This window comes from uncultured Polaribacter sp. (assembly GCF_947497695.1).
Lineage (GTDB): Bacteria > Bacteroidota > Bacteroidia > Flavobacteriales > Flavobacteriaceae > Polaribacter.
On the sequence record NZ_CANMHM010000003.1, the window covers coordinates 1 to 57671 of the forward strand.

The 57671-nt window shown below is 28.9% G+C and carries 53 protein-coding genes (1 of these 53 running past the window's edge); 14 read left to right on the plus strand and 39 right to left on the minus strand.

Features of this window, described 5'->3' with window-relative positions; translation table 11 throughout:
- The first annotated feature begins 174 nt into the window (after positions 1 to 174).
- From Q0731_RS04305 to ettA, 6 genes are all read left to right on the plus strand, one after another.
- On the plus strand, positions 175 to 612 hold the full coding sequence (locus Q0731_RS04305) for a MarR family transcriptional regulator (protein ID WP_299060381.1): 438 nt from the start codon (positions 175 to 177) through the stop codon (positions 610 to 612).
- A 1-nt stretch (position 613) separates the two neighbouring features.
- Complete coding sequence (locus Q0731_RS04310; protein ID WP_299060383.1) at positions 614 to 1330, plus strand: pirin family protein; 717 nt, start codon at positions 614 to 616, stop codon at positions 1328 to 1330.
- Positions 1331 to 1556: 226 nt separating this feature from the next.
- Positions 1557 to 3584: an NADPH-dependent 2,4-dienoyl-CoA reductase gene (locus Q0731_RS04315; protein ID WP_299060384.1), complete on the plus strand. Its 2028-nt coding sequence runs from the start codon at positions 1557 to 1559 to the stop codon at positions 3582 to 3584.
- A gap of 77 nt (positions 3585 to 3661) precedes the next feature.
- Positions 3662 to 4648: a UDP-3-O-(3-hydroxymyristoyl)glucosamine N-acyltransferase gene (gene lpxD / locus Q0731_RS04320; RefSeq protein WP_299060386.1), complete on the plus strand. Its 987-nt coding sequence runs from the start codon at positions 3662 to 3664 to the stop codon at positions 4646 to 4648.
- 122 nt (positions 4649 to 4770) lie between these two features.
- Positions 4771 to 4953, plus strand: a complete 183-nt coding sequence (locus Q0731_RS04325) for a CAL67264 family membrane protein (protein WP_299061321.1) — start codon at positions 4771 to 4773, stop codon at positions 4951 to 4953.
- Between the two features lie 73 nt (positions 4954 to 5026).
- Positions 5027 to 6718 (plus strand): energy-dependent translational throttle protein EttA, encoded by a 1692-nt coding sequence (gene ettA, locus Q0731_RS04330; RefSeq protein ID WP_299060389.1) that lies wholly within the window; start codon positions 5027 to 5029, stop codon positions 6716 to 6718.
- Between the two features lie 101 nt (positions 6719 to 6819).
- On the opposite strand, the gene Q0731_RS04335 is transcribed toward ettA, so the two are convergent.
- The 5 genes from Q0731_RS04335 to pyrR are packed head-to-tail and all read right to left on the minus strand — an operon-like array spanning position 6820 to position 9871.
- Positions 6820 to 7734: a ribonuclease Z gene (locus Q0731_RS04335; RefSeq protein WP_299060392.1), complete on the minus strand. Its 915-nt coding sequence runs from the start codon at positions 7732 to 7734 to the stop codon at positions 6820 to 6822.
- Positions 7731 to 8051 carry a T9SS type A sorting domain-containing protein gene (locus Q0731_RS04340; protein WP_299060394.1) on the minus strand — a complete coding sequence of 107 codons (321 nt, stop codon included), beginning with the start codon at positions 8049 to 8051 and terminating at the stop codon, positions 7731 to 7733. Before Q0731_RS04340 ends, Q0731_RS04335 begins: the two co-directional genes overlap by 4 nt.
- A gap of 12 nt (positions 8052 to 8063) precedes the next feature.
- Positions 8064 to 8396, minus strand: coding sequence for a hypothetical protein (locus Q0731_RS04345; protein WP_299060396.1), 333 nt, complete (start codon positions 8394 to 8396; stop codon positions 8064 to 8066).
- A gap of 3 nt (positions 8397 to 8399) precedes the next feature.
- A complete protein-coding gene (locus Q0731_RS04350; protein WP_299060398.1) occupies positions 8400 to 9329 on the minus strand; it encodes an aspartate carbamoyltransferase catalytic subunit in 930 nt (309 codons plus the stop codon).
- 2 nt (positions 9330 to 9331) lie between these two features.
- Entirely contained in the window at positions 9332 to 9871 is a 540-nt protein-coding gene (pyrR, locus tag Q0731_RS04355; RefSeq protein WP_299060400.1) for a bifunctional pyr operon transcriptional regulator/uracil phosphoribosyltransferase PyrR, read from the minus strand.
- Between the two features lie 270 nt (positions 9872 to 10141).
- On the opposite strand from pyrR, the gene Q0731_RS04360 reads away from it, so the two are divergent.
- Positions 10142 to 11512 carry a tetratricopeptide repeat protein gene (locus Q0731_RS04360; RefSeq protein WP_299060402.1) on the plus strand — a complete coding sequence of 457 codons (1371 nt, stop codon included), beginning with the start codon at positions 10142 to 10144 and terminating at the stop codon, positions 11510 to 11512.
- Between the two features lie 28 nt (positions 11513 to 11540).
- On the opposite strand, the gene Q0731_RS04365 is transcribed toward Q0731_RS04360, so the two are convergent.
- Both Q0731_RS04365 and Q0731_RS04370 read right to left on the minus strand, forming a co-directional pair.
- A complete protein-coding gene (locus Q0731_RS04365) occupies positions 11541 to 12191 on the minus strand; it encodes a peptidoglycan-binding domain-containing protein (RefSeq protein ID WP_299060404.1) in 651 nt (216 codons plus the stop codon).
- A gap of 72 nt (positions 12192 to 12263) precedes the next feature.
- Positions 12264 to 13304 (minus strand): LacI family DNA-binding transcriptional regulator, encoded by a 1041-nt coding sequence (locus Q0731_RS04370; protein WP_366915398.1) that lies wholly within the window; start codon positions 13302 to 13304, stop codon positions 12264 to 12266.
- A 142-nt stretch (positions 13305 to 13446) separates the two neighbouring features.
- Between Q0731_RS04370 and Q0731_RS04375 the strand changes: the two genes are divergently transcribed.
- Together Q0731_RS04375 and Q0731_RS04380 are read left to right on the plus strand one after the other, a co-directional pair.
- The gene (locus tag Q0731_RS04375) at positions 13447 to 14493 is read left to right on the plus strand and encodes a sugar kinase (protein ID WP_299060406.1); all 1047 of its coding nucleotides are present in this window, start codon (positions 13447 to 13449) and stop codon (positions 14491 to 14493) included.
- Between the two features lie 108 nt (positions 14494 to 14601).
- Positions 14602 to 15270, plus strand: coding sequence for a bifunctional 4-hydroxy-2-oxoglutarate aldolase/2-dehydro-3-deoxy-phosphogluconate aldolase (locus tag Q0731_RS04380; RefSeq protein WP_299060408.1), 669 nt, complete (start codon positions 14602 to 14604; stop codon positions 15268 to 15270).
- Positions 15271 to 15403: 133 nt separating this feature from the next.
- Here the strand turns inward: Q0731_RS04380 and Q0731_RS04385 are convergent, their stop codons facing one another.
- Positions 15404 to 15757, minus strand: a complete 354-nt coding sequence (locus Q0731_RS04385; protein WP_299060410.1) for a hypothetical protein — start codon at positions 15755 to 15757, stop codon at positions 15404 to 15406.
- 49 nt (positions 15758 to 15806) lie between these two features.
- Positions 15807 to 16325, minus strand: coding sequence for a hypothetical protein (locus tag Q0731_RS04390; protein ID WP_299060413.1), 519 nt, complete (start codon positions 16323 to 16325; stop codon positions 15807 to 15809).
- Between the two features lie 302 nt (positions 16326 to 16627).
- Between Q0731_RS04390 and pgmB the strand changes: the two genes are divergently transcribed.
- The 3 genes from pgmB to Q0731_RS04405 all read left to right on the plus strand — a co-directional run bounded on the left by pgmB (position 16628) and on the right by Q0731_RS04405 (position 21624).
- Positions 16628 to 17281: a beta-phosphoglucomutase gene (pgmB, locus tag Q0731_RS04395; RefSeq protein ID WP_299060415.1), complete on the plus strand. Its 654-nt coding sequence runs from the start codon at positions 16628 to 16630 to the stop codon at positions 17279 to 17281.
- 225 nt (positions 17282 to 17506) lie between these two features.
- Complete coding sequence (locus tag Q0731_RS04400) at positions 17507 to 19798, plus strand: glycoside hydrolase family 65 protein (protein WP_299060419.1); 2292 nt, start codon at positions 17507 to 17509, stop codon at positions 19796 to 19798.
- A 35-nt stretch (positions 19799 to 19833) separates the two neighbouring features.
- On the plus strand, positions 19834 to 21624 hold the full coding sequence (locus tag Q0731_RS04405) for an alpha-amylase family glycosyl hydrolase (RefSeq protein ID WP_299060424.1): 1791 nt from the start codon (positions 19834 to 19836) through the stop codon (positions 21622 to 21624).
- A gap of 21 nt (positions 21625 to 21645) precedes the next feature.
- On the opposite strand, the gene Q0731_RS04410 is transcribed toward Q0731_RS04405, so the two are convergent.
- The 24 genes from Q0731_RS04410 to mnmE all read right to left on the minus strand — a co-directional run bounded on the left by Q0731_RS04410 (position 21646) and on the right by mnmE (position 50767).
- Positions 21646 to 22011, minus strand: coding sequence for a YchJ family metal-binding protein (locus Q0731_RS04410; RefSeq protein ID WP_299060427.1), 366 nt, complete (start codon positions 22009 to 22011; stop codon positions 21646 to 21648).
- 211 nt (positions 22012 to 22222) lie between these two features.
- Complete coding sequence (locus Q0731_RS04415) at positions 22223 to 22909, minus strand: hypothetical protein (RefSeq protein ID WP_299060429.1); 687 nt, start codon at positions 22907 to 22909, stop codon at positions 22223 to 22225.
- Between the two features lie 13 nt (positions 22910 to 22922).
- Positions 22923 to 23477 carry a hypothetical protein gene (locus Q0731_RS04420; RefSeq protein WP_299060431.1) on the minus strand — a complete coding sequence of 185 codons (555 nt, stop codon included), beginning with the start codon at positions 23475 to 23477 and terminating at the stop codon, positions 22923 to 22925.
- A 211-nt stretch (positions 23478 to 23688) separates the two neighbouring features.
- On the minus strand, positions 23689 to 24924 hold the full coding sequence (locus Q0731_RS04425; protein WP_299060433.1) for a restriction endonuclease: 1236 nt from the start codon (positions 24922 to 24924) through the stop codon (positions 23689 to 23691).
- Positions 24917 to 27181 carry an AAA family ATPase gene (locus Q0731_RS04430; RefSeq protein WP_299060436.1) on the minus strand — a complete coding sequence of 755 codons (2265 nt, stop codon included), beginning with the start codon at positions 27179 to 27181 and terminating at the stop codon, positions 24917 to 24919. Before Q0731_RS04430 ends, Q0731_RS04425 begins: the two co-directional genes overlap by 8 nt.
- Before the next feature lie 16 nt (positions 27182 to 27197).
- Complete coding sequence (locus Q0731_RS04435) at positions 27198 to 30038, minus strand: DEAD/DEAH box helicase (protein ID WP_299060438.1); 2841 nt, start codon at positions 30036 to 30038, stop codon at positions 27198 to 27200.
- Positions 30038 to 31438 (minus strand): EH signature domain-containing protein, encoded by a 1401-nt coding sequence (locus Q0731_RS04440; RefSeq protein ID WP_299060441.1) that lies wholly within the window; start codon positions 31436 to 31438, stop codon positions 30038 to 30040. The genes Q0731_RS04435 and Q0731_RS04440 overlap by 1 nt, the downstream gene beginning before the upstream one ends.
- Positions 31425 to 32123: an OmpA family protein gene (locus Q0731_RS04445; RefSeq protein WP_299060444.1), complete on the minus strand. Its 699-nt coding sequence runs from the start codon at positions 32121 to 32123 to the stop codon at positions 31425 to 31427. The genes Q0731_RS04440 and Q0731_RS04445 overlap by 14 nt, the downstream gene beginning before the upstream one ends.
- 5 nt (positions 32124 to 32128) lie before the next feature.
- On the minus strand, positions 32129 to 33922 hold the full coding sequence (locus Q0731_RS04450) for a MotA/TolQ/ExbB proton channel family protein (protein ID WP_299060447.1): 1794 nt from the start codon (positions 33920 to 33922) through the stop codon (positions 32129 to 32131).
- Between the two features lie 49 nt (positions 33923 to 33971).
- Complete coding sequence (locus Q0731_RS04455; RefSeq protein WP_299060450.1) at positions 33972 to 35915, minus strand: hypothetical protein; 1944 nt, start codon at positions 35913 to 35915, stop codon at positions 33972 to 33974.
- Positions 35916 to 35953: 38 nt separating this feature from the next.
- The gene (locus Q0731_RS04460; RefSeq protein WP_299060452.1) at positions 35954 to 37300 is read right to left on the minus strand and encodes a restriction endonuclease subunit S; all 1347 of its coding nucleotides are present in this window, start codon (positions 37298 to 37300) and stop codon (positions 35954 to 35956) included.
- Positions 37301 to 38737: an N-6 DNA methylase gene (locus Q0731_RS04465; protein ID WP_299060454.1), complete on the minus strand. Its 1437-nt coding sequence runs from the start codon at positions 38735 to 38737 to the stop codon at positions 37301 to 37303.
- 7 nt (positions 38738 to 38744) lie between these two features.
- Positions 38745 to 41195 (minus strand): EcoAI/FtnUII family type I restriction enzme subunit R, encoded by a 2451-nt coding sequence (gene hsdR, locus Q0731_RS04470; protein ID WP_299060457.1) that lies wholly within the window; start codon positions 41193 to 41195, stop codon positions 38745 to 38747.
- A 299-nt stretch (positions 41196 to 41494) separates the two neighbouring features.
- On the minus strand, positions 41495 to 42496 hold the full coding sequence (locus Q0731_RS04475) for a hypothetical protein (protein ID WP_299060460.1): 1002 nt from the start codon (positions 42494 to 42496) through the stop codon (positions 41495 to 41497).
- A 285-nt stretch (positions 42497 to 42781) separates the two neighbouring features.
- Positions 42782 to 43012 (minus strand): hypothetical protein, encoded by a 231-nt coding sequence (locus Q0731_RS04480; RefSeq protein ID WP_299060463.1) that lies wholly within the window; start codon positions 43010 to 43012, stop codon positions 42782 to 42784.
- 58 nt (positions 43013 to 43070) lie between these two features.
- Positions 43071 to 43661: a ParA family protein gene (locus Q0731_RS04485; protein ID WP_299060465.1), complete on the minus strand. Its 591-nt coding sequence runs from the start codon at positions 43659 to 43661 to the stop codon at positions 43071 to 43073.
- On the minus strand, positions 43615 to 44535 hold the full coding sequence (locus Q0731_RS04490) for a DUF5712 family protein (protein WP_299060467.1): 921 nt from the start codon (positions 44533 to 44535) through the stop codon (positions 43615 to 43617). The genes Q0731_RS04485 and Q0731_RS04490 overlap by 47 nt, the downstream gene beginning before the upstream one ends.
- On the minus strand, positions 44535 to 45041 hold the full coding sequence (locus Q0731_RS04495; protein ID WP_299060469.1) for a BfmA/BtgA family mobilization protein: 507 nt from the start codon (positions 45039 to 45041) through the stop codon (positions 44535 to 44537). Before Q0731_RS04495 ends, Q0731_RS04490 begins: the two co-directional genes overlap by 1 nt.
- 240 nt (positions 45042 to 45281) lie before the next feature.
- The gene (locus Q0731_RS04500; protein ID WP_299060471.1) at positions 45282 to 45884 is read right to left on the minus strand and encodes a hypothetical protein; all 603 of its coding nucleotides are present in this window, start codon (positions 45882 to 45884) and stop codon (positions 45282 to 45284) included.
- Positions 45885 to 45992: 108 nt separating this feature from the next.
- Entirely contained in the window at positions 45993 to 46409 is a 417-nt protein-coding gene (locus tag Q0731_RS04505) for a helix-turn-helix domain-containing protein (RefSeq protein ID WP_299060474.1), read from the minus strand.
- A 127-nt stretch (positions 46410 to 46536) separates the two neighbouring features.
- Positions 46537 to 46824: a helix-turn-helix domain-containing protein gene (locus tag Q0731_RS04510; protein WP_299060477.1), complete on the minus strand. Its 288-nt coding sequence runs from the start codon at positions 46822 to 46824 to the stop codon at positions 46537 to 46539.
- A 141-nt stretch (positions 46825 to 46965) separates the two neighbouring features.
- Positions 46966 to 47796, minus strand: coding sequence for a hypothetical protein (locus Q0731_RS04515; RefSeq protein ID WP_299060480.1), 831 nt, complete (start codon positions 47794 to 47796; stop codon positions 46966 to 46968).
- Positions 47797 to 48053: 257 nt separating this feature from the next.
- Positions 48054 to 49202 carry a site-specific integrase gene (locus Q0731_RS04520; protein ID WP_158837793.1) on the minus strand — a complete coding sequence of 383 codons (1149 nt, stop codon included), beginning with the start codon at positions 49200 to 49202 and terminating at the stop codon, positions 48054 to 48056.
- Positions 49203 to 49372: 170 nt separating this feature from the next.
- Positions 49373 to 50767: a tRNA uridine-5-carboxymethylaminomethyl(34) synthesis GTPase MnmE gene (gene mnmE, locus Q0731_RS04525; protein WP_299060489.1), complete on the minus strand. Its 1395-nt coding sequence runs from the start codon at positions 50765 to 50767 to the stop codon at positions 49373 to 49375.
- Between the two features lie 102 nt (positions 50768 to 50869).
- On the opposite strand from mnmE, the gene Q0731_RS04530 reads away from it, so the two are divergent.
- The gene (locus tag Q0731_RS04530; RefSeq protein ID WP_299060492.1) at positions 50870 to 51208 is read left to right on the plus strand and encodes a DUF4870 domain-containing protein; all 339 of its coding nucleotides are present in this window, start codon (positions 50870 to 50872) and stop codon (positions 51206 to 51208) included.
- A 160-nt stretch (positions 51209 to 51368) separates the two neighbouring features.
- Here Q0731_RS04530 and Q0731_RS04535 read toward each other — a convergent pair whose 3' ends face one another.
- From Q0731_RS04535 to Q0731_RS04555, 5 genes are all read right to left on the minus strand, one after another.
- On the minus strand, positions 51369 to 51848 hold the full coding sequence (locus tag Q0731_RS04535) for a CAP domain-containing protein (RefSeq protein ID WP_299060495.1): 480 nt from the start codon (positions 51846 to 51848) through the stop codon (positions 51369 to 51371).
- A gap of 228 nt (positions 51849 to 52076) precedes the next feature.
- Positions 52077 to 52508, minus strand: coding sequence for a DUF4268 domain-containing protein (locus Q0731_RS04540; RefSeq protein WP_299060498.1), 432 nt, complete (start codon positions 52506 to 52508; stop codon positions 52077 to 52079).
- A gap of 58 nt (positions 52509 to 52566) precedes the next feature.
- Positions 52567 to 53148, minus strand: a complete 582-nt coding sequence (locus Q0731_RS04545; protein ID WP_299060501.1) for a tRNA-(ms[2]io[6]A)-hydroxylase — start codon at positions 53146 to 53148, stop codon at positions 52567 to 52569.
- 182 nt (positions 53149 to 53330) lie between these two features.
- Positions 53331 to 53726 (minus strand): hypothetical protein, encoded by a 396-nt coding sequence (locus Q0731_RS04550; RefSeq protein ID WP_299060504.1) that lies wholly within the window; start codon positions 53724 to 53726, stop codon positions 53331 to 53333.
- Positions 53716 to 54003, minus strand: coding sequence for a hypothetical protein (locus tag Q0731_RS04555; protein WP_299060507.1), 288 nt, complete (start codon positions 54001 to 54003; stop codon positions 53716 to 53718). The genes Q0731_RS04550 and Q0731_RS04555 overlap by 11 nt, the downstream gene beginning before the upstream one ends.
- A gap of 322 nt (positions 54004 to 54325) precedes the next feature.
- Between Q0731_RS04555 and Q0731_RS04560 the strand changes: the two genes are divergently transcribed.
- Positions 54326 to 56146: a cation:proton antiporter gene (locus Q0731_RS04560; protein WP_299060510.1), complete on the plus strand. Its 1821-nt coding sequence runs from the start codon at positions 54326 to 54328 to the stop codon at positions 56144 to 56146.
- 3 nt (positions 56147 to 56149) lie between these two features.
- Here the strand turns inward: Q0731_RS04560 and dnaX are convergent, their stop codons facing one another.
- Positions 56150 to 57671, minus strand: the 3' portion of a protein-coding gene (dnaX, locus tag Q0731_RS04565) for a DNA polymerase III subunit gamma/tau (protein WP_299060513.1). It continues 167 nt past the right edge of the window; 1522 of the gene's 1689 nt are visible here — the last part of the coding sequence; its start codon lies beyond the right edge, outside the window — the gene reads right to left on this strand; it ends in the stop codon at positions 56150 to 56152.

The window sequence follows — 57671 nt, forward strand, 5'->3', positions numbered from 1 at the left end:
TGAATACTGAATACTGAATACTGAATACTGAATACTGAATACTGAATACTGAATACTGAATACTGAATACTGAATACTGAATACTGAATACTGAATACTGAATACTGAATACTGAATACTGAATACTGAATACTGAATACTGAATACTGAATACTGAATACTGAATACTGAAAAATGGGAGACATTTCTAAAGACATCAATTCTAGCTTTATAAATGATAAAGTAAAAGCTTTAATCAATATAAAATATACTGCAAATTGGCTTAATAGCAAAGAAAACGAGTTTTTTAAGCCTTATGGAATTTCTCCACAGCAATACAATATTTTAAGAATTTTACGAGGAGCAAAACAGAAAGTTAAAGTACAGGTTGTGAAAGATAGAATGATAGAAAGAGCACCAAATGCAACACGTTTAATGGATAAGTTGTGTGATAAAAATTTTATTGAGAGAGAGCGATGTGAACACGATAGAAGAGTGGTTTATGTTAAAATTACAAAGAATGGTCTAGAATTGTTATCAAATATTGATAATCATAAAAATCTTTCCTTTTTAGACAATTTATCAGAAGAGGAAGCAATAGTATTGAGCGATTTATTAGATAAAATTAGATAAAATGAAAAAAATAATTCATAGAGCAAGTACAAGAGGTAGTGCAAATCATGGTTGGTTACAAGCCAATTTTTCATTTAGTTTTGCCAATTTTTACGATTCTAAAAGAGAACAATTTGGTGCTTTAAGAGTTTTAAATGACGATTTAATTGCCCCAAGTATGGGTTTTGGCACACATCCACACAATAATATGGAAATTATAACAATTCCGTTAAAAGGTATTTTAAAACATAAAGACAATATGGCAAATGATTGGATTGCAGTTTTGCCAGAAGAAGTACAAGTGATGTCTGCAGGTACAGGAGTACAACATTCAGAAATAAATGGATCTGCATCAGAGCATTTAAGCCTTTTTCAAATTTGGATACTTCCAGAAAAAAAAGGTGTTACACCAAGATATGATCAGAAGTTATTTGATAAAAATGAAAGAAAAAATAAACTACAAGTTTTAGTCAATTCTTTTAATGCTGATGATAAAAATGTGCTAAAAATTCATCAAGATGCTCAAATTTCTAGAATTGACCTCGATAAAAACAATGAATTTACTTACAATTTAAAAACACAGAATCATGGAGTATATGTGTTTAATATCTCTGGCGAGTTTCAAATTGATGGAACAATATTAAATGTTAGAGATGCTATTGGTATTTATGAAGCTACAGATTTTAAAATAAATCCTGCAAAAGATTCAGAATTGTTATTAATTGAAATACCAATGTAAAGTGTTTTTTTAAATTTTTATAAAACCTCAAAAGAATCATTTCTTTTGAGGTTTTTTCTTTTAAAAAAATAAACATATCTTGCTAAGTGTTATGCATGCATAGTAAATAAAGAAGCTTTCTTATAGTTTTATTATAAAATTTCAATTCAAACTATCATTATCACAAAAACAGAAATTTAAACAAGATATTTTCAATTATTTTTAAATTAGAATTAAAATACTTTAAATGACGAAATATAAACACATTTTTGAGCCTTTAGATTTAGGTTTTACAACCTTAAAGAATAGAATTTTAATGGGGTCTATGCACACTGGTTTAGAGGAAGAAAAAAATGGTTTGGATAGAATTGCTACTTATTATGCAGAAAGAGCAAAAGGTGGCGTAGGATTAATTGTTACAGGAGGAATTTCGCCAAACATACAGGGTTGGACAGCCCCTTTTTCAGCGAGAATGTCAACAAAAAAACATGCGAAACAACATCAGAAAATTACAGAAGCTGTGCATAAAGAAGGAGGTAAAATCTGTATGCAAATTTTACATGCAGGTCGTTATGGCTATCATCCATTTAATGTGTCACCTTCCAAAATAAAATCGCCAATAACACCTTTTAAACCATTTAAATTAAAAGAATCAGGTATTAAAAGAACCATTAAAGATTTTGTAAATTCTGCAAAATTATCAAAATTAGCAGGTTATGATGGGGTAGAAATTATGGGTTCAGAAGGCTATTTAATCAATCAATTTATAGCAAAACGAACCAATAAAAGAACAGATGCTTGGGGAGGAAATTATGAAAACAGAATGCGATTACCAATTGAACTGGTAAAACAAACCAGAGCAGCAGTAGGTAAAAATTTTATTATTATCTACAGATTATCAATGTTAGATTTGGTAGAAAATGGAAGTTCTTGGCAAGAAGTTGTGCAATTAGGTAAAGAGATCGAAAAGGCAGGTGCAACCATTATAAATACGGGTATTGGTTGGCATGAATCTAGAATACCAACCATTGCAACATCAGTACCTAGAGCTGCATTTACATGGGTAACCAAAAAAATGAAGTCAGAAATTTCGATTCCTTTGATAACGTCTAATAGAATAAACATGCCAGAAACTGCAGAAAAAATATTAGCAGAAGGAGATGCAGATATGATTTCTATGGCTCGTCCTTTTTTGGCAGATTCAGAATGGGTAAATAAAGCTAAAGCTGATAAAAGTGATGAAATAAACACATGTATTGGTTGTAATCAGGCTTGTTTAGATCATGTTTTTCAACAAAAAGTGGCAAGTTGTTTGGTAAACCCCAGAGCTTGTCATGAAACAGAACTAAATTATCATTCAGCAGAAAATCCAAAGAAAATAGCAGTAATTGGTGCAGGACCTGCAGGATTAGCAGCTGCAACAATTGCAGCACAAAGAGGTCATACTATAACTTTGTTTGATGGAGATAAAGAAATTGGTGGACAGTTTAACATTGCAAAACAAATACCTGGTAAAGAAGAGTTTTACGAAACGTTGCGTTATTTTAAAAAACAAATTGAAATACATAAGGTTATTGTAAAATTAAATACCATGGTTTCTGTGGCTGATTTGCAAAAATCTAATTTTGATGAAATTGTAATTGCTACAGGTATTAAACCAAGAGAGTTGAAAATAGAAGGCATCAATCATAAAAAAGTACTAAGTTATATTGATGTTTTAAAACATAAAAAAACAGTAGGAAAACGTGTTGCAGTAATTGGAGCAGGAGGTATTGGTTTTGATGTTTCAGAATATTTAACGCACGAAGGAGAATCTACATCTCTAAATATTGATACTTGGTTAAAAGAATGGGGAATTGATAAATCTTTAGAGGCTAGAAGTGGAATTGAAGGTGTAATACCAGAATTTTATCCTTCTGCAAGAGAAGTTTTTATGTTTAAAAGAAGTAAAGGGAAATTTGGAGGAAATTTAGGTAAAACAACAGGTTGGATTCATCGTTCTACTTTAAAAAAGAAAAAAGTACAGTTTATAGGTGAGGTTTCTTATACCAAAATTAGTGATCAAGGTTTGCATTATATCCAAAATAATGAAGACAAAATATTAGAAGTAGACAACGTTGTTGTTTGTGCAGGTCAAGTTCCTTTTAAAGAATTATATCAACCATTATTAAATGCTGGTAAAAAAGTACATGTTATTGGTGGGGCAGATTTTGCTAGTGAATTAGATGCAAAACGAGCCATTAATCAAGGAGCTAGACTGGCTGCAGATTTGTAATTTAAAAAAATCATCTAGAATTAAAATATTGTCTTAAAATAAAAGAGTATTTTTATCAAAATATATAAATTAAATAGATGAAAACTTTTACTGTTGAAGAAATAACAGCACTTTTAAGTGGTGAGCAAATTGGTTTTTGTACCGATAAAATAAATGCTCCAGAACAAATTGAAAACGCAAAAAAAGGCAATGTTACTTTTATAGGCAATTCTAAATATGCACGTTTATGGGAAAAATCTAACGCAAGTATTGCAATTGTTTATAAGGGAATAAAAATTACTCCAGAAGAAGGAAAGGCCTTTGTAAAAGTAAAAAATCCAGATTTGGCAATGGCAATTTTATTAGAAGCTTTTGAGCCAGAACCACCTTACTTTGAAACAGATATTCATCCTACAGCAGTTATAGACAAAACTGTAAAATTAGGAAAAGGGTGTAAAGTTGGTGCAAATTCTTACATTGGTAAAAATGTAATTTTAGGAGATAAAGTAACTATTTACCCAAACGTTTCCATTTTTGATGATACTACAATTGGAAATGAGACTGTTATTTGGTCTGGAACCGTAATTAGAGAACGAAGCATAATTGGTAGTCATTGTATTTTTCATACAAATGTTAGTATTGGTGCTGATGGGTTTGGGTATAGACCCAGTGAAAAAGGTTTGACTAAAATTATTCATATTGGAAATGTAATTATTGGTAATGGAGTAGAAATTGGAGCAAATTCTTGCGTTGATCGTGGAAAATTTAGTGCTACTGTTTTAGGAGATGGCTGTAAAATTGATAACTTAGTTCAAATTGGTCATAATTCTGTATTAGGTAAATTTTGTATCATGGCAGGTCATAGTGGTGTGGCAGGTTCTGTAACTTTAGGTGATGGTGTTATTATTGGAGGTAGTGCTTCTATTAAAGACCATGTTACCATAAATTCTGGGGCAAAAGTAGGTGCTGGTTCTGGTGTTATTGCAGATGTAGAAGCAGGTAAATCTGTTGTTGGTTATCCTGCTTGTGACTCAAGAGAAAAAATGAAACAATGGGTTACTTTGCGTAAATTGGCAAGAAATTAAATAGCTATATTTTACTACTTTATAGCTTACCAATTATTAAGGTTTTTACTAATGGCTATAATTTGATTGTACCAAATAAAAAACGATATTTGCGAATTAATTTAATTAATAAATTACAAACAATGGGAATGAATAAAAATACAGTCTTAAGCTGGGCAACTTTTATAATGATATTTGTAGGATTTGGATTAATAGCTATAGGAATATTTAAGTACAGAGAAGTATCTGCTTGGGGTTTTGCAGCTGTTGGTTTTGGTTTCTTTGCAAATGCATGGGTTTTTAATGCCTTAAAAGGAAGAGTGTAAAAAAGTTTACAGTTTTTAGTAGCAGTCTTCAGCTACATATTTAAATAATTAATTTTTCAAATACAGTATATAAATGAGCGACGATAAGAAAGTAATCTTTTCGATGAATAAGTTGTCTAAAACTTATCAATCTACAGGAAAACAAGTTTTAAAAGATATTTACTTAAGTTTCTATTATGGAGCAAAAATTGGAATTCTTGGTTTAAATGGATCTGGAAAATCAACTTTATTAAAAATTATAGCAGGGGTAGAAAAGAATTATCAAGGTGATGTAACTTTTGTACCAGGTTATAAAGTAGGTTATTTAGAACAAGAGCCACAACTAAATCCAGAAAAAACTGTTTTAGAAGTTGTAAAAGAAGGAGTTGCAGAAACCGTTGCAATTTTAGATGAGTACAATAAAATAAACGACATGTTTGGTTTGGAAGAAGTGTATTCTGATGCAGATAAGATGGACAAACTAATGGCACAACAAGCAGAATTACAAGATAAAATTGATGCTGCCAATGCTTGGGAATTAGATACCAAATTAGAAATAGCAATGGATGCTTTGAGAACGCCAGATTCTGATAAAAAAATTGGCGTACTTTCTGGAGGAGAAAAAAGACGTGTCGCACTGTGTAGATTATTATTACAAGAACCAGAAATTTTATTATTAGATGAGCCTACCAACCATTTAGATGCAGAATCTGTACATTGGTTAGAGCATCATTTAGCACAATATAAAGGAACTGTTATTGCAGTAACGCATGATAGATACTTTTTAGATAATGTTGCTGGTTGGATTTTAGAATTAGATAGAGGTGAAGGAATTCCTTGGAAAGGAAATTATGCTGAGTGGTTAGATCAAAAGTCTAAACGAATGGCACAAGAGAGTAAAACTGCTTCTAAGCGTCAAAAAACGTTAGAACGAGAGTTAGATTGGGTTAGACAAGGAGCAAAAGGTCGTCAAACAAAGCAAAAAGCTCGTTTGAAGAATTATGACAAATTAATGAGTCAAGACCAAAAGCAAGTTGATGAAAAATTAGAAATTTATATTCCTAATGGACCACGTTTGGGAACCAATGTAATTGAAGCAACTGGTGTTTCTAAAGCATTTGGAGATAAATTATTATATGATAATTTAGAATTTAACCTTCCACAGGCAGGAATTGTTGGTATTATAGGTCCTAATGGAGCTGGTAAAACTACTATTTTTAAAATGATTATGGGAGAAGAAACTCCTGATGCAGGAAGTTTTTCAGTGGGTGAAACTGCTAAAATAGCCTACGTAGATCAAGCCCATTCGAATATAAATCCTGAAAAAACAATTTGGGAAAACTTTTCAGACGGACAAGATTTAGTAATGATGGGAGGTAAGCAAGTAAATTCTCGTGCTTATTTAAGTCGTTTTAATTTTTCTGGAAGTGAGCAAAACAAAAAAGTAAATACACTTTCTGGTGGAGAACGTAATCGTTTGCATTTAGCAATGACCTTAAAAGAAGAAGGTAACGTTTTACTTTTAGATGAACCAACAAATGATTTAGATGTAAACACACTAAGAGCATTAGAAGAAGGATTGGAAAACTTTGCTGGTTGTGGCGTTATCATTAGTCACGATAGATGGTTTTTAGATAGAGTTTGTACACATATATTAGCTTTTGAAGGAAATAGTGAAGTTTACTTTTTTGAAGGAGGATTCTCTGAATATGAAGAAAATAAAAAGAAACGTTTAGGTGGAGATTTAATGCCAAAACGTATAAAATATAGAAAGTTAATTCGATAATTTTCTGCTGATTATAGAACTAGTGTAAGTTAAAAAGAGCGTTAAATCATTTGTGATTTAACGCTCTTTTTTATTTCTACATAAATTTTTATCTATTAATATTATACAATAAAAACTTTACCAGGAACTGCTAACTCTGTGTTTTCAAAAATTTCTTGAGCCTCTTCTTTAAACACATTAATATCTTTATATCTGCCAGAGTAATGGCCAATAATTAGCTGTTTTGCGTTTGCATCTTTAGCTATTTGAGCGGCTTCTTTTGTAGTAGCGTGCTTCGTTTTTTTAGCCAAATCTTTTCTGTCATCTAAAAAAGTAGCTTCATGATATAATAAATCTACATTTTTAATAATGGGTACAATGTCTGGTTTGTAACAAGTGTCGCTACAAAAAGCAAAACTTAATGGTTTTGGCGGATCAATGGTTAGTTCTGTATTAAATACTATTTTGCCAGAAGATAGTACAACATCTTTCCCTGCTTTTATATTTAGGTAATCAGCTTTGTCTATTTCTGAATATCCACTAATATTTAGCATGTTTAGTTTTCTTGATTTCTCTTTTTCTTTAAATAAGTAACCATTTGTATATACTCTATGAGTTAAAGGAATTGTGCTCACAGAAACTTTATCATCTTCAAAAATTAATTCACTTTTTTTAGAAGTTAACTCATGAAAAATCATTTTATATTTTGCGTGTGATTGAGAAATTTTTAATTGTAATAAAGTAACTTCTTTGATGCCTTTAGGCCCATAAATATGCAATTCTTTATCTCTGTTTAAAATACCAAAAGTAGATAATAAACCAACTAACCCATAAAAATGATCGCCATGTAAATGCGTAATAAAAATATGATTTATTTTAGAAAACCCAACTTTATATTTTCGCATTTGACGTTGTGTACCTTCACCACAATCAATTAAAAAATGACTGTTGTTAATTTCTAAATATTGTGAAGTAGGAAAAGCGTTTATTCTTGGAGTTGCAGAATGACAGCCTAAAATGGTTAGTGATATACTCATCGAATAACAAATCGTTTTGAAATAATTTGTTTTTTGTTTTGTATGCTGTAAATATACATTCCAGAATTTAAATCGTTTTTAAAGAAAGGAATTGTGTTTTTACCAAGTGTTGTTTGAAGATTTTTTTTAACGACAGTTGTGCCCAAAACATTTCTGACAGTAAAAATAATTGTTGATTTTGAGCTAGCTATAAAACTAATTTTTGTGGAATTCGAAAAAGGATTTGGAGCAGCAGATAAGCTTTCTAGAGATTTCTGTTGCGAAAACCCTAAAGTAAAAGTGGATAAAAATAAGATAAAAAGTATTTTTTTAATCATTTTTTTTAATCTTTAAAAGCCTAATTCTCTTTCTATAGCTTCCATTTCTATAATATCTTCTGCTTCTTGTAAAGTAGGCGTAATGTTAAAACTCTCTGGAAAATTATCTATATCAATTTTTGAGTTTACAATCACAAAAGATGTGCCGTTTTCTTTTTTTTGTTTGGCTATATCCAAAAACAGTAAAAATTCCTTAGAAGAAACATCGCTTTCATTAGAAAAATGTAGAATGATGTTTTCTTTTTGTAGTTTCTTTTCTTCAATTAAAAAAGCATCATAAAACTCAGAAAACGTTTTTTGTTTATTAGTAATTAATGTATAGGTTTCTTTTTTTTCTGTTTGCATAACTTATCTTTTAACCTGTTGTGCTAATAAATAAATAACAGCCATTCTAACTGCAACACCATTTTCTACTTGGTCTAAAATAATAGATTGGTTAGAATCAGCAACATCACTTGTAATTTCTACTCCACGATTTATGGGACCTGGATGCATAATCACAATTTTTTTGTCAAGATTGTCTAAAATTTCTTGGTTAATTCCAAAAAGTTGTGTGTATTCTCTAGTTGAAGGAAAATATTTAATATCCATTCTTTCATGTTGTACACGTAAAACATTGGCAACATCACACCATTCAAGAGCTTTTTTTAAATTGGTTTCTACTGTTACGCCTAAACTAGAAATGTATTTAGGAATTAAGGTTGTTGGGCCACAAACTTTTACTTCTGCACCTTGTAACTGTAGTGCAAATATATTTGATAGTGCAACTCTAGAATGTAAAATATCACCAACAATTAGTATTTTTTTACCTTTTACACTCCCTAACTTTTCTCTGATAGAGTAAGAATCTAATAGTGCTTGAGTAGGATGCTCATGTGTGCCATCACCTGCATTGACTATCTTGGCATCTACGTGTTTAGATAAAAAAACACCAGCACCAACACTTGCATGTCTCATCACAACAATATCTACTTTCATAGCCAAAATATTGTTGACTGTATCTATTAAAGTTTCTCCTTTTTTTACGGAAGATTGACTTGCAGAAAAATTAATTACATCTGCAGAAAGCCTTTTTTCTGCCAATTCAAAACTAAGCTTTGTACGTGTGCTATTTTCAAAAAATAAATTGGCTATTGTAATATCTCTAAGAGAAGGTACTTTTTTAATAGGTCTATTAATAACTTCTTTAAAATGATCGGCAGTTTTAAAAATTAAATCAATATCAGTTTGCTTTAAATACTTTATTCCCAATAAATGTTCTACACTTAATTCTGACATAATTACTTAAATTCTATATAAACTGCGTCTTTTTTATGAGTTTCTTTCCAGGTAACCAATACTTTTTCTTCATTGATAGCATCTACTTGTCTGCCTCTATAATTTGGCTGAATTGGTAAATGCCTACTAAAACGCCTGTCAATTAACACTAATAATTCTATGTTTTCTGGTCTTCCATAAGCTTGCATTGCAGTTAATGCAGCTCTAATACTTCTTCCAGAAAATAAAACATCATCAATAATTACTACATTTTTACCTTCAATTAAAAAGTCTATTTTAGTTGCAGTAGCTGCTAAAGGAGCATCTCTTCGTCTAAAATCATCTCTATAAAAAGTAATATCTAAAAGACCTAGTTGTAAGTTTTTAACTTGGTACTCATTTTTTAATAAATCTGCTAATCTATTAGCCAAAAAACTACCTCTTGGTTGTAAACCAATTAGAACGGTATTAGAAAAATCGTTATGGTTTTCGATTAGCTGACACGCTAAACGATGTAGAATTATTTCAATATCTTTTGAGTTCAATAAGTTTTTTTTGCTCATAAGAAGTTTATCAAATTAGCTTGATAGTTATTGAAAATCAAAATTAGTATAAATATATGTATGAGCAAAATAAAAAAGATGAATTAAATAACTTAAATAAAAAAGGGCTTTTTTAATGTAAGATAAGAATTAAAGATACCAGTTTTTAAAAAAAATGTTATATTGTAATGTTTATTATTGTTAATTAAATTGTTAAAAACAAATAAACAACTGTTAATTGGCTAACGAGTACTTACACTATCTTTAAAACAGCAACTCAATCCCTGTATTATGTGTTTAGTAAAATTTGAATCCATGCTTAAAACCAACTCAATATATTTTTTTGATTTGGATGAGTTTGAAGAAATAATTATTCATTATTTAGATGTTGGTAAACATGCCTTAGCTAAAAAAGCTGTAAAATTGGGTTTACAACAGCATCCAACTTCAATAGATTTAAAATTACTACAGGTAGAAATATATATATTTGAAGATGAGTTGGATAAAGCCTATGTTTTACTAAATGTAATTGAGCGTTTAGAACCTAATAATGATGAGGTTTTTATACAAAAAGCAACGATATGTTCTAAAAGAGGAAACCATAAAGAGGCAATAATTCTTTTAAAAAATGCACTAAATTTTACAGATGATAAAGTTGATATTTGGTCTTTGTTGGGAATGGAATATCTTTATTTAGATAACTTTAAAGATGCACGTTTAACTTTTACAAAATGTGTAAATGTAGATTATGAAGATTATTCTGCATTGTATAATGTTGTGTATTGTTTTGATATGGAAAAAGAACATAAAGAAGCAATTTTATATTTAAATTCTTACGTACAAAAAAATCCTTATTGTGAAGTTGCATGGCATCAACTTGGAAGACAATATTTTATTTTAAAAATGTATGAAGAAGCTTTAAAATCTTTTGATTATGCTGTTTTAATTGATGAATCTTTTATTGGAGGTTATTTAGAAAAAGCAAAGACCTTAGAGGAGTTAGAGCGATACAAAGAAGCTATTGATAATTACTTAATTACTTTAGAATTAGATGATGCAACTTCATTTGCTTTTGTTAGAATAGGAGAGTGTTATGAAAAATTAGAAAATTTTGATGAGGCTATTTCTTTTTATCAAAAAGCAGTGAATGAAGATCCTTTGTTAGACAAAGGTTGGATGTTATTAGCCAACTTAAATTATGAAGCTGAAAATTATGAACAAGCCTCTTATTATATTTCTGAAGCTTTAAAAATTGAAGAAAATAATAGTTTATATTGGAGACGTTATGCAGAAATTAATTTAAAACTAAATTTTTATGAAGAAGCATTAATGAGTTTTGAAAAATGTTTGACTTTACATGACGATGCTTTAGAAATTTACATCGGTTTAACAGATGTACTATCTTTTTTAGGTCAATTTAATGATGCTATAGAGGTTTTAATTAATTGTCAAAAAAAATACAAAAATACTGCTGAAGTAGCATACAGATTTGCAGGCTTGTTTTTTATTGTGAATAAAGAAGACAGTGGGTTTGACTATTTAATTGAAGCCTTAAAAATAGATTTTGATTATAATGTTGTATTAAAAGAATTATACCCAATTGTTTATGAAAATGAAAAAGTTCAAAACCTTTTAAGTAACTATAAAAAAGCGATGGAATAGCCTTTTTTTAGTGCATAAAATTAATTGTTTACTCAAATAAAGCATCTAAAGTTAAAACATCTAAAACACCATCTGCAAAAAGATTGTTTCGTTTTTCAAAATCTTTAATTGCATTCAAAGTTTCAGTTTTATAAAAACCGTCTAAATCAATATTAAAGCCATTAATAATTAATTTTTTTTGCACTTCATAAATTAAAGCACTTTTATCACCATACTTCATTTTATCAGAAGCATTAAACATACTTTTAATTTTTTTATTTGCATTTATTTTTTGATACTTTTTTAATTCGGTACCAGTTTCTTCTAAAAATTTAATTTCTGAATTTGTTAAACCTTTAGATTTTAAAATCAATGATTTTTCTAGTTTATTTTCATAATATTTAATGTTTGCTAGTTTATCAGAATATTTTTCAACTGCATTTTTAGTTTCAACATCATCATTTTTAGGCGTTCTTACGTCAATAGAATTTGCTGTCCACTGTAACATTACATAACTATTGATATCTTCAATTGCTTTTTGATAGTTCATCACTAATTCTTGGTTGTGATATTCAAAATCTACTATTTTAGAAGTTTTGTAATCAACATTTGGTGAGTTGTACCTTTTGTATTCTTGATACTTTCCATATCCAATAAAAAATGCAATAATCAATAATAATAAAATAATTAACTGTTTCATAAAATGTGGGTTGGATAATTTAATTTTAAAACAAAAATAAGCGAAAGTTTCTTTAAAAGAACCAAGATAGTACTACTTCTTATTTCTATTTGAAGAATCTCTAACCAAAAGTTCTACATCTACTATTTTTTTTGTCAATTTTTGTTTTATAACATCTTTTTTAACATGCTCTAAAAATGTTAATGCAGCTAAATTACCAATTTTTTTACTATGTTGTTCTATACTTGTTATAGAGGGTGTAACTAAGGCACTAAAAGGTTCGTTGCCAAAACCAACCAAAGCAATATCATGAGGTACACTAATGTTTTGTTCGTTTAAAACTTGTAAAGCTCCCAAAGCAGCGTAGTCACTAGCAATATATACTGCATCTGGTCTATTTTTTAAAGCCAGTAATTGTTGCATTTTTGCTCTACCATCTTTTATAGTTAAGTTACTTTCAATTAATAATTCATCATTTAAAGGTAAATTGTGTTTTTTTAGAGCATCTATATAACCACGAATTCTGTTGTTAAAAATACGAGTTCTTCTAAAACCTCCTATATGAGCAATTCTTTTACATCCTTGTTTTACAAGATGTCCTACAATAAGATTACTACTGTTATAATCATCAATACCAATATAATCTACATTCAAATCATTTTCACCTCTATCAAAAGTAATTAAAGGAATACCTTTTGATTTAATTTTTTCGTAATGAGATAAATCTACAGTTTCATTAGCCATAGAAGCAATAATACCATCTACTTGTGTAAATAATAAAGCATCTATACTAGCACATTCTTTTTTGTAAGACTCATTAGATTGTGTAATAATAATATTGAATCCTTCTTTATTTAATACTTCTTCAATATTTTGAATTACTGATGAAAAAAAATTACTGTTAGTTCTGGGCACAATCACACCAACTAATTTACTTTTTCCACTTCTTAGGGCACTTGCTAAATGATTTGGTTGGTAATTTAAGTTTTCTGCAACCTGTCTTACTGCTTTTTTTGTTTTTTCGCTAATTCTAGAATCGTTATGTAAAGCTTTAGAAACAGCAGCAGCAGAGATGTTTAAAACATTAGCAATATCTTTTATAGTGGTTTTCTTTTTGATAATAGTTTTTTTTATATATTTGCTTAATCGTTAAAGCAAATGTAAGACGATATTTTATAATAATCAAAAAGATAGTATAATATGTCTTTTTGATTTTTTTTATAAAACTGCTTAAACGTTTAAGCAATTAACTAATCATATTAAATAGTAATTAAAAATGGCAAAAGTAGTAACATTTGGAGAAATCATGTTAAGATTAGCTCCTCAAGGATTTTTAAGATTTTCACAAGCAAACAGTTTTGATGCAGTTTATGGTGGTGGAGAATCTAACGTAGCAGTTTCTTTAGCAAACTATGGTATCGATGTAGATTTTGTAACACGTTTACCAAAAAATGATATTGGTGAATGTGCAATGATGGAAATGCGTAAGCGTGGAGTTGGTGTAGATAAAATCGTTTATGGTGGAGACCGTTTAGGAATTTATTTCCTAGAAACTGGTGCTGTATCTAGAGGCTCTAAAGTGGTTTATGATAGAGCACATTCTGCAATTGCAGAAGTAGAATCTGGAATGATTGATTGGGATGCAGTATTTGAAGGTTGTGAATGGTTTCATTGGACAGGTATTATACCAGCAATTTCTCAAGGAGCTGCAGATGTAACTTTAGAAGCTTTAAAAGCTGCAAGTGCAAAAGGAATTACAATTTCTACAGATTTAAACTATCGTGCAAAATTATGGAATTTCTGTGATGATGCTCATAGAGAAAAAATAATGACAGAATTAACGTCTTACTGTGATATTGTTTTAGGAAATGAAGAAGATGCAGAAATGCATTTTGGTATTAAGCCTGATGGAGCAGCAGTACAAACAGCAGGACATGATGTAAAAGCAGAAGCTTTTTTATCTGTTTGTAAGCAAATGACAGAAAAATTTCCAAGAGCTAAAAAGGTAATTACTACTTTAAGAGGTTCTATTTCTGCATCTCATAATACATGGGCTGGAGTTTTATATGATGGAAAACAAATGTTACAAACTCGTCAATACCAAATTACAGATATTGTAGATAGAGTTGGTGGAGGAGATTCATTTATGGGAGGTTTAATCTACGGATTATTAACATACCCAGATAATGATCAAAATGCATTAGACTTTGCAGTTGCTGCATCTTGTTTAAAACACACTATTAAAGGTGATGCTAACTTAGTAACAGTTGCAGAGGTTAACAAGTTAATGGGTGGTGATGCTTCTGGTAGAGTAGCTCGTTAAAAGGGTTTAATTATTGAAACGTTTAATTATATAACTGTTTTATAGTTCATACAATTAAACGTTTTAACAATTACATATTTATCAAATAAACAATTATACAATATAAAAATGGCACAATTTTCAAGATTAGAAGTAGCACAAGTAATGAAAGAAACAGGTATGATTCCTTTATTTTTTCATAACGATATAGAATTAAGTAAAAAAGTATTAAAAGCTTGTTACGATGGTGGAGCTCGTTTAATGGAGTTTACAGCTCGTGGAGATTTTGCTCATGAAGTTTTTGGTGAATTAACAAAATATGCCATTGCAGAATTACCAGGTATGATTATGGGAGTAGGTTCTGTAACAGATGCAGGAGCAGCATCATTATACATGGCTTTAGGAGCAAACTTTATTGTAACGCCTGTTTTAAGAGAAGATATTGCAATTGCTTGTAACCGTAAAAAAGTATTATGGTCTCCTGGTTGTGGTACATTAACAGAAATTACAAGAGCAGAAGAATTAGGGTGTGAAATTGTAAAATTATTCCCTGGTGATATTTATGGACCTCAATTTGTAAAAGGTGTGAAAGGACCACAACCTTGGACAAGTGTAATGCCAACTGGTGGAGTTGCACCAACAGAAGAAAATTTAAAAGGTTGGTTTGATGCTGGTGTTACTTGTGTTGGAATGGGTTCTAAATTAATTTCTAAAGAAATTATTGCTAATAAAGATTATGCAAAATTAGAAAAAGATGTAAGAGCAGCCTTAGCTATTGTAAACGCTGTTAGAAAATAACATCTTAATTTATTTTTTTTTGATTAAAAACTCCAACTGAAAAGTTGGAGTTTTTTAGTTTAAGAAGTTGTTAGTCCCCTAAAAGAGGGATGTTGTACTTTTTTTTACACCCCAAAATAGAGATAATTTTGTTTTAGTTTAAAAGTTCATTCTTAATTCTAAAACAATTCTCACTTCCCAAAAATTTAGGGTCTCCTTTTTCTTCAGACCAAAAACCTTCTAATAAATCTTTGTTTAAACATTTATAAACGACGACACCTTTGTAAATTTTGTTTTCAAAGCCTTTGTAATTAAAGTTAATTACAAGAATATTATTCATAAAAAAACCTGTTCCAAATTGTTCTTGATTGTCATCAATCATCCATTTAGCAATAATTCTGTCATTAGTATCTAATGTTAAACTGAGTTGTCCTTTATAAGAAGTATCATCAGCATCTTGGTTGCTGCCAATAATAGAAAATGTGCCTACTAAATCTTTAACTGTCATTATAAATCTAAATTTTCATTTAAAAATACTACAATCATTTTAAATACAGTTAAAAACGTTTTCCAATTCCGATTCCAATAGAAAAAGTACCTGTATTGTTAGAACGATAATCATAAAATACAGTAGGAGCAACATCCCAATGTTTGCCAAATTCAACTTCATACTCTAAACCAGTTCTAATAACAAATAGGTTTTCGTTTTTTTCAAATTCTACACCTGTACCTGCTACAAAAATCCAATTTTCTTTAAATTTATAAAGAGCATCAAAAGTTAAAACGATTGGATATTCTTTTTCAACAAAAAGTTGATGTTCTCTTTCAATTTCAAAGGTTTCTAATTCAATATCATTATGAAAACCAAATCCCCATTTTTTAGTAATCCAATATTCTAAATCCAATCCAAAGGAAGGTACAATAACAGTTTCGTCTCCTTCATTTGTTGATACAGGAATAAAAGTGTGACTGATAATAGGACTAATTCTAAAATGTTTAAAGTGTTCTTGGTCTTCTTGTGCAGTACAAATAAAGTGTACAATAATAAATGCAATTATTAAGATGTTTTTTTTCAAAATTATATTGTTAAATAGTATTTATAGTACAAAACTATCTCTTTATTTTTTATCGAAATAAGATAAATATCAGTTCATTTAAAATCATAATTTTTTGATCTAAATATTTACGAAACCGACATCGTAGATTTATACCTTACACATTATAAAAGTTATTTTATATCAATATCTTTGTTTTTGAGATTTTTACGAATTAATAATTGTTTAATCAGGTTTAAAAAAATAATTCTAAAAATAAATAGTAGGTTATAGTATTAAATAAGGACCTATATTTCTACTAAATTGATTTAAAAAAACAGTAAATGAAAAAAGGATTTATATTCGATTTAGATGGTGTTATTGTAGATACTGCCAAATACCATTATTTAGCTTGGAAAAAGTTAGCAAACGAATTAGGTTTTGAGTTTACCAAAGCACAAAACGAACTTTTTAAAGGCGTTAGCAGAAAACGTTGTTTAGAAATTTTGTTAGACATTGGTAAAAGGGAAGCAACACAGAAAGAATTTGATACTTGGATGATCGAAAAAAACGTAGATTATTTAGCATATATCAAAAATATGGATGCTTCAGAAATATTGCCAGATGTGCCAAAAGTTTTAGCCTATTTAAAACAAAATAACATTCCTATTGCTTTAGGTTCTGCAAGTAAAAATGCACAACCTATTTTAGAAAAAGTAGGTTTACTCCATTATTTTGATGCAATTGTAGATGGAAATAATGTAACCAAAGCAAAACCAGATCCAGAAGTTTTTTTATTAGCAGCGAAACAATTAGGCGTAAATGCCAATGATTGTATTGTTTTTGAAGATGCTGTTGCAGGAGTTGAAGCTGCAAATGCTGCAAAAATGATTAGTATTGGTATTGGAGATAAAAAAATACTTTCTGAAGCACAATTTAACTTTACAGATTTTACAGAAATCAGTACAGATTTTATTCAGGAGTTGATTGATAAGTAGGAGCAAGAGTTAAGAGAAGAGATAGAAGAGCCAAGAGAAAAGACAAAAAAGAGACAGGAAATAGAAATAACTGAGATTGAACAATAGGTAAGACTTCAATCTATGTTTTCTATGTGCCTATGTTGTCAGCTTATTTTATTCTCAGTTAAAATATTTTATTAGAAAAGAGATTCGTCTAACAGCAAAGAGATTTAAATCAATTTTCTAATATATAAAAATAAAAAAATGAATCAAGATTACATTATACCAAACAATTGGTCTATTATAGAAGAAGGCTTTGATGCAGACAAAGTAAAATCATCAGAAAGTTTATTTAGTATTGGTAATGGTGCCATGGGACAAAGAGCAAACTTTGAAGAAACTTACTCTGGTAAAACGTTTCAAGGAAGTTATATTGGTGGTGTTTATTATCCTGATAAAACAAGAGTTGGTTGGTGGAAAAACGGGTATCCAGAGTATTTTGCAAAGGTGTTAAACGCTCCTAATTGGATCGGAATTAACGTTTTAATCAATGATGAACAATTAGATTTACATACTTGTAAAAAAGTATCTAAATTTAAAAGAGAACTCAATATGAAAGAAGGTTGGTTGTCTAGAAGTTTTGAAGCGGTTTTGCAAAACGGAATCGAAATTAAAGTAGATACAAAGCGTTTTTTAAGTTTAGATTTGGATGAAGTTGGAGCGATAAATTACAATATAACTCCTTTAAATGCTGATGCAAAAATTACGTATATTCCCTATATTGATGCAGGTATTACCAATGAAGATACCAATTGGGACGACCAATTTTGGGATGTTTTAAAAGTAACTCAAAATAACAATCAATCTTTTATAGAAGCAAAAACCATGAAAACACACTTTTATACGTGTACCTTTATGGAATCTCGCTTATTTATTAACAATGAAGCTTTAAATATAATTAGTGATAGTAAAGAATCTTCAAAATTTATCTCTACTAGTTATCAACAAAAAATAAAACAAAACGAAACTTTTACCATTCATAAATTTGGTGGTTATGTAGTAGATAGAGATCATGATAAAAATAAGTTGGTTGCTGCTGCAAAAGAAAGTTTAGACAAAGCAGTTAGTTATGGTTTTGATGTTTTGTTAGAAATGCAAAAGCAATCTTGGTCAAAAATCTGGGAATCAGCAGATATTACTATAGAAGGAGATGTAAAAGCACAACAGGGAATTCGTTTTAATATTTTTCAACTAAATCAGACGTATTTAGGTACAGATGCTACTTTAAATATTGGTCCAAAAGGTTTTACTGGCGAAAAATATGGAGGAAGTACGTACTGGGATACAGAAGCTTATTGTATTCCTTTTTACATGGCAACCAAAGATCATTCGGTTGCAAGAACATTGTTAGAATACAGATACAATCATTTAGAAAAAGCTATTGAAAATGCGGAGAAGTTAGGTTTTAAAAACGGAGCAGCATTGTATCCAATGGTTACAATGAATGGCGAAGAATGCCATAACGAATGGGAAATTACTTTTGAAGAAATTCATAGAAATGGTGCTATTGCGTTTGCTATTTTTAATTATCATCGTTTTACAAACGATTATTCTTACATCCCAGAAAAAGGATTGGAAGTATTAATTGCAATTGCTCGTTTTTGGCATCAAAGAGTCAATTTTTCTTCGGATAAAAATAAATATGTAATGTTAGGTGTAACAGGTCCTAATGAATATGAAAACAACATCAACAATAATTTTTACACCAATTATATGGCAAAATGGTGTATTAATTATGCCCTAGAAAATATTGAAACTGTAAAAAATGATTTTATTGCTGATTATAATAGAATTAAAGAAAAAGTTTCTTTTACAGATGATGAATTAAGGTCTTGGAAAAAAGTAGCAGACAATATGTATTTTCCTTTTTCTGAAAAGCACAATGTATATTTGCAACAAGATGGTTTTTTAGACAAAGAATTAATTACTGTTAAAGATTTAGACAAGAGCCAAAGACCTATCAATCAAAAATGGAGTTGGGACAGAATTTTGCGATCTCCTTACATAAAACAAGCAGATACTTTGCAAGGTTTTTATATGTTTGAGGATGATTTTTCTACGGAAGAATTAGAACGTCATTTCGATTTTTATGAGCCATTTACAGTGCATGAAAGTTCACTTTCTCCTTGTGTGCATAGTATTCAGGCTGCAAAATTAGGCAGAATGGAGCAAGCTTATGAATTCTATTTAAGAACGTCTCGTTTAGATTTAGACGATTACAATCACGAAGTAGAAGAAGGGTTACACATAACTTCTATGGCAGGTACTTGGATGAGTATTGTAGAAGGTTTTGGAGGAATGAGAGTTGTAAATAATACCCTTTCTTTTACACCAAAAATTCCTAAAGGATGGGATTCTTACTCTTTTAAAATCAATTTTAGAAAACAAGTTTTAACCATTTCTGTAACCCAAAAAGGAACTCAATTTACCATTGATGGCACAACTGAACTTACTATTTTAGTAAATGGAGCAGAGGTTGTTGTAACTTCTAAATAAATAATTAAATTTTTTTAATAAACGTTAGTAAATATATGTGTGCAAAAAAATCAAATAAAAAAGCAGTAGTGTATCACGTATTTACACGTCTGTTTGGCAATACAAATACAACTAACAAACCTTGGGGAACTATTGAAGAAAATGGAGTAGGGAAGTTTAACGATTTTACAAATAAGGCATTAACCGAAATTAAAAATTTAGGCGTTACTCATATTTGGTATACAGGTGTCCCTCATCATGATGTGATTAGAGATTATACTGCGTTTGGCATTTCTAATGATGATCCAACCATTGTAAAAGGTAGAGCTGGTTCTCCTTATGCTGTAAAAGATTATTACAATGTAAACCCAGATTTGGCTGTAAATGTGGCAAATCGTTTGCAAGAATTTGAAGCTTTAATAGAACGTTCTCATCAAAATAATTTAAAAGTAATTATAGATATTATTCCCAATCATGTTGCTAGAAATTATCAAAGTTTAACAAATCCAAAAGGGACAAAAGATTTTGGTGCAGATGATGATACCTCTGTTGCTTATAAAGTAGATAATAATTTTTATTACATACCAAATACCCCTTTTGAAGTACCTGATTTTTTACACGGATATCAACCTTTAGGTGGAGAAAAAAATGAATTTATAGATTATAAACATATCGAAAATCCTGCAAAATGGACAGGTAATGGCTCTCGTTTATCAAAACCACATTTTAATGATTGGTATGAGACTGTGAAAGTAAATTATGGGATTTCTCCTGATGGAAAAAAAGATTTTGATGAATTACCAAATGGTTTTGAAAATGAAGATTATAAAACACATTTTGAATTTTGGCAAAATAAAAAAGTACCCAGTTCTTGGGTAAAATTTAGAGATATTGCCTTGTATTGGTTGGCAAAAGGAGTAGATGGTTTTAGATATGACATGGCAGAAATGGTACCTGTTGAATTTTGGAGTTTTATGAACTCATCTATAAAAATGAAAAATCCAGATGCTTTTTTATTGGCTGAGGTCTATAACCCAAATGAATATAGAAATTATATTCGATTAGGCAAGATGGATTATTTGTATGATAAAGTGCAATTGTATGATACTTTAAAAGGAATTATGCAAGGACATGGCATTACAGATTATATTCCGCCAATTCAAGAAGATCTAAAAGATATAGAGCACAATATGCTTCATTTTTTAGAAAATCATGACGAACAGAGAATTGCAAGTCCAGAATTTGCAGGAAACGCTTTAAAAGGAAAACCAGCAATGGTAATTTCTACAACCATTTCAACAGCACCAACCATGCTTTATTTCGGACAAGAATTTGGAGAACCAGCAGCAGAAAACTCAGGTTTTGGAGCTGCTTCAAGAACTTCTATTTTTGATTATATTTGCGTTCCATCACATCAAAGATGGGTAAATGATAAACAATTTGATGGAGGACAATCTACCAAAGAAGAAAGAGATTTAAGAGATTTTTACAAACGCTTGTTAAATTTTACCATAAAAAGTGATGCTTTAATGGGAGAATATCAAGATATTCATCAATTTAATAGAGAAAATACAGAGTGGTATAATGAAAACGTTTTGTCTTTTGTTCGTTGGAGTGATGATGAAAAATTAATTATCGTTTCAAATTTTAATGCAAATGATACTTATGGTTTTGAGTTAGGTTTACCAAATGATATTATTCAAAAATGGAACTTGAAATCTGGTGCGTATAAAGTAGCAGATCAATTGTTTAATGAATATAAAACTACTTTGATAGTGAATGATTTTAAAGCCCAATTAAGAGTAGATCTAAAACCCTTAGAATCATTTATTTTAAAAGTAAAATGATAAAAAGATACTTTGTAATTTTTAGTTAGCATCTTTATACACCCAATGACTATTTTCTTTTACAAATAAAGAATTTTCATGTATCACATTTAAAAATCCATTTTCATAAAAATAAGCTTTAAATTCTACAGTGTTTTCTGTTGTATTTAAAATTTCTAATTTTACCCATTTCACAGATGTTGTCCAAGCTAATAATTCTTTTTTTTCTAATACAGAAGGTCTTTTAGTGTTATGATGGCTCTTTTGTAAATAGTCTATATTGCCTAGAACAAAGGCGCTATATCTAGAACGCATTAATTGTTCTGGTGTAGTTACAGAATGTATATTTTGATGTGCTTTTCTACAACAATCTTTATAAAGTTTAGAAGGATTACAGGGACATTTCATTTATCTTTACTTCCCAATACAATATGTAATATTCCTTTTAAATAAAGGGTTTATGTGTTGTGGGGTGGAGTATAGGTGTAATATTTTATCTTCTTTTGATTGATTTAGTCGAGTAAAAGAAGATAAATAAATTCTAATTTTTATTCGTCATGAGCTATAAATACGACTTATATAGCTAAAATATAGTAAGAAAATTAGCTATGAATATAATTTATATAGCAATTATAAGTTCAATTTTTTCTTTTATAATAGGTACTCTTTCTTCTTGAATTAATGGATGTACATGACAGGAAATAATTTCTTCGAAACTAAGACTATTATATACTTTAGTGAATTCTTTTTTTAAAAACTGTATTATTTCTGGATGATCGTTTTCAATTTCTTCAATAATTGTAGTTCTATTGTCTAGTAAGTAAATGATGTCTTCAAAATCATGGCTTGCTCTGTAATCCCCACTTCGGTTATTAAAAGCTTTAAATTTTGTGGCTAAAAAACAAGGAGCTGAAAGAATGTTAATAGATTCTCTTCCAACTTCTTTATTCCACAAATTATCAGAACCTATTTTATACCATTCATTTCCACCTCCAGAAGAATCGTCTTCAGAAGTCATAATATCTACTGGTATTCCTTTATATACATAACTACAAATAGAATGACCTTCTGGGTCTGGATTAAAACCAAGCTCTGCTAACCGTTCTTGCATTTGTACCCAAGCAGTATAATTAATTAAGTTAATAGTGACATCAACATCATCAGTTTGCCTTACTTCTTCGGCAGCTTCTTCATTTACATACAAGTTTACTACAGAACCACCCACAAAAATCATTTGATCTTTCAATTCCTTTAAAGCACTGGCTACTTCTGCTACAACAGCATTATTTATAATTCTATTTTTCATAAGCTCTTATTTGTTAATTTAAAAGCAATGCTCTTTTATCGGTAATAGAATCTTCTCCTAAAATTCTAATTTTTAATTCTCTTATAGCTATTTCTTTTTCTCTAGCTCTACCAACTCTTAATGCATCCACTAAAGCCAAAAGTTCATATAATTTTTCATCTTTTAATACAGCTTCTGTAACGGATGCATATAATGGTTCTATTGCTTGTCCTCTTTTTTTTCCTTTTGCATAAGGCCAAACATAGTGTTCTTCACTTACGATTGTATTATTTAAAGGAGGCGCAGAATGTGCTGTTGGTATGCCTCGTACAATTGCTCCTGGTTGTTGTGGATACACGTACTTTATACCATGTTCTAAAAAATCCATTAAAGCCAGACGCATTATACTTTTTTTGTTGGGTGCAATTAAGCCTGCAAATTTCGACCTATTAATACTTTCGCTTATTTCACTAGCACTAATATTTAACTCATAAGAAAGATCTTTCATAAACCACTTCTCTTTTCCTTTCGCCGCAATTTTAAGTAAAACCACAATATCATGAGGCCTCATTCCGCTATGTTTTTTCATCATTACTTTATTATACAGTAAAGGTAAATAAAATATATTAATTCGCGATTCGCGAATCGCGAATTAATATATTGGAAACGAATCCTCATCTTAATAAATTCTTTAAAATCAAATCCAGTACCACCTAATTTTACATGGTGTAATGAATTGAGATAAGGAAGTGCAACGACTTAGTGATAATTTTGTGTAGATGATCGAGGTAAGTTTAATATTAGGTTTGTTTTAGTAGGTTTAAATCATCTAAAATACGTTCACCAATAAGATCATCTAATTCATTTTTTTGATTAAATATTGTTGTTTTTGATAACTTACATTGGTGATGTTTTTCTTTACTTTCTATTTCATCAAAAGATATAAATTCACCAAAATCTGTTTTTGTGGAAGGATATAATAATATTGCTTTTTCAGCATTCCAATACTCATTATACACATACATCTGTCTTAAATCATTGGTGGATGGTTTAGCGTTATCTATTTTTTTCCATTTAGTATCAATAACAAAAGTTTCCTTTTTTTGTCCTTCATTTTTTTCAATAATAATATCTGGTCGTATGGTTATGCCATTCCAAAAATATTTATCATTTTGCCCAAATATTTTTAAATTTTCTGTTTCTTTCTCTTTTAGTTTTACCAAAATATATTCTTCCCAGAGCGAATTCATATTAAATAGTAAGGCTAACATCTTTTCTGATCCCTTAGAAATATTCGGAGCATAATTTAATATGATAAGTCTTGCAATGGCTAATGCTGTTTTATATGGAGCTGTTTTTCTACTTTTAGGTATTTTAGAAAAAGTATTTTCGTTTGCTTTTATTTTTTTAACATCAGGAAAATGTAATAGTGTTTTTTTACATTGATGATACAAATAATTTCCTTTACTTAAGTGAGAAACAATATCTAAAGCTTGCTGTAAGATTTGATGTATTAAATGGTCTTTATCATAAACTTGATGCGTGGTATAAAATCGTTCTTTATGTATTGTGTTTTTAGAAATATGACCTGCAAATTCTAACTTTCCTTTTAAGGCTTTAACATTTTTAGTTTCTTTATAGTATTGTTTAATCAATCCTTGATGCATTAATAAATTAACTTCTGTAAGAAACCATTCAAAATAAATATCTAATAAATGAATTTGTTGCTTTTGTACATTTGCTTCTCCTACCTTTTGTACTTTAAGTTTTTTGGTAACTCTAAGCATTTCTATCAAAGCATTTTGCCAAACAACTTTGCTATTTGAGTCACTATCAATTTTCGGTAAAATTTCTATGGTTAAACCATCTACTTGAATAACACCTACATATTCTTTAAACTTTATTCCATTATGTCGTAATTTAAAGTACTTATCATTATGTAGCTCATTTAATTTTGATAATGCTATAAAATGATTTTTTGTAAATTTACCTTCAATAGGTAGAAATTCATGTTCAAAAACTTGAATGTTACTCATTCTCTGAAGTTTTCTTTAAAAGGATGTTGATAGCGTTAATGATATCAAAATCTTCATCAATTGTTTTTAGATTGAAAATTTTTCCTTTTTCAGGATAGTTTTGAGTGTCAAAAGAAGCAAAAATATCTTTATCAAAACTTAAAGCTTTTTCATTAAAAAAGCCTTTACCTAAAACCAAACCAATTTTTTCGTAATCGCCATAGAAGTATTCTTGTAACAGCGGAATAATATTGTTCTTAAAAGTGTTTTTTAAACCAAGTATATCATTTTCTTCTAACTTAATAAAATACGAATGTCCAATAGTATGATCTCTATCTAATAAAACTTCGATACGTTTATTTATAGTTTCTAAAAGTTCTTTTAAATTGATACCTTCAATCTGTATTTTTAGTAAGTTTGGTTTGGGCATAATTTCTTTAAATTCAAACCTGCGCCTTAATGCTGTATCTAATGCTTCTACAGATCTATCTGCAGTATTCATTGTACCATAAATATCTAAATTAGAAGGCACACTAAATGCTGTTTTAGAATACGGTAACTTTATGCTCATTTCATTTTTAGAGCCACTTCGTTTATCGGTTTCAATAAGCGTTATTAACTCTCCAAAAATAGCCGAAACATTCCCCCTATTAATTTCATCAATAAAAATAGCATATCTATTTGAAGGATCATTCTTCGCTTTTGCACACAAATTTTTAAATACACCGTCTTCTATTGTATATCCTAAATCTGAAACCTCAACCTCTTCTTTTGGAAAAACTGGTTTGATCCCTTCAATAAAATCCTCATAAGCGAATGATTGATGAAATGTTACAAAATCGTAATTTTTTATAACAGTTTCATTATTTTTTTTAAAATTGTTAATTTCATCTATTACATCAAATATTTCAGGAATTTGTTCTTTTGTTTCCTCTTCAAGTAACTGCCACATTTTGTCATTATCCTTATCAAAAATCAAAGGGTTTTGACGCTGTTTATATGCTACATTTTCAGAAGAAATTATAGTATGCATTTGCAATGTACCCCATATCGTAGCTCTGACATTTTTAGATTCTGATAATGATGCTTTCGTTTTTACCCATCTATTATCAAGAATGTCATTTACTTTTGATGTTCCATTCTCAATAAGCGCTATAGCTATTACTTGCCACCAAGTTAAATTCGTTATTTTATTTTCAAAAAACTTTTCTTTGGTGATTGCATTTTCTCTAAGCGTATATTTATCAAATAATTGGTCTTTTAAATAAAACGTTTTTCCTGTACCAGGAGGACCATAAAGAATCTGGTTTGTTGGTGCAGGGTTGTTTTTATTTTTAGAAGGTTTGTAATCTAGTTGATTAACCTTTTCTTCTGAAATTTCATTTTTTACAGTATCATTAACTACTCCATATTTATCAAATCTAACTAAAAGTTTTGCTTCCATATTAGCAAAGTCTTCTTTAGATATTCTATTAGCTTCAAATTCAGGATTTAGTTTTTTCTCTTCCTCGATTTGATTATTTATTATTGGAATCAGTTTTAATAAATCTACCCCAATATCTTTTAGCATTACATCTAAAATTACGTAATTCTCTTTATTCGGTTTAGTTCTTACCGTAAACATTTTATTGGATGAATCACTTATGTAAGAAGCACCTATTTCTTCGACTATTGGTTTAGTCAATGATTTTAATAAATTTAAAACAGATTTGTTTTGTTTATTATCTGGGGAGTTCGTTTGTGTAAATTTAAAATCATAACTATATTTTTTATAATCTTTAGATACTTTAAATATTAAATCGATACAGTCACTTGAAGAACCAGGATAAGCAACAGGAATCGACCAAAACGTTACAGCAAAATAACGGGATTTTTCTGTGCCTATAAAATAATCTAATTCTGCACCTTTAGAACCTTTTTGCCTTAAAGAGAATGTAAAATTATCGTCTAACTCATTTTTTTTAGACAACCAATTGTAAACTGTTTTTTCGTAATTTTTATAGTTTATCATTACTTTATCTTTTTTAACTACTTCAAACCCATTTCTATCATAAGCATTAAAACAGTCTGTTTCTACCCCCCCTTTAAAATAACTTTCTATCTTTCTGCCAGCTGCATAAAAATTAGCATATGCCATTATTGCTTTTGGCGGATACTTTTTATCTTCAAAAACTAAATCATACGTTGAAGATGCTCCAAAACCATTTGGCAAGCCTTTTTCTTCAAAATCTTTGATCCCTTGTATTATGTGTTCTTTATTTACTTTTTCGAATAGCATGTTAATATTTTTTATTTTAATTTTTTAAAGAAAAAGCGCCTAAAAACTCATCGTTTTTAATTTCTATTTGTTGTGATGGAAATAACGTATTTGATGCTAATTGTGATTTATTTTCTAATAATGTATTCAAAATAATATCAAATGTTTTTAATTCTTCATTTGGAGCAATAGCCATCGGATAATACACGTGTACAGGTTTTGTTTGTCCAATACGATACGCTCTATCGGTTGCTTGATTTTCTTTTGCAGGATTCCAGTGTCTTGTATAATGAATCACATGATTTGCACCTGTAATATTTAAACCAAAACCTGCTGCAATTGGTGACATTACAATTATATTAAAACCGATTTGATTTTGAAATTTATCTACTTCTTGTTGACGTGATAATTTTCCATTTTTAAGACTTACACTATTTGAACTTGATGGTGTGTCACCATTTATTATTGCAACATTTATATTATAAATTTCTAGAAAAACCCGTCTCAAAACTCTTTGCATTTTCTTGTTATCTGTAAATACAATTACTTTCTCTTTACGTTCTTTAATTTCCTTTATAAGAGAAACTGTTTTTATTAATTTAGCAGAAGTACCAATAACTTCTTCTATTTTTAAAGTTGCTAAATCTTCAGATTTAAGCAATGGATGATCTGAAATAGATTTTAAATTTAAAATACCTTGTAAAATAGCAGCTCCTTTGTTTTCTGAGGTTTTTATATCTTCAATATTTCTTAATTCGTTTATGTAAGCCTTGTATTGTTCTATAGGCATTTTTTGCTTGTAAGCCCTATCTTCAATTGGTGTTATGGTTGGTAAATCTTTAGCTACATCAACTTTCATACGCCTCATAAAAGCTTCACCAATTTTTGCTCTTAAGTTTTTTGAATGCTCTTCAAAGTCTGTATTCGTATCATTTAATGGTTTTACGTATTCTTTTGTAAAAGATCTGGCATCTAATAATAAACCAGGGTTGCAAAAATCCATAATACACCATAAATCAACTAAAGAATTTTCTACAGGTGTTCCTGTCATGGCTATTTTAAAATGTGCTTTTAATGCTTTTGCTGCGTTGGTAACTAAAGTACCAGGCGTTTTAACTCTTTGTGCTTCATCTAATGCTACAACACCCCAATTTACCATTGCAAATGGTATTTGATGTCTTCTAAGCGTTTCATAAGTTGTTAAATACAAACCAGGTGTACTTAAACTTTTTATGGTTAACTCTTTGTCATTTACATAAACGTAATTTCTAACATTACTACCCCATAACAATTTAATTTCTATATCTGAATCGTTAAAAAACTTTTTATGTTCTTGTTCCCAATTTTCTAATAAAGAAACAGGTGCTATCACCAAATTAGGTTTTGTATTTCCATTTTGAAAATACCATTCCATAAAATATAAAACTTGAATGGTTTTTCCTAACCCCATATCGTCTGCCAATAGCACCCCTGGCAAATTATAAGGTGCTTTTGATAAGGTTTGTAACCAAGCAACTCCTTCTTTTTGATGTTCTTTTAACTGAATACCTTTAGAGAGGTTTGATATTTCACTTAAGTGATAATCAGCATCTGTTATAACTTCTATATTTTCAACATATTCTTCAACCTCTGTGTTTTCCTTTATGATTAAAACTTTTTTAACTTCTTTGTTTTGATCTTCTATTGATGTTACAACAGGTGTTTTAGGTTGCTTTAATTGTTTCTCTGCAATATCAATAATGGGTTGTACCTTATTTATATCTAAAACTTCGTCTTTAAAAATAATTTCACTTTCTTTCTTTGCCTTTGCTGTTTCAAAGAGTTGTTTTAAATCTTCTAATTGAACATTATCTTCAATTGAGACTAACCTTGTACCGTTAATGACATCTTCAATAGCAATACCAGGCACCCATTCTGATTTATAAGGACTTATAAAAGGATAAAATTTTGGTTTGTAAATACCTAATTCTGCAACCCTTTTACCAAAATCGTCTAAATCTAAAAGATCTGTATTCCAAAATTTAGAAGGTGTTTCCACCATTTCACTAATCTCTTCTTTAGAATATGTTTTTTGTTTTTTTACTTTTTCTAACTCTGTTTTAATTCCTTCTCCTTCTTCATAATCATCTATTAAAACTCTAATTTTCTTTCCTTCTTCAGAATAACTATACTCTGGTTTTACTCTGTTTAATATATTGAATTTTTTATCAAAAATAGTTTGATTCACTTCTTCAAACTCTGGCGTGATTCTGTATTTGTTTTCTCCTACTTCTTGTACGTTTAACTTGCAAGTTGAGGGGTTTAAAATGACTGTTTCAGATAATATTCGCGATAAAAATACATTCTTACATTTAGAAGCTATCAATTGTATTTCTGCAATTAATTTTAAACGCTCTTTTTCGGGTAAGTCTGATGCATTAATCGCTTCAATGGCGTGAATCATATTTAGACTCAAAACATCTAAAATATAAGAACAACTACTTTTTTCTAATAAAACTCCTTTTCTATCAGAATTTTTAAAAACAATGTTTCCTGTTCCGTTTTTATTAGTTTTATCTTGAAACGAATATTCTAAAAGTCCATTTTTATCTTTTAATCCTGTTCCTTTTAGAGTTATGTAAACTTCATAAGGATACCACTTAGGGATTTCTAAAATTGCTAAATCTTCTTCTTCCATTAAAGAAATATCCGCATTTTTAATTATGATTTTATCCTCTATTTCTTCCGCAATACCATTTACTAATAAATCGTTAATAATATTAAAAGCAATAGGATCTACATTATTGTCTATCCAATTAGAAAATGAAACGATTTTACCGGACTCTTTTTTGTAGAAAAACTCAATACATTCTTCTTTGTAGTTTTTTATTATTTCCATTAGTTATAAAAATATTTTTTCATCCAGATACTTAGCCTAAATTCCCATCTTTCACCTATGTGAGCATGTGTTCCTTCTGGCATAAACTCCCAATAATTACCCACAGATTTAATAACAGCCATTCCTCTTGGCCAACTTTTTAAATCTGTTATATTTTCTATATGTTTTGTTTTTATATTAAAACTTTCTCTTTTATAAATATACACAGCACCTTTATCTGAAAATTCTACAAAAACATAATCTTTTGCCCAAAAAATAAGCGCAGAAGTACTTTGATTACTTCTAGTAACAGTATAACGAGCATCTACATATTTAGATAACTCTTGGTTATTTTTAAGAATACTATAATTTAATCGGTTTCCTACAAATTTCACATCTTCAATATCGTCTATAAACTTTAACCAGTACTTTTCTCTTCTTGGATCTTGTACTAGTTTTGAGAAAAATATTTTAATAAACTTTTTATTCATTAAAACAAGTAACTTCTTTCTTGCACTTTCTACAAGTTCAATTTCCTCTTCATTTAAATGACCACTAGTCCAATGTCTTTTTACAATTGGATCTCCTATAATTAAAAAAGCTGCGTGTTGTATTATGTTGATTGTTCCTGAAAATTTACCATTAGTAATTAGTATACTCAATAAAATTAGTTTGTATTTTTTCCTATTTATCCCTTTTATCTCATCTAATAAATCCTCTACTAACTTTTTAGAGGTATTCTCTTTATCGATTACCTTTAAATACAATATAAAACTCTCGTAATAATAATCAGTACCAAGTATGTTTCCATTAAAATTTAAAGATGAACAAATAGCGTTAAGCTGTATGTTATTTTCATTCAGATAGTTAACAAAAGATTTAATACCGCTAGGTTTCCAAAAATTAAAATGTGTTTTAATTGCAATAACATCTTTTCTAGATTTTTCATATTCATCACATTTTATTTTAAAAAGAATAATGTACTCTTGAAATCTAGATTTATTATTATTTAAAGCATACCAGTTTTTTAGTAATACATACCAAAGTGGAATTATATAAGAATCTCGCCAATATTCATTTACCAAACGGATAAACCTACCAAATTGTGTGCTAAAAAGTATAGATTCCTCTCCTTTATAATCTAAAGACCAAACCAATAATCGGACTTCTCTTTTTGTGAAACTTTCTAATAAAACGGCTATTGGTTGTTTCTCTAAATTTTTAAATTTATCGTAAATTTCTTCTACCAATTCTTGTTTTGGAAGTTTACTTTTCTTTGTTTGCTGTAATGCTATATTACCTAACGCATCAATATTAGTTTTAAAAATTTCTTTTGTATTATGTGCAATCAACTTCTCCCCGTTAGCTTTAATAACAGAGTTTAATAAGTTCCAATTTAGAAGTTGTTTAATGTTCGCCATAGAGTAACATTTCTCTTATTTGTTGTTCTGCGTCGGTTTTAATTCTAAATTCTACACGCCTGTTTAGTTTTCTATTTGCTTCTGTATCATTTGCTGCTATTGGTTTTACCGAAGACAAACCATTTGCAGTAGTTCTTAATTTTGTCCATTGATATACATTTTCATCTAACTGTTCTAGAACAAAGGATAATACAGATCTTGTTCTATCTTGTGACAATTTCATGTTATAAAAATAAGCTTGCTCGTCTGTCATATTATTTTGACCTTCTAGAGATGTATGGCCCTCTACACGAATTTCTTCAATATGATCTTTATAAATCTTACCACTTAACACTCTTATATACCTGGGGAAAAAGCTTTGTAAAATATCTTTAAACTCTTGTTTTACTTCACTTCTACCTACTCTAAATAATATATCTGGTTCTGTAAATCGAAATATTAATTGTTCTTTATCTATTTCTGCTCCCCATTCTTTTAGATCGTCTTTAAACTCTTCTTGTAAATCTATGTATATCTGAGATTGTAATTCCTTGTAACGTTCTGCAACCTTACTTTTATCATCAAATTCTTCTTGTAATTGCAACATTGTACCAATTAAACACAATACAAAAACCATTAAAAGAGAAGCCATTAAATCTCCCGTAGATAAATCAAATTGATTTGTTTTTTCATCTGAAAACTCCATAATTTCTATATAGATTTACTTAGTTTATCTACAGATTCTGTAAAATCTTCCACCATTTCATTTAAGCTGCCTAGAATAGCAGATAAACCTTCTTGAGAATCTTTTAATGAAGTAGAAAAGCTAACCAAATAATCATTTAAAGTGCCACTTGTAGTTGTTTGGTATTCTACTAATCCGACTTGTAAATGTTTGAATATACCCTGTAAGCCTTCTTCTATTGTTTCAAACTTATTAATGTAGGTTTCTGATACTCCTTGTGTTTTATCAATTGATTTATTAATATCAACTAATAAGTTATTTTGAGTTTCCGAAACACTTAACACTTCTTGTTTATGTTTATCTATACTTGCTAGTAAGCTATTTGCAGTCTTATCTAAGTGCTCTGAATTTAACTGAAACTTATTAGCAATATTATTTATTTTTTCTACCACATCTTTAGAACCGTTCAAAACTTGTTGGTATTCTAAGTTAAGGTTCTTATTGTAATCTAATGTTGTTTTTACTTCTTTAGTTACATCAGAAAATAGCATTAAATTATTTTTTTGATCTTCAATAATTTTATCCATTCTAGTATTTACTTCAACCAAAGTTTCTTTATACGCCATATTTGCAGATTCAAATAATTCTTGATTCTCTGTACTATTGGCTTTTGACTCTTGATTAGCCTTTGAAATATTATCTATTACACTATTTTTTAATAAATCAATAGTTTCAGAAATTTCACGAGATACATTTTGCATGGTTTCTGGAACTGATAGTAAAGAATCTGATACTGTAGAAAGTCTTAATGAAAGTTGTTCCATTTCTTCTTTTGTATCTCCAGATATCTCCTCTTTAAAATTCTGCATCATTTCTCTCATAGAATTAGAAAGGTTTTCTATCGCAGTTTCTATAATGGCGGTTCCAGAATCTTGTTTTATATCTTTTAACTCATTTAAAACAGGGACTAATTGTCCTTCTATTAAGTCTGTTAATTGTTTTCCGTTTTCTTCTGTTAACTTTTCTAAAGTAGCTTCTAAAGTGTCTGCAATACTTTCTCCTAAATCGTCTGCAAATTTTTGTAAAGCCACAGTTTGATTCATAGACTCTTCTAATAATTGCCTAAATACATTTTTTGGTAATTGTTTTCCCTCATCTGTTTCTGCAACTAAATATTCATTAAATAACTCGTGAATAACTGCTTTTTGTTTTTCAGCCTGAATAAGCTCTAAATCTTGCAATTCAATTTTATTATCGCTATCTAAAAGTAAACACAACTCGTTAATTTTTTTTGATATTTTAGCTTGCTTGTATTTATATATGAGGGTAAATAATATTGATAAAATCATTCCCCAAATAGATGTGGTAAAAGCTGCTCCCATTCCTTTTAATAAAGTATCTATACTTGCTTTTATAGTTTCTGAATCTGTTAATTGAATTGAAGAAACTCCTAAAGCCAGTCCTAAAAAAGTACCTAAAACTCCAATACCAACTAAAGAACTTGCTACATTGTTTAACAATCTGACATCTAACTTTACATTAAGAATAGCATATTCTGAAAAGAATTCTTTTGCATAATGATTTGTTTTTGTTATGCTACCATAATTTACAAAGGTCTTTTTATATGCAGACCAAACAGGTAATAGTTCCTTGTCTTTGATTATGTTTTGTAACTCTATGGACGTAAAAAGTTTTTTTCTTTTTATAAACAAATAAAATATTGCTCCTAAAAAACTTGCAAGTAATATAACTACCACAATGGTACCAATAGGAATGCTTCCGTCTTTAGGATAAGCAAAATAGTTTTCTAATATTTTCATAATTTTTTGAACTGTATTTTTAATTTACTTTTATTGCAATTCGATTTTCTTAATTCAAAACCTTCATATAATTTATTCTTGAGACCCTAAAAGACCTTTCACTTTCTCTATTATGGCAATAACCTTTAAAGTGTTCTGTATTACCATATCCATATTCTAAAAATTCTTGAGTGTTTTCTAATTTGCTAATTTTTCGAATACTACTATCTCCATTATAGTTAGTATATTCCATTTCAATAGCATATCCTTTGCTTATTGCCATTTCAATAAGATCTGACACTTTACTATTGCTTGAGTTATACTCTTTTTTAGGTGGCGGAATAATAGCTTTTACTTTTTCTCTTTCTATATAATTATTAACCTTAGGATGAATATTGCTCTTTGTTGGTTTTTTAATTGGATTATGAGTTTGTGGCTTCACCAAATACTCTTCTAATTTTTCCTCTAAAGTAAGTGCAGTATCTATTATCCGTTTAGGTTCACTGTATGGTTTAAAAGTATGATTTAGATAGTTTTCTCTATAATTTTGCGTTTCCCAGAGTTGAGCTTGAGCAGTACTCCAACAGTTTATTTTATCAATAGATTTAAATGAAGAAATATTACCAGTAGTAAAGCTAATGTGAATTGCGGCAATTACTTTTACTATTTCGCGTAAACACTCTTCTATTTGATGATGCACTTGGTATTCTGAAAAACGAATAACAAACCAACCTCGATCTACAAAATAATTATCACGATTTATATCTTCTGGATAACAATGCGTAAGTTTTCTAGAAACACCTGCATAAGGCTCATCTATTTCTATATCTATGTAAATATTCTTTTTTCCTTTTGATATCATTGCAATATCTGGCTCATAAGGATTTGTACCTTCTCCAATAGCAACCATTGCATTGTCTAAAACATTAAAATCATTATAAAAATGCTTTTTTATAGCATCATAAAACGCTTCCTCTTTATATCCTTTTCTATTATTTCTTCCTAGTCGAAAAGATCTAATAATGCTTTTTTGTTGAGGCTTTCTTATTACTGGATATTGAGTAGTACTTGTTATTACATTATCGGTGGAATAGTTAACTCTCTTTGTAGTGCTAGATGAATTTGTTGCTTTTTCAGTTAAAGGTTTCTTTTTAACAACTGGTTTTACAGTTTTTATTACCTTTTTTGAAACACTCTTTTCTTTTAAGGTATTTAATTGCTCTAACTCTTTGTTTTTTGATGTTTTAATAGTGTTTTCAACAGGTTGAATTACCTTTTTGGAAGTACTCTTTTTAACTACTTTATTTTCTTTTTTTGGTTTGTCTTCTGCTCTTTTTAATTCAGTTATTTGATGCTTTCCATTTTTGGCGAGTCCTTTTAATCTATCTAAATTATTTGAAAAATTTTCTGTTTCTAACTGCCTTGATTTTAATTTCTTTTCTTGCTGCTCAAACCATGATAACTTTTCATCTTGTTTTTCGTTCTTTTCTTTCGTTGTGTTTTTTATATTCTCTAAATTATTTTTTTCTTCTTCTTTAATTAATCTTTCTTTTTCAAGCTTTCTTAATTTTATTTTATCCTCTTTCTGTTTAATTTTTATTAATCTTCTTTCTTCTTCTCTCTTTATTTTTAAGGTATAAGCTAATGCTATCTCATCTCTATTTTGCTCTTTTTCTTTTTTCTTATGAGCTCTCCATTTTTCTAAATCTTGTACTTTCTTTTCTTCTTTTGTTTGCTTAAGCTGCTGTATATAATTTTTCTTTTTTAATTCTATATTGTTAACTTTTTTAATTTTCTTAACAATTGGCTTTTCTTTCTTTATGTTTTCTTCAATAGCTAATTCTATTGGCTGTTTGAAGAATAAAAACTCTATTAGTTTATAAATTAGGAATCCAGCAAAAATTATGATCGATATAAAAACAACATAACTATAGTTTAGCGCAACAATAGAAAAGAAATCTACTATTAATAAAACAGAAATTATTATTAAAATGGATATAAATATTTTTTTCATAGCATTGAATATATTTATTGCGTTAGCATAACAAACCGTTACATTTTTAAAGGTTTATTTTCTTTACTCTCAAAAGCTTCCTTCAATACAGCTTGCATAAGCATTTGTGCATTGGTTTCACTGGTTTTTATTTCTTGTTCTAAAGCTTGACATTGTTGCATTAAACTATCTACTTTTTTTACAATTTCTTTTTGTTCTGAAAAAGGAGGAATAGGAATAATTGTACTCTTAAATTGATCATGAGTAATACTTGGAGAGTTAAAACCATCCATAAATTCTAAATATATGTTTTCAATGTATTTTGATAGTAATAACCAAAAGACAAATTTGTTTTCTATTGACAAACAGTTAAAAACTGCAAAACCTGTTGAACCAATATAATTTTTTTTGTCATCCTTAATTATTGCCAAATTATGCAAATATGGTCTTACAAGAGAATACATAATATTACCTTTTTTAAGAACTCTTCTTGCTCTTGTTGAAAGTTGGTTTACTGGTAATAATTTTGGCTCTTTAATTTTTTGATGTTTGTTGTCAATTGTATCAATATCTACATAATTTACGAGTTCGTTAGGAGGTAGAATATTGTGTATATTTAAGTTATCTGAATTGACTATAACCTCTCCCAGTCTAGACCAAACCCAACCTTCAGGCAATTCAAAAGGAACTTCTTCTTTAGTTATTTTTGGTAAGGGTTTTTCCTTTTTTATTTTCTTATCTTTTATAAGTTGAGCTTTTTCTGCTTTAATACGTTTTAGTAACTCGCTTGCAGATTCAGCATCTGGGTTTTGCTCACGCCAATCTTTTGTTAGTTTTCCTTGAATTGCTTCTTGGAGAATGGATTGTTTTAGTTGGGTTAGAAGGTGTTTTTGAGAATCTATTTCTTTATTTAACTTAGTTTGACCTTTTTTGAAAGTCAAAATTTTATTTAGTAATTCTTTTTGTTCATCTCCTTCAGGTAAAAATATCTTTTGATTAAAAAACTTATTTTTTTGAAGTCTAATTCTTTGTGTAGTTCCATCACTTCCTTTTTGACAAATATCATCAAACCAAGTTGTTGCTGTTAATTCTAAAAATAATTGTTTTGAAATAATCTTTTCATCAATTTCAAAATACCAAAAATCATTTGTAACAATTGCACCTTCCAATTCTTCTGAAACAATTCCAAAAGCACCATTTCTTGCATCAATACCAGAAAGAATAAAATCTCCTTCTTTTACTTCAAACATTTTAGACTTTATATCACAACCTTTTTTCTGTCCTCTTAAAATAACTCCTTTATGATTCATTTTGATAGTAACCAAATTATAATTTTGATTTGGTTCTAAATCAATGGGACGTTTTATTCGTTTTAGAAAATCTCCTATTAAATATTCTTTTGCCATTTATTTTAATAGTGTTTCTAATTCTTCGATAATACTATTAGAAGCAGTAAATGATTTTTTTAAAGCCGCAATAGTTTCTGTTGTTGAAAAATTTATTTCTTCCGTTTTAGTGTTTGGATTCTTAATGTCTAAATTCCAGTTTTTTAAATCCTTTATATTTACTTTCCAAGAAACATCACTTTCTTTTCTGTTTTCCCACCAATCTATAATTGGCTGAAACTCGTTAAATTGTATGGGTTTTGTTTTAGAGTAGCTTTTTTGTCCCTCAGGTAATTTGTGATCATAATACCAAATATCTTTGGTTTTACTTCCTTTTTCAAAAAACAATAAATTGGTACTTACTGTTGCTGGAAAAAAAGTAGTTTGTGGCAATCTTATAATAGTATGTAAATTACAATCTGTTAGTAATTTTTCCCTAATACGTGCTTTTACGCCATCGCCTGTTATAGAACCATCAGGTAATACAATAGCACATCGTCCTTTTGGTTTTAATAGTTGCAACATTAATATCACAAACAAATCGGCAGATTCTTTACATCTATAACTTGCAGGAAAGTTAGTTTCTACACCATCTGCAATGCTTGCTCCAAATGGTGGGTTTGCCAATATTACATCTACTTTATCTTTTGCTTTTACACCATTGTATTCAATTTTTAAACTGTCTTGATATACATAATCTGGAATGTCAATTTCGTGTAAAATTAAATTGGTTAATCCTAATACATAAGCTACTGGTTTTAATTCCCAACCTGTAATACTATTTTGTAATTTATGCTCATCTTTTACAGTATGTACATAATGTGCTCTTACGTGGTCTATTGCTTCTGTAAGAAAACCACCAGTACCTGCAGCAGGATCTAAAACTTTTTCTCCTAAAATAGGGTTAGTCATTTTAGTCATTAACTGCGTGACTGCTCTTGGTGTATAATATTCACCTTTGTTACCAGCATCACGTAATTCTACTAAAATACTTTCGTAAATATCACCAAAAACTTGCTTGTCTTTTGAGTCGTTAAAATTAACCTCATTTAATTTATTAATGACTTTACGCATTTCGTAACCCGATTTCATAAAGTTGTTAGAGCCTTCAAAAACTTCTTTTACAATAGCAGCTCTTTTTGGGTTATTTATACTCGTTAAATTTCTTAACGTAGCAAATAAGCCTCTATTACCCTCTGCATTGCTATCAATAAATTCTAATAATTCATCACCAGTAATACCTTCAGCATCTGTAGCCCAAGTCCTCCATTGGAATTTCTCTGGAATTACAGAAATATAATTTTCTTTGGATATTTCTAATTCTTGGTCTTTGTCATCAATAATTTTCAAAAATAGCATCCATCCTAATTGCTCTAATCTTTGAGCATCACCAGAGATACCTCTGTCTTGCCTCATTATATTTCTAATACTGCTAACTACAGCGCCTACATTTGCCATTTATTTTTTATGCTATTTTATATAATTCTTGTTCTAACTCTTTTAGAGCTTCTGAATATTGAGTAATTCCTCCAAAGGAGTTTACCAATTCCATTAATGTACCTAACTTATTAAGTGGTTCTAATTTTAATACTTCTGTGCTTTCTATAGTAACTAAACCATCTTTAGCATATTTATCTAATAAACCGTTTAATACTGCTTGTGCTTGTTTACCATATTTAGTAAAATAATTACGCTTCTTAACGTTATCTGCTCTTTCTTTTCTTGTTAATGGTTTTGCATCAAAAGCAATGTGACAAATTAAGTCAAATGGGTCAAATTCTTTCCCTACTTTTTCTTTCAATTCATCAAAGAAAACTCCTTGTTCTTCTAGTTCTTTTACGATAACTTTTTTCTTTTCTTCTTTATTCCATCTTAATAGGAAATCGTCTAAAGTTTGATATTGTTTATTTACGTTCTTCTTAGTGTAATCATTAAAAGATTCAATAATTAGCGTTCCATCCGAGCTCAAATACTGAACACTTTCTCCCATTATAGTAACCTTTACACCATCGTCTATTCTTATTTTTTCATTCGATTCTTCAATAATATGTCCTCCACCTTCAATTGCTGGGTAATCTTTTTCATCTTCAGGAAAATCTATTTCTGTTCCGTCTAAGCCATCTATAATTGGCTCAATAGGTGTTTCATTATCAACTCCAGTTACATCGTCAATTTCATTAACCTCTTTAATCATTTCTGGATTACCATTAAAGTTAGGATCTGCAAAATGATGTGTTGCGTTTCTAAAATCCATAATGGTAAAATATTTTTTACCATATTCCTCATTAATTCGAGTTCCCCTACCTATAATCTGTTTAAATTCTGTTGGAGATCCAATATTACTATCTAAAATAATTAATTTACACGTTTGTGCATCTACACCAGTAGTCATTAACTTAGAAGTAATAGCAATTACAGGATATTTTTCACTTGGTGAAATAAAGTTATCTAACTGTCTTTTACCTATTTCATTATCGCCAGTTATTTGTACTATATATTTGTTGTTTTCATTATACAAATCGGCATTTGCATTTACCAAAGCTGCACGCATACCTTCTGCATGTTCTATATCTACACAAAAGAGAATTGTTTTTGCAAAACGATCATAGCCTTTTAAGAATTCAGTGATTTTAGCTGCAACAACTTTCCTACGTTCCTTTATTACAATGTTTCTATCAAAGTCAGTTCTATTGTAAATTCTATCCTCTACAGGGTTCCCTTTTTTATCTAAAAACCCTTTTGGAGGCCTCCATCCTTCCGCATCAATATCTAAGGTTACTTTCACCACTTTATATGGTGCTAAAAATCCATCATCTATCCCTTGTTTTAAAGAGTAGGTATAAATGGGCTCACCAAAATATTCAATATTAGAAACCTCTTTAGTTTCTTTAGGTGTTGCCGTTAAACCGATATGAGTTGCGCTATCAAAATACTTTAAAATCTCTCGCCATTTACTATCTTCTTTTGCACTTCCTCTATGACATTCATCAATAATAATTAGATCGAAAAAATCTGGACTAAAATCTTTGAAAGCGTCAGAGATTTCAGGATCTGAATTACTTAATCCTTGGTACAAACCTAAAAAGATGTCAAATGCTTTGTCAGCTGAATCTATTCCCCTTTTTTTATTGGAGACTAAAATATCTTTACCGTCTTCATTAACCACTTTCTTTTTGATAACTGTCATAGCATCTTTAAAGTGCCTGAAGTCTCCTCTTAAAGTTTGATCTATTAAAGCAGTTCTATCTGCTAAGAATAATATTTTTCTTTTGGCTTTAGACTTGAATAATCTATGTGCTATTTGAAAAGCGGTATATGTTTTACCAGTACCAGTAGCCATTACCAAAATAATTTTCTTCTGACCTTTTGCTACAGCTTCAATAGTTCTATTAACTGCTATCTGTTGGTAATATCTAGGACTTCTACCAGAGTTGTCAGAAAAATAATCTTGCGTAACTATACTTTCTTGCTCTTCTGTTTCAATTTCTTTGTACTTTTTATACTTCTCCCAAAGTTCTTGCGGAGAAGGAAACTTATCTAATGTTAATTCTTTTTCTATATCACCATCTGTAATTGTTTTGTCATGAAAATAGAAACCATCACCATTACTACTAAATACGAATGGAATATCTAAAGTATCTGCATAACCAATTGCTTGCTGAATACCACTTTTTAAAGTTTTATCGTTAGATTTTGCCTCGATAATTGCAATGGGTACATTGGGTTTGTAAAACAAGATATAATCTGCAAACTTTCGTTTACCTCTTCTTGTCATTTTACCTTTTACGTAGATTCTACCATCTGTAAAATATTTCTCACGCTCAATTTGGGTATGTTCATCCCAACCTGAACGCAAAATAGCTGGCGTTATAAATTTGGCTTTAATATCTGATTCTGATAGCTCTTTTTTATTCATACTCTAGTACTATTTCTTTTCAAGCCCTAAAATAAGCAAACGAATTGATATACAATTATGGATTTCCATAATTGTATAAAAATATATTTCTATAATTAGAGGTTTGTATAAAAGTATATTTATATCTATTAAAAAACGAAGGTAAATTATTGTGAAATTTACCTTCGTTTGTGTTTTAGAAGTAAAATATACCCACGTAGTTTTTCCATTTTCAAAATCAGTTGATTTTTTCTTATAATTTAACTAGAAACAATCAACTGATTTTGAAAATTTGCCCGAGCGGCAGGCTCACATAAAGATTAAAAAGAATATTCCTCTCCCATATTATTTAAGAAATCGGTAATGCCTTTTTTTATTGGAATAGGTAGTTTAGAAATTCTTTTTTGAGTTGGTAGTTTTTCTAAATCGGTTTTAGGTGTTAGCGTTAAGTATAGATTATCGTTTGCACGTTGCCAGTGTCCAAAAATGTATTCAACATTTGGTTCAATAACTATTTTTTTTGGAAATTTCACAATCCCTGAAAATGTAGGGCTATCAGGGTGATTCTGATATTCGTTAACAGTGAGTTTCAATTTTATTGTATTCGTTTCTTTGTCGTGATCAATAGCGTTAGTTCTATTTGTTTCTTTGTCTATCTCTTGTGATATTTCTTCTTTGTAGTTAAATAGTTTTGGAGAATATTCATAATCCATTATGTAATTATTCCAATCATTTCTTTCTAGCACTAAAAGACCTTGATTTTCAATGTTTTTTATAGCGTTTATGAATTGAATGTGTTTTTTCTTTCCTAAGGTATCCCAATAATATTTATTTAACTCATTAAAATCTAGACCTAAACAAGAATACAGAACCTCTTTTTCGAAAAGAGATAGGTTTTGCCAATTTTCAGCTTCAATTGCAGTGTTTAATCTTTCTGAAATTTGTTCTCGTTTTCTTATGTTTTCAAGTTTTAAAAATTCTCTATGTTGTTCTCTACAATAGGTGCAAAGAAAAGGGTTATGATACTTTCTAAATAAACCTTTTAAAACATGGGTGAAAGCGTACTGACTAGTAGCCTCGTCTTTTTCGTAAGAATTACAGTTTTGGCAATATATATAAAGTGTAATAGAAGAGTAGGTAGAAACTATATTCGTTAATACTCCTTGTGTAATGTTGTATAGATCTTTTACAAACATTGGTTTGTTTACTGTTTCTGTGCCATCAAGTTTCCAGTAAGTTTCAATTATTTTTTTATGTTCTTCAGAACAATCATTTGAAATATGAAGTTGTATGTTGGTAATTTTTTCGAAGTTGTTTTCCATTCTTTTAGGAATAAAAAAAGCTCGGAACTGCAAATTGTCGATACTAGAGGCATTGCCGCGCCTGCACACCAAACAAAAGCAGCCCAAGCCTAAACTTGAGCGCTTTGCTTTGATATTGGAGTGCATTAAAAACGGCAATTTTCTAGTTCCAAAAATCAAAAGCTAAAAGCTTTATATGTATATTCTATTTTATGTTTTTCTTAATTATTTTGTATTTAATTCAAATTTAAGCAAACTTTTTAAAAAGCAGATTACTTATGTTTAAAATGATTCTAAAAACCATATTTAAATTGGTTTTAGAGAGTTTTTAATAGCATTGTTCACCAGTTGTTTCATACTTGTGCCTTCTTGTATTGCTTTTAGTTTTAAGTTTTTGAGAAGTTCTTTTTCTATATAAAAAGAAAATTGAATTTCTTCTATTTCTTTTGTGGTAATTGGAACAATTTTTTGAATTGTTTTATTCTGATTATTAGATTTCGCTTTATTAATAAGCTCGTTGATGTTTTGCTTTTCCATAATGATAGTTTTGTGTTTTTATAGATTTATAGATTTATAGAGATGTAGAAATCTATATTTATATCAATTTTGTTAATATTTCTTTAGTCAGGTTGTCTAATTGTTTTTGAGCATTTTTATCATTTTTAACTCCTTTAACTAAAACAGATCTTGTAAAAGCAACTAAATCACTTATATGTGTATTTGCTATTTTTACATTGTATTCTTCCAATCCAATTAAGATATCTATGGTTAAAGTGGTGTTGGCTTTTATCATATTAAACACAACCAATGTATCTGCTGCTTTATTTGCATCTTCTATAAGTTCTAAAGTTCCTTTTATAGCTAATAGATCTAAGATTCCTGCTTTAGTTGGTACAATAATTAAATCTGCTATTGCAATCAATTTTGGTAAGTGATTGGATAGGTAAGGAGGTGTGTCAATAAAGATAAAATCATAGTCTAATTTTTGAATATCATCTATATCACGTTTAAAAGGAATAATCTCAAAATCTGTAACTAATTCCTTTAACTGTGATAAACTTCCTTGTAAATCAAAATCTAAAACAGCCACTTTTGCGCTACTTGAAATATTTTGAGCAAGATTAAAAGTAAGTGTACTTTTACCAACGCCACCTTTTTGATGTGTTACGAGTATTATTTTTGACATAATTTTGAGTATTTTCGATTGATTGTTCTTTTGTTTCTATTTCTTTTAAAAGTGCTGATTTCTCTTTCGGAGAACCATTTTTTAAAATATATTGATTGATAAATTTCTCTCGTTCTTTTCGTTTATATTGAAAAAAATCGTCAAAACTTTTTTCATTCATGTTAATCCATTTCATTCTATCAAAACCAACATGATACGTGTTTCCTCCAATAGTTCTTGTTGTAGAACGCTCTTTGGTTGTAGGTGTTAATTTTAGTCTTTGATTTTTGTCTTTTCTACTGACAATTAAATGCACGTGAGAATTAATTCCTGGTTTTAAATTTCCTGCTTTATAAATACCCTTTATAACTTCATCATCTGTTCCTTTAAACTTTCTAAAATGTTCAATCTTGGCAAAATAAACCAAGTCGTTTCCAGATTTTAATCCTTTGTTTTCTCTATTAAAGTTCTTTGCATAATTTGTCATTATCAACTTTGTGTATTCCTTAATTTTGTCATTAAACAATTCATACTCTTTAATATTTAGTTCCCAGACATTTTTAACTTCTTTTTTGTCTGTGACCGATTGTATAATGTGCTTTAGTTCTTGTAGACTAAAACTGATTGTTGGTGCAAAATATTTAGCATCCTTTTTGCCTAATTTCTTAATATTACTATCTATAGTAGAAATGACTTGGTTAGTACTAATGTTATTTTTTGAATGTGAAAAAAAGAATTGCTTTCTACTTTCAATTTCTCTTTTTTTATCAATTGAATTCGTCTTTTGTAAAAGCTTATCTAAATCATTGTTTTCTTTTTCTAGATACATAGCTAGATCACTACAACTAGAAGTATTTTTAGCGCCAAGTGTACTGTGTGGTTTACTAATTGGCATTATTCAAAAAGAGATTTAAGAGTTCCTTTTATTCCTGACTTGTTTTTAGTATCTATTAATTGAGCTATTTCGATAAAAGCTTCTTGTTGTTTGTATATTTTTCTTTCAACTTTATTTAACTCTTCTTTAAGTTTACTTAGCTCTTTTGTAAAGCTTTTTGTTCTATTACTATCAAAGTCATTTATTTTTATTACAGCATCTTTTACCCATTTTGATAGATTTAAAAATTGTTCTTTTTGTTCGCTTGAATACTGATAAACTTCATTTCTTAATGGCTTTAAAATATCTCGTTCTTGTACTTTTAAAAACGATACAATTCGCTTATCTAAAACCTTTACCATAGCAGCAGGGTTTTCATTAATTGCTTCTATAGGGTTAATACCTGTTTTCTTAAAATAAAGAATCATAGATTCAATTAAATCACCATATTGTGATCCAAAAGTTTTAGAAATTTTCACCAATTCTTTATGATGAAATTCCTTTATTAAGATGCTTTTTTTCTTCATATTTATATTTTTTGTTACTGATAATCAGTGTGTTGATTGTTTTTTTATAATTCTATTATAAAATGTTATATTCTTTGTTATTGACCTAAAGTCAATAATATCAGTGTTTTAAACCCCGTAGGGCGAGTGGTAAATAGGGGTGAAGTGCAACATAACCCCTGTGCTACTCGCTTAATTTCTTAACACATTTCAGTACGCAAATAAAATTGCTTATTAAGAATGAATTTCACCTCGAATATTTTATAACCTTCTGCTTTCTCCATCAAGTTTAATTTGATTAAACATTTGATAAAAACGATCGTAAACTCTTACACCGTACCTTTCTTTTATTTCTTCAAAGTTTAAGTTTGAAGTTATAAAAGTTCTTGTTCCTTTGCTTATAAATTCATTATACCTATGTTCTAAAATCCTTATAAAAATATCTTCTTTCCCATAGTTTGAAGCTTCTTTTTCAGACCCTAAATCATCAAATAAATATGTGCCTTTAGCATAGTATTTAATGATATAATCCTTTTTATTGCTTTCTGAAAGATTGAATTGTTGAATTACATTTTGAGTAGAAATCATTGGTACCCATAATTGTTTAATAGCATAAAGTTTTGATATATTCTGAATAATTTTAAAACTTGAAGTTTTGCCTGTACCATTATTTCCAAAAACAAATAAGCCTTTATTTAAATCTCCATTATGTTCTGTTTCAAAAGTAGAATCTTGGGCAAAGTATTTACAAAAAGCGTTTAAAAATTGTTTATTATTATCATCTACTTCGAAAGATCTTCTTTTAATAGCATAATGCTTTTTTGCCTCTTTATTGAAAAGTTCTTTTAATTGATTTGTCGTCATAAATTTTTCTTTTTTTTGCGCAACTTTTTTTCTTTTTCCCACAATCATATTTTGAAGAATTTTGTGCACAGATTTTATACTCATGATTTTCTTAAATTTTTTAATTTTTTAAATAATTAAATTCTTTCTTTTTATATTTTCTTTCTTTGTATATTCTTTATTACTAAGTGTCTTGTTTTTTCCGTCACAGAAATTTACCGTGTCGGTGTTTTTCCGACACGGTAAAATCATTACTGGTTCAGAATTTAATATGTATGTGTTTGAGGTAAATTTTCCAGATGTTCTTTTCTGTTTTTCTTTAATTATCCAACCAGAAACAATCAATTCTTTTAAATATTTCCTTAAAGTGTCAATTGAGTAGTTTAAGGCATTGGAAAGCTGACGATTGTAGTAAACCCAATCATGAGGTTTAGAACTCATGTAAATGAATAAAAATCGGGCTCTGTCAGTAATATTATTATCATTAATTAATTCATTAGGAGCTATCGTAAAATTCTTTCGTATGTTATTCCTAACATTATTCATTTTTTTTGTTTTTGGAAATCTATTTTTGCGAATAGAGCTTTAAACCTACCTTTGTATTGTAGATTCGGTATTGATTAATACTGTTTTAAAGAAAAAGAAAATATTTAAAAACCTTAGAGCGGTCACTCTAAGATTTTCTGTTTTTAAGAGTATAGGAGAGTGCTTCAGATTCTATATCTTGTTTAGATTTTACTTCATTTTGAAGCATCCAAGATTCTAGTTTTTCTCTGTCAAAGAAAATACTACCTCCATTAGGCTTGCTATGAGGAATTTCTTTTGCGCTAGTAAGTTTATATAAATAACTAGATTTGTATCCAGTAACTTCAGAAGCTTCTTCAAGAGTTAAAGCTTTTTTCTTAAAAAGTAGAAGTTTTTCTATTCGTTCAAGTCTATTAATTAGTTCGGGTGATACCATTTTTTCCTTAGATTTAAATTAGAGTTAATTTTAATAACGGTTTTTAGATTCCGTTTTCTAAGGTCAAAGAAACGAGTAAGAGAAAGGGCTGTTTTAAATAATGATAAAATGATTGTAAATCATTTTTAAACTTTCTTTAAATTAAGGGGTTTTAGAGGAGTAAAAATGATTAACAAATTGTTGCGTTGTTTTTCTATTTTTGTTTCGTTTTTCAATTAAACTGATAAAGTTGTTTTCTTTTTGATTCCAATTATCAGAATATTGATTTTTATGTTTTGGAAAGTTATCTGGTTTAAATAAATTATTACTACTGTAAGATTTAATTTTAATTGTGTTTATGAATTTTTTAACCTTTATTATATCATAAATTTTTTCGTTAATTAAAAAAAGTAACAAAAAATTAAACTCTTTATTTGGTGTGTTGCAAATTAATTCTGAATTTTTAAGACTTTCTGTATTTAGATCAATTATTTTATATATTTCTTCATCAGAATTATTAAACCAATTTTTAAATAAGTTAAATAAATGATTTCTTTGTTTGGTATTTAGTTTTTTATGCTTTAGGTCAGAGCATTTAATAATTCGACCTAATTCCTTTTTTAATTTAGTTTGATTTAAATCTATTTTTGAGCTCGTAATTTGGATGTTATCGTTAAATACTTTCGATATTTCTTTTGAATTTATTAATTCTATCTTTTTTGAATATATATTTAATTGAGAATCTAAAATTGCCATAAATTGAATAAATACTTTCTTGTACGAGAAAACATCCCTAATCCATGTATTGTTTTTTAATTCCTCTATTATTTCAACAAAAGTTTCAAAGCTTAAATCACTAACTATTTGATTTTTAAATTCTAAATTATCTAGTTTTTTGAATTTTAGATATTTTTTTTTATTAAAAGAAATATCTCTATCCTTTATAGCTTTAATAATTGTTCTATAAAAAATTTCTTTTTCTCCTTCTGGCAACCATTTGAAAACTCTTTTTGAGCAGTTAATATACTTAACATAATGGAAGTTTTTATAAAGACTTCTTTTATTAAAACTAATAACTATGAAAAGTATTATAGACATTATGACAACAAGTAAGTTAATTATAAAATAATTATTTAAGATAAATAAAAGTGTAGAGATTAAAAAAGGAGTAAACCTTAAACAATTAAACGCTGTTTTTTTATTTCTAAGCCAGGTATAATGCAGTAAATATCCAATTACACTTCTCATAATTATAAAATATTTAATTCAGGGATTAAGGTTGCAGCTTCTTTCATTTTTTTATCAATGATCTTGGCGTAAATTTCTGTGGTACGTATTTCCTTGTGCCCCAGTCTTTTAGATACTGTGTAGATGTCTGCTCCATTCTCTAAAAGCAATACAGCATTTGTGTGACGGGCAGAATGAAAAGTTATATGCTTTGTAATTCCAGCAAACATGCACCAACGTAAAAGAATCAAATTCATTTGTGCGCTGTAATGTAGATTGACAAAAACTCTGTCGTTTTCATCTTTTCTTTCCCCTAATAATTCTCTGGCTTGTTTAGATAGATATAAATATTCAACTCCATTAGTTTTCTTTTGAGAAAAAACTAATCGATGAATGTCTTTTCCGTCTTCATCTTTTCCTTCGTCTCTAATTTCACTCCATATCATTTTATTTATATCAGACCAACGAATTCCACTTAAACAACTGAATATAAAAGCGGATTTTAATACAGGAATTTTACATTCAGTTTTTGATAGCGCTTGTAGCTCATCAATAGATAAATATTCTCTATGAGTTTCACCCATAGGAATACTTTTAACTTTACTTACAATATTCTCATTGAGGTATCCTTCTTCAAAAGCTGCATTTAAACAAGCTTTAAATTTATTGTAATATGTATGTTTTGTATTTTGGGCTAGGGGAGAACCTGATTTAGCAACCGCTTTTGTATGTAGGAATTTTTGAAAATTCTTAACAAAGTCAATATTTACGTCTTCAAAAGTTGTGTTTATAGAACAGAATTTTTCAATGTGTTTTTCAGCAGCTTCCCAGTTATCGTAATTTTTTTCAGATTGATAGCGTTCTTCTTTTTTCAATTTATAAAATTGAAGAAAACTATGTTTACTTTTATTTCCATTCTGAATTTTATATTTACCCTGGTGGTAATCAGCTTGTCTTATTGAAAGTATTTTTTCAGCTAGTTCAAGAGTTTCTTTGTTACTGTCTTTTTCCTTTTTTGATTTAGGGTCAATTATCAAATATTTTTTTAAATATTCAAATTCTCGATTGTGTTTAGATTTTCCATTATTGTCAACAATAGTACCTTTATAATATTCTATAAATAAACTATATTTACCTGTGTTGAGTTTTTTCTTTTTTAAAGTAATTTTCATTAAAGGTGGATTTTATTACACCTCTGTAAAAAATTAAGTTTTGAGGTGGATTCTGGCATCCAGAAATCTCCTATAAAAGTAAAGTAAAAGAAAATAACTTCAAAAGGTTTTGTTATAAAATATTGATTTTAAGTACTTTGTTTTACTTTAGTTTCCTTTGTTTGACTTATTTACTTCCCAATACAAAAGTTCCCAAAAATATGCCCAAGTATATCTTTGTCCACATCATAATCTCCTGTAATTGCACCTAAATGGCGCAAACATTCACGAATATCAATAGAAAATAAATCTGTAGAAATTTCTAAATCGATCCCTTCTTTAACAGAAGAAATGGCTTGTAGTGCATTGTTTAAAGCCTCAAAATGACGTGAATTGGTTACAATAGTTTCATTATTGCTTAGAGCACCAATATTTACTAAAGAGGTTAACTCGTTTTTAAGCGCTTCAATACCTGTTTTGTTTTTTGCAGAAAGTAGAATTAAATTTTCAATTTCCGATTGTAAAATAGAGGTATCATGGCAAGATAAAGTATCAATTTTATTCGCAATAACTAACAAACGTTTGTTTGGAAAACGTGTTTTAATAGTTTCTATTTCAGCTAAAAATTCTTCACTAGCATAAATGTACTTATTAGCATCTATCAAGAAAATGATCAACTGTGCATTTTCTGCTTTTTCATAGGCTTTTTTAATACCAATACTTTCAACAATATCTTTGGTTTCCCTAATTCCTGCAGTGTCTATAAATCTAAAGGCAACACCATCAATAATCATTTCATCTTCAATAGCATCTCTAGTAGTACCTGCAATATCAGAAACAATGGCTTTTTCTTCATTTAACAACGTGTTTAATAAAGTAGATTTCCCCACATTTGGTTCTCCAATAATGGCAACAGGAATTCCGTTTTTCATCGCATTTCCAAAAGAAAAAGAGTCAATTAAACGTTTTAAAACAAATGTAATTTTTGCCACTAATTCCTTAAATTTTGTTCTATCTGCAAATTCTACATCTTCCCCAGAAAAATCTAATTCCAGTTCAATTAAAGCAGCAAAATCTAATAATTGTGTACGCAATTCTTTCAATTCGTTTGTAATTCCACCACGCATTTGCTGTATTGCCATTTGATGACTTGCAGCAGAATTAGATGCAATAACATCTGCTACAGCTTCTGCTTGAGATAAATCCATCTTTCCGTTTAAAAAAGCACGCATTGTAAACTCTCCATTATCTGCCATTCTGCAACCATTTTGTAAAAATAATTGGATTATTTCTTGCTGAATAAAGCTAGAACCATGGCAAGAAATTTCTACCACATTTTCTCCTGTATAAGAATTAGGGTTTTTAAAAACGGATACTAGAACTTCATCTATAATTGTGTTTTTATCAACAATATGCCCTAAATGAATGGTATGTGTTTTTTGGTTTTTTAAAGATTTCCCTTTCTTAATAGATTTAAAAAAATCATCAACAATGGCAATAGCATTTTCTCCAGAAAGTCTAATTACAGCAATTGCACCAATGCCTGCAGGGGTTGCCAATGCAATAATAGTATCGTTATTCATCATATTGCAAATATACGTAGCTTAATTAAGTTGAAATAGTAAAAAGATGTAACAAAATAAGTAAATTTGTATCGTATAATTAATAACTAAGTAAAAAAAGCAATGATGAAAGAAGATAAACAACTACTTGTATTAACACATTTAAGTCAATTATTAGATTTAGTAACAGGTTTTGGAGGCATCATTGTACCATTAATATTATGGCTTACAAAAAAGGATGAAATTAGAGGAATGGATTTTCACGGAAAAGCAATTTTAAACTTTAAAATTTCTATGTTTATCTATTTATTAATCTGCTTGCCGTTAATTCTCCTTCTAGGATTAGGTTTTGTAGGAATGATTGTAATTGGCTTAATCAGTATCATTTACCCAATTATAAATGCCATGAGAGTTAGCAATCATCAAGAACCTAGTTATCCTTTAAGTATTCAATTTTTAAAGTAAATAACAATTTGGGCGTTACCAAGCAAAAAAGCTTGGTCAGGCTTTCCACTATATCTTTTTGCTTAAAAAAGCAAAAAGTATGCCGTTTCAATCCTTAACGCGAGCTTAGTTATTAATATCTCATTTTTTAATGTAGCACAACTTCCTTAAAAAAAACAGACTATTTTCGAACAAAAATGTTTGTATAATACCAAACGTTGCTAGAGTTTTGCTTGGCAGTAAGATGAAAATGCGTAAAATTTCCTTCTATATTTTTTCTATGTCCATCACTTCCAATCCATCCATCAACTAAAGCTTTAGCAGTTGTATATCCATTTGCTACATTTTCTGCAACTGCTTTAGCATTTGCATTCGTTTTTAAATAGCTAGATCTATCACTAAAAAGATCATGAGAAATTTTATTTTTTTCAATCATATAATCTGTATGAATGTCCGTTTGTGTTTTTATAGCATCTAATTTTTCAAGTACTGCTAAATTTTTCTCTGTTCTGTAGTCGTTTATCAACTGTAAAATTTCATTTTCTATGGGTAAGTTTGTTATAGAGCTTTCATTCTCCTCTTCCATAGAATCAGTAGAATTACAAGAAATTGTAGCCGCAAAAAGGAAAAATAAAATAGTATGTTTTAATAAGTGTCTCATAAATAATTATTTATTTTTTTTCTAAAATATGCATAAAAAACGTAAAAGTTCAATTTTTGTTCTATTTTATAATAACAAACCTAATTATAATTTAAAATAAATCTGTTTATCAGTAGGTTCTATAAGGTCTTGCTTCTTTTAGCGAAGCTTTTTAGTTGCTTTTGATTAACAATTAAAATAGAGATAGGAATTATCTTTTTATTAAAAATGGTTCTTTAAAAAATATAACTATATATTCTTAATTATATCTTCATACTCGTAAAAGAAAGCTTCAAATTTTGGCATGGTTTCCATGTAAAATTCAAAACAAGCTCTCCAAGAATTTTTATTGTACACACTAAATTTTGCATCAAAAGGCACATAAATTCTATGAATTACCTTACCACTTTCTAATAAAAATTCATCATCAAAAATAACTTCAGGAAGTTCGTTTTCTAACAACGTTTTTAAAGAAAGCATTTGGTCATAATAAAGTAAATTTACCAATTCATCAGGGTTTTCAATATCTAAACAAACCATTGCACTTTTTCTTTCGGCAACAAATTTAAAAGAGAAACCTTTTATTTTGGTGTTGTACAAGAGCCATTTTCTTGGAAACGATTTTCCAAAACTTGTCCAAAAGTCTTTACGTAATAGTTCAGATTCTGCTTTGCTAAACATTTATTTTAGTTATCAGTTATCAATTGTGGTAATTGTTCATTGTTAAAAGACTATTGTCTTACCCATGAATCTTAGCCAAATTTCCACGTTCTTTCATCAATTCAGCCTCAAAAGCTAACAAAGCATTCCATTTTTTATCCACAATTTCTTTATCTTGATATTGACGAGCAAATTGCAAAAAAGTAGTGTAATGACCTGCTTCAGAAATCATTAAATTATTATAGAATTTAGACAATTCTTCATCTTCCATGTTTTCAGAAAACACTTTAAAACGCTCGCAACTTCTTGCTTCAATTAAAGCTGCAACTAATAAACGCTGAATTAATGCGTCTGTTCTATCGCCAGTTTTCTTAAAAAATTTTTGCAAACGAATAGCGTAATCATTTTTTTGTTCTCGACCTAAAACCATGCCTCTTTTTACCATTAGTAAATGCACCATTTTAAAATGTTGCATTTCTTCAATAGCAATATTGCTCATTTCTTTTACCAATTCTGTTTCTTCAGAATAGTTAATAATAATAGAAACTGCATTAGAAGCTGCTTTTTGTTCTAAAAAAGCATGATCTGTAAGTATTTGCTGTAAGTTATCTTTAGCTATTTCTGCCCAAGAAGTTTCGGTTTCAAATTGTAATCCTAACATACTATTTAAATTGTTTTTTGTAACTCCATGCCAAAATAGGCAAGGGCTTTAATTTCTTTAATGCCTTTTATGCGTCCTTTACCAATTACTAAAAGTTCATTATTACTAGCTTCTATATGGTATTGTTTATTATTTTCTAAAAAACAAAATTAAGTTATCTGTAAAAAATGCTCTAATTTTTTCTACATTTTTTCAGCTAAGTAAAAACGTTTGCTAAAATTTGGGTGTTTATTCAAATTAATATCTTTATAACCAGCAAAATCTAAGATATATTCAAAAATGCCTTCTTTATCTAATGTAAAATCAGGAATATTTTTTTTAGGTTCAATAAACATCATAGTTGCTTTAAGAACCTGTTTTGCAATCAATGCTCTTTCAGAAAATCGGATATTAAAAATGGTGCAACTTTTATTAGAAAGTACGTTAGAAACTTTGTTTATATTTTTTAAAAAATAACCAAAAGCAGGTAGTTTCTCCATTTCTTGCTTAGAAAAAGCATTGTATTGCCAGTGTATTTTTTTACTGATTTGTTGAATCGATTTTTGTCTTTTGGATAAAACTCTTTTTTTAGGAATCATTTTTGTTAAGTATTTTACGCAACGCAAAAGGATGTTCACTTCCAGATTTAGAATCATCTAAACCAACTACTTCAAAATGATCACTTTTTCTGTTAAAAGAAGTATAATTACTTATGTTTTCCATCACAGAATGATCTACAAAATAGCACAACGAAAAATTAATAATAGCAACTTCAGTTTCTGGTATTTGATCTAATTTAGACTTTAACTTTGTGTAATTTAAAAAGCTAGAAAATTTTTTAACACTCACACAATACTTTTCATCCTCTTTAAACATTAAAACATTTGTTTTAAAGCGTTTTTTAAAAATAATAAGATATGTTATAAAACATAAATGTGGTTAAGATACCAACCATAATTATTGTAACTAACAAGTTTTAATTAATTCTTTATCTAATATATTAGCAAGCCTATCAGCTTTAATTAAAATTTTGGAAAATGCAATACCAATTAGAGTTTTATGTATTTTTTGCAAGAATGTACTTTAAAAATTAAGTAATAGCCACAATACTGTAACTTTAAAGCAAAGAAAAAGGATGTTTTTATTTTTATGATAGTTAAACATTCTTAAATTTACCTTTTTAACCAGATTTTGATTTATGATAGAATTAGCAGGAATAATTATTTTAGGAATATTGGCTCAATGGGTAGCATGGAAGTTTAAAATACCTGCAATTTTACCTTTAATATTAATTGGTTTATTGGTTGGGCCAATTGCATCAGAATTTTTAAGTGAAGATGGTTCTAAATGGATAGAACCCATTTGGAATGGCACAAAAGGTCTTTTTCCTGGAGATAGTTTGTATTACTTTGTTTCTTTAGCCATAAGTATTGTACTTTTTGAAGGCGGTTTAACCTTAAAAAGAAGTGAAATTAGAAATGTGGGACCTGTAATTACAAAATTAATAACAGTAGGTTCTGCCATTACTTTTTTTGGAGCAGGAATTGTAGCTCATCATTTTTTTAATTTAAGTTGGGACCTTTCTTTTCTATTCTCTGGATTAATCATTGTTACAGGTCCTACAGTAATTACACCAATTTTAAGAAATATACCTTTAAAAAAGGATATTTCTACGGTTTTAAAATGGGAAGGAATTTTAATAGACCCAATTGGAGCATTAGTAGCTGTATTGGTATTCGAATTTATTAGTGTTGGAGGTGGAAGTGGTTTTACTAAAACAGCTTTAATTGAGTTTGGTAAAATTCTTTTATTTGGTACAACATTCGGTTTTACCTTTGCACATGCTTTGGCCTATGCAATAAATAAAAAAATGATTCCTCATTATTTGTTAAATGTAGTTTCATTATCTACTGTTTTATTAGTTTTTGTAGAATCTGAGGTGTTTGCACATGAATCTGGTTTATTGGCTGTAGTTGTAATGGGAATGGTTTTAGGAAATGGTAAATTAGATAACATAAAAGAACTGTTGTATTTTAAAGAATCTTTAAGCGTTTTATTAATTTCAATTTTATTCATTCTACTAGCAGCCAACATAAATATAGAAGATTTATTATTGTTATATACATGGAAAACAGCGGCACTTTTTGCAACCGTTGTTTTTATAATTAGACCTTTGGCTGTTTTTGTAAGTACCTACAATTCTAAATTAAAACTAAACGAAAAATTATTTATAAGTTGGGTGGGACCTCGTGGAATTGTAGCTGCAGGAATTGCTTCACTTTTTGGAAGTAAATTATTAAAACAAGGTGTTGAAGGAGCAGAATATATTACCCCGTTAGTTTTTATGATTGTTTTAGGAACTGTTTTATTCAATGCAACTACTGCTAGATTATTTGCTAAAATGGTAGGTGTTTTTCTTAAAAGTTCTGATGCAATTTTAATAGTTGGTGCTTCTAGTCCTGTAAGATTAATTGCTAAATATTTAAAAGATAATGGTAAAAGAGTTATTTTAATAGATTCAAGTAAAGATTTTATTAGAAAGGCATTAAGATCTGGTTTAGAGGCTTTTAGAATTGATATATATAGTGAAGATTTATCTGATAATATTGAGTTAAATGATGTAGGTTATTTAATTGCAATGACAGGTAGTGAAACTGTAAATAAATATGCTGTTGATAGTTTTTCTAAATCTTTTGGAGAACAAGGTTCTTACAGATTGGCAACATCAAACGAAATTAAAGACTCGGATTTACATGAAGAAAATAAAAATAGATTTTTATCACCTAATGATGATTATATCAATTTAAGTGAAGCTTTTAGAGATAATCCTAAGATTACAGAAGTAGAAGTTTCATCTGACGAAGAGTATGAAACCATAGTTTCTAAATTATTTAATGAACTAAAGTCGGTGCTTTTATTTATTAAAAAAGGCAATAAAATATATTTAATTCCTGAGTTTGAAAACTCAAAAGAAACCAAAGAAAATTGTACGTTGGTTTACTTAGGTAAAAATGTATAAAGTTTACATATCTAACTCAAAAGTTTGACGTAATTTTTCTAAAAGTGGATTTTTTTCTTTCATTTTATTGTATTTTTCTTGTGGAGTGTAAGCAAACTTTTTCTCTACAGTCTCATTTAAAATAACCGAAATTTTAATACCAAAATTATTCAATTTTTCTCTTAAAAAGTTGATCAATTTAGATCTTCCTTTTTTAAACTGATCTTCCATTAACTTATTTGGTACAGTAAAACTAATTTCAAAGTTTTTACCTAGTTTTGGTAAATCTGTTCCTACAATAGAAGCCATACTTCGTTCTCCTTTTGTAATTAAAAGAGCTACATACTCTTTCCAAAGTTTTTGTAATGTTTCTTCTGTAAAAACATCTTTTGGGTGGTTGTCAAAGTTTTCTTCTTCGTCTATTTTTTTAACTACTTTTTTTTCGTGAATACTTTTTAACGATAAAGAAGAAGGACGTCTTTGTGCAGTCTTTAAAATTGGCGTTGCTAATTTAGGTTTTGGTTGTTCAACAACTTTCTTTTCTGTAACAACCGCTTTTTTAAGTATCGGTTTTGCAATTTCTTTTACAGCTGGGGAAAGTGCTTGAAAAAATGTAGCAGGTATTATGTAGTTAGCTGGCTTTTTTTTTTCTCCATCAAAAGTGATAGAGGCAATTTGCATAATGGTTAATTCTACCAGCAATCGCTGATTTTTACTAGCTCTATAATTTAAATCACAATCATTTGCTTTTTTGATAGCTTGCATTAAAAAAGGAATACTTGCTTTTGTAGCTTGTTCCAAATATTTCTTTTTAGCAGTGTCTCCAACTTCTAATAATTCTAAAGTTGCTTTGTCTTTGGCAACTAATAAATCTCTAAAATGACTGGCCAATCCGTTTATAAAATGATGTCCTTCAAAACCTTTGGCTAACACAACATTAAAGGCATTTAAAACTTGCGGAATGTTGTTTGTCAACATCAAGTTTGTCATATTAAAATACGTATCGTAATCTAATACATTTAAATTTTCTGTAACAGCTTCTCTAGTTAAGTTATTTCCAGAAAAACTAACCACTCTATCAAAAATAGACAAAGCATCACGCATTGCACCATCTGCTTTTTGAGCAATAATATGTAAAGCATCATCTTCTGCTGTAATATTTTCTTTTTCACAAATTACTTTTAGGTAATTTTTAGCATCTAAAACACCAATTCTTTTAAAATCGAAAATTTGACAACGAGATAAAATTGTAGGGATTATTTTATGTTTTTCTGTGGTGGCTAAAATAAAAATTGCATGTGCAGGAGGTTCTTCTAAAGTCTTTAAAAAAGCATTAAAAGCTGCTTGAGATAACATGTGTACCTCATCAATAATATATACTTTGTATTTACCAGTTTGTGGAGGAATACGAACTTGCTCAGTTAAGCTTCTAATATCATCAACAGAGTTGTTAGAAGCAGCATCTAGTTCAAAAATATTAAAAGCAAAATCTTCATCAGCAGCAACTTCTGCATCTTGTTGGTTGATGTTTTTTGCTAAGATTCTT

Bases quoted from the DNA above. Each gene is read 5' to 3' on its own strand.
- Q0731_RS04305 (WP_299060381.1), top strand. From the start codon at position 175: ATGGGAGACATTTCTAAAGACATCAATTCTAGCTTTATAAATGATAAA.
- Q0731_RS04310 (WP_299060383.1), top strand. From the start codon at position 614: ATGAAAAAAATAATTCATAGAGCAAGTACAAGAGGTAGTGCAAATCAT.
- Q0731_RS04315 (WP_299060384.1), top strand. From the start codon at position 1,557: ATGACGAAATATAAACACATTTTTGAGCCTTTAGATTTAGGTTTTACA.
- lpxD (WP_299060386.1), top strand. From the start codon at position 3,662: ATGAAAACTTTTACTGTTGAAGAAATAACAGCACTTTTAAGTGGTGAG.
- Q0731_RS04325 (WP_299061321.1), top strand. From the start codon at position 4,771: ATGGGAATGAATAAAAATACAGTCTTAAGCTGGGCAACTTTTATAATG.
- ettA (WP_299060389.1), top strand. From the start codon at position 5,027: ATGAGCGACGATAAGAAAGTAATCTTTTCGATGAATAAGTTGTCTAAA.
- Q0731_RS04335 (WP_299060392.1), bottom strand. From the start codon at position 7,734: ATGAGTATATCACTAACCATTTTAGGCTGTCATTCTGCAACTCCAAGA.
- Q0731_RS04340 (WP_299060394.1), bottom strand. From the start codon at position 8,051: ATGATTAAAAAAATACTTTTTATCTTATTTTTATCCACTTTTACTTTA.
- Q0731_RS04345 (WP_299060396.1), bottom strand. From the start codon at position 8,396: ATGCAAACAGAAAAAAAAGAAACCTATACATTAATTACTAATAAACAA.
- Q0731_RS04350 (WP_299060398.1), bottom strand. From the start codon at position 9,329: ATGTCAGAATTAAGTGTAGAACATTTATTGGGAATAAAGTATTTAAAG.
- pyrR (WP_299060400.1), bottom strand. From the start codon at position 9,871: ATGAGCAAAAAAAACTTATTGAACTCAAAAGATATTGAAATAATTCTA.
- Q0731_RS04360 (WP_299060402.1), top strand. From the start codon at position 10,142: ATGTGTTTAGTAAAATTTGAATCCATGCTTAAAACCAACTCAATATAT.
- Q0731_RS04365 (WP_299060404.1), bottom strand. From the start codon at position 12,191: ATGAAACAGTTAATTATTTTATTATTATTGATTATTGCATTTTTTATT.
- Q0731_RS04375 (WP_299060406.1), top strand. From the start codon at position 13,447: ATGGCAAAAGTAGTAACATTTGGAGAAATCATGTTAAGATTAGCTCCT.
- Q0731_RS04380 (WP_299060408.1), top strand. From the start codon at position 14,602: ATGGCACAATTTTCAAGATTAGAAGTAGCACAAGTAATGAAAGAAACA.
- Q0731_RS04385 (WP_299060410.1), bottom strand. From the start codon at position 15,757: ATGACAGTTAAAGATTTAGTAGGCACATTTTCTATTATTGGCAGCAAC.
- pgmB (WP_299060415.1), top strand. From the start codon at position 16,628: ATGAAAAAAGGATTTATATTCGATTTAGATGGTGTTATTGTAGATACT.
- Q0731_RS04400 (WP_299060419.1), top strand. From the start codon at position 17,507: ATGAATCAAGATTACATTATACCAAACAATTGGTCTATTATAGAAGAA.
- Q0731_RS04405 (WP_299060424.1), top strand. From the start codon at position 19,834: ATGTGTGCAAAAAAATCAAATAAAAAAGCAGTAGTGTATCACGTATTT.
- Q0731_RS04410 (WP_299060427.1), bottom strand. From the start codon at position 22,011: ATGAAATGTCCCTGTAATCCTTCTAAACTTTATAAAGATTGTTGTAGA.
- Q0731_RS04415 (WP_299060429.1), bottom strand. From the start codon at position 22,909: ATGAAAAATAGAATTATAAATAATGCTGTTGTAGCAGAAGTAGCCAGT.
- Q0731_RS04420 (WP_299060431.1), bottom strand. From the start codon at position 23,477: ATGAAAAAACATAGCGGAATGAGGCCTCATGATATTGTGGTTTTACTT.
- Q0731_RS04425 (WP_299060433.1), bottom strand. From the start codon at position 24,924: ATGAGTAACATTCAAGTTTTTGAACATGAATTTCTACCTATTGAAGGT.
- Q0731_RS04430 (WP_299060436.1), bottom strand. From the start codon at position 27,181: ATGCTATTCGAAAAAGTAAATAAAGAACACATAATACAAGGGATCAAA.
- Q0731_RS04435 (WP_299060438.1), bottom strand. From the start codon at position 30,038: ATGGAAATAATAAAAAACTACAAAGAAGAATGTATTGAGTTTTTCTAC.
- Q0731_RS04440 (WP_299060441.1), bottom strand. From the start codon at position 31,438: ATGGCGAACATTAAACAACTTCTAAATTGGAACTTATTAAACTCTGTT.
- Q0731_RS04445 (WP_299060444.1), bottom strand. From the start codon at position 32,123: ATGGAGTTTTCAGATGAAAAAACAAATCAATTTGATTTATCTACGGGA.
- Q0731_RS04450 (WP_299060447.1), bottom strand. From the start codon at position 33,922: ATGAAAATATTAGAAAACTATTTTGCTTATCCTAAAGACGGAAGCATT.
- Q0731_RS04455 (WP_299060450.1), bottom strand. From the start codon at position 35,915: ATGAAAAAAATATTTATATCCATTTTAATAATAATTTCTGTTTTATTA.
- Q0731_RS04460 (WP_299060452.1), bottom strand. From the start codon at position 37,300: ATGGCAAAAGAATATTTAATAGGAGATTTTCTAAAACGAATAAAACGT.
- Q0731_RS04465 (WP_299060454.1), bottom strand. From the start codon at position 38,737: ATGGCAAATGTAGGCGCTGTAGTTAGCAGTATTAGAAATATAATGAGG.
- hsdR (WP_299060457.1), bottom strand. From the start codon at position 41,195: ATGAATAAAAAAGAGCTATCAGAATCAGATATTAAAGCCAAATTTATA.
- Q0731_RS04475 (WP_299060460.1), bottom strand. From the start codon at position 42,496: ATGGAAAACAACTTCGAAAAAATTACCAACATACAACTTCATATTTCA.
- Q0731_RS04480 (WP_299060463.1), bottom strand. From the start codon at position 43,012: ATGGAAAAGCAAAACATCAACGAGCTTATTAATAAAGCGAAATCTAAT.
- Q0731_RS04485 (WP_299060465.1), bottom strand. From the start codon at position 43,661: ATGTCAAAAATAATACTCGTAACACATCAAAAAGGTGGCGTTGGTAAA.
- Q0731_RS04490 (WP_299060467.1), bottom strand. From the start codon at position 44,535: ATGCCAATTAGTAAACCACACAGTACACTTGGCGCTAAAAATACTTCT.
- Q0731_RS04495 (WP_299060469.1), bottom strand. From the start codon at position 45,041: ATGAAGAAAAAAAGCATCTTAATAAAGGAATTTCATCATAAAGAATTG.
- Q0731_RS04500 (WP_299060471.1), bottom strand. From the start codon at position 45,884: ATGACGACAAATCAATTAAAAGAACTTTTCAATAAAGAGGCAAAAAAG.
- Q0731_RS04505 (WP_299060474.1), bottom strand. From the start codon at position 46,409: ATGAATAATGTTAGGAATAACATACGAAAGAATTTTACGATAGCTCCT.
- Q0731_RS04510 (WP_299060477.1), bottom strand. From the start codon at position 46,824: ATGGTATCACCCGAACTAATTAATAGACTTGAACGAATAGAAAAACTT.
- Q0731_RS04520 (WP_158837793.1), bottom strand. From the start codon at position 49,202: ATGAAAATTACTTTAAAAAAGAAAAAACTCAACACAGGTAAATATAGT.
- mnmE (WP_299060489.1), bottom strand. From the start codon at position 50,767: ATGATGAATAACGATACTATTATTGCATTGGCAACCCCTGCAGGCATT.
- Q0731_RS04530 (WP_299060492.1), top strand. From the start codon at position 50,870: ATGAAAGAAGATAAACAACTACTTGTATTAACACATTTAAGTCAATTA.
- Q0731_RS04535 (WP_299060495.1), bottom strand. From the start codon at position 51,848: ATGAGACACTTATTAAAACATACTATTTTATTTTTCCTTTTTGCGGCT.
- Q0731_RS04540 (WP_299060498.1), bottom strand. From the start codon at position 52,508: ATGTTTAGCAAAGCAGAATCTGAACTATTACGTAAAGACTTTTGGACA.
- Q0731_RS04545 (WP_299060501.1), bottom strand. From the start codon at position 53,148: ATGTTAGGATTACAATTTGAAACCGAAACTTCTTGGGCAGAAATAGCT.
- Q0731_RS04550 (WP_299060504.1), bottom strand. From the start codon at position 53,726: ATGATTCCTAAAAAAAGAGTTTTATCCAAAAGACAAAAATCGATTCAA.
- Q0731_RS04555 (WP_299060507.1), bottom strand. From the start codon at position 54,003: ATGTTTAAAGAGGATGAAAAGTATTGTGTGAGTGTTAAAAAATTTTCT.
- Q0731_RS04560 (WP_299060510.1), top strand. From the start codon at position 54,326: ATGATAGAATTAGCAGGAATAATTATTTTAGGAATATTGGCTCAATGG.